We start from the raw sequence: 57,671 nt of genomic DNA, 5'->3' as shown, positions 1-57,671 counted from the left end.
GGCGGGTCCTGCATCAGCTCCGCTTCCACGTGCTGTTCAATCATGGTGCCCTGACGCTGCTCGTTATCCAGCAGCGGCGTCATCTGGCGGGTATCCAGCTTTGGCACCATTAAAACCAGCATCAACACCAGTGCCAGGGTGAGCCAGAATATGGCGAAGATGCGGGTAGTCAGGCTTGAGATCATGTAGCGGAAACCATCAGATAGCCACGGCCACGCAGCGTTTTAAACCACGGATGGCCATCTTTGCGATCCGGCAACTTCCGGCGCAGGTTTGAAATATGCATATCGATGGCGCGATCGAACGGCGTTAAGCGTTTGCCAAGAACTTCCTGACTGAGATGTTCACGAGAAACCACCTGTCCCAGGTGCTGGGCAAGCAGATAGAGCAGGGTAAATTCGGTGCCGGTTAAATCCAGCGCCACACCCTCAAAACTCGCTTCCTGACGCCCCGGATTCAGACGCAGGTGGTCCACCTCCAGCGTAGGGGAGCTGTTGTCATGCTGCTGCTGCTGTTCACTCCAGTTTGAGCGTCGCAAAATAGCGCGTATACGGGCCACCAGTTCGCGATCGTTAAACGGCTTAGGCAAGTAGTCATCTGCTCCCAATTCCAGCCCCAGAACGCGATCTAACTCGCTTCCGCGCGCTGTCAGCATAATGACCGGCGTTTGATGTTGCTGACGTAGCTCTTTCAGGGTGTCGATACCATTCTTTTTCGGCATCATGACGTCCAGCAGTAAGAGGTCGATAGTATTATCTAACAAGGCCAGAGCCTGTTCACCGTCGCCGGCTACCAGTACGTCAAACCCTTCCATCTCAAGTAATTCTTTCAGTAGCGAAGTCAATTCGCGGTCATCGTCAACCAACAGGATTTTATTCATTTTTATTGCCCTCCGCAGGCAAAATACCGTGAACGAATGCTGTCATTCCATGACTTTACGTAGTTTTACACCGCCTGACGCATGTTTGCAGCTGGCCCCGTAGACTGGCTCTCGTTGAATCAAAAAGTGGAAACCAACCTGGGAGTTAACGATGCGCAAAGTTACCGCCGTCGTTGTGGTTCCGGCGCTGATACTTAGTTTCTCCGCCGCATGGGCTGCAGAAATGACGACGACTGACGAGATGCATCAGGACAACGCGGCGCCACGCAGTATGGCGCAAATTCCGCAGAGTCACATGTTTGATGGCATCAATCTCACGGAACAGCAGCGTCAACAAATGCGAGATCTGATGCAGCAGGCGCGTCATGAAAGTTCTCCTATAAGTATTAACGATTTAGAGCAACTGCACGAGCTGATTATTGCAGAAAAATTTGATGAAACATCCTACAAAGCGCAGTTAAACAGGATTGCACAGGCGGAAGTAGCACGACAGGTCGAGATGGCCAGGGTGCGCAACCAGATGTACCACCTGTTAACGCCCGCCCAGCAGGATGTTTTAAATGAGAAACACCAGCAGCGCATGCATGAAATGCGCGAGCTGACGAACATGCAGCAGGCCTCATCGCTGCAGGCAGTGAGTAGTACCGGCAGTAACCAGTAACATAGTATCCCTGTTTTTCCTTGCCATAGACACCATCCCTGTCTTCCCCCGCCATGATGGCGGGGTTTTTTTTGCCTGAAATCCAGTATACTTACGCTCTCAACTAAAGGGAGTGCGGCATGGATCAACACTACGCCCGCCTGGTAAACCGGGCAGCGCTGGCGGCAACCACACTGGCTTCAGTACTGCTGTTGGTGAAGATTTTTGCCTGGTGGTATACCGGTTCGGTCAGCCTGTTAGCGGCGCTTGTCGACTCTCTGGTTGATATCGCTGCCTCCCTTACCAATCTCTTCGTGGTGCGTTACTCTCTTCAGCCTGCCGATGCAGAGCACACTTTTGGGCACGGTAAGGCGGAGTCGCTTGCTGCGCTCGCTCAGAGCATGTTTATCTCGGGGTCTGCGCTGTTTCTGTTCCTGACGGGGTTACAACATCTGGCTACGCCCAATGAAATGCGTGCGCCGATGGTGGGGATAGTGGTCACGCTGGTTGCGCTTTTCTCTACGCTGGCGCTGGTGACTTTTCAGCGATGGGTGGTGAAAAAGACCCGCAGCCTGGCCATTCGCGCCGATATGCTTCATTACCAGTCTGACGTCATCATGAATGGAGCCATTTTGCTGGCGTTAGGTCTCAGCTGGTATGGCTTCAGGCGTGCAGACGCGCTGTTTGCGCTTGGCATCGGCGTCTGGATTTTATACAGCGCGCTGCGGATGGGTTATGAAGCGGTGCAGGCGCTGCTGGACAGAGCGCTGCCCGATGAAGATCGCCAGATGATTATTGATATAGCTGCTAACTGGCCCGGCGTGCAGGGTGCGCACGACGTGCGTACCCGTCAGTCAGGCCCGACCCGGTTTATCCAGCTGCATCTTGAAATGGATGATGATCTTCCCCTTTTTCAGGCGCATAAAATGGCCGAAGAGGTTGAAAAAGCGCTCCTGGAGCGTTTCCCTGGCTCTGACGTTATCATTCATCAGGATCCCTGTTCGGTGGTGCCCGCGGAGCTGGCAAAGGGACTTAAGCTATAATTTTTCCGGTAAATAAAGGAGTTAGCCAAATCATTAGCTAAAACGTGATGGGGCGCAAAAAAAATAGCTGAATGATCGCTGACCTGAATCAATTCAGCCCCCTGGCTTTGATATACTATTGCCATCATTAGTCGGTAAGCTCGCCTTCATGCGTCGACCTTCCACGGCGTCCAGCATTTAACATTCGCATTAACAAGTTCAGAGGTTGTCATGATTAAAAAAATCGGTGTACTGACAAGCGGCGGTGACGCTCCGGGTATGAACGCAGCCATCAGGGGCGTGGTTCGGGCCGCCCTCAGTGAAGGCCTGGAAGTGTGTGGCATTTATGATGGCTACCTGGGTCTGTACGAAGATCGCATGGCCAACCTGGACCGTTATAGCGTCTCTGACATGATTAACCGCGGCGGCACCTTCCTGGGGTCGGCGCGTTTCCCTGAATTCCGCGAAGAAAGCGTGCGTCAGGTTGCTATCGAAAATATGAAAAAGCGCGGCATTGATGCGCTGGTGGTTATTGGCGGTGACGGTTCCTACATGGGTGCCAAACGCCTTACCGAGATGGGCTTCCCCTGTATCGGCCTGCCGGGCACCATTGATAACGACGTAGCCGGGACGGATTACACCATCGGTTATTTCACCGCCCTTGAAACGGTAGTGGAGGCAATTGACCGCCTGCGTGATACCTCCTCTTCCCATCAGCGTATCTCAATTGTTGAAGTGATGGGGCGTTACTGCGGCGATCTGACACTGGCCGCAGCCATTGCAGGCGGCTGTGAATTTATCGTCTTACCTGAGATCCCTTACACCCGTGAAGAGCTGGTGGAAGAGATCAAAGCGGGCATCGCCAAAGGCAAAAAGCACGCGATTGTGGCGATTACTGAGCACATTTGCGATATCGATGAGCTGGCGAAGTACATCGAGTCTGAAACCAAACGCGAAACCCGTTCTACCGTGCTGGGGCATATTCAGCGCGGCGGCGCACCGGTAGCTTATGACCGCATTCTGGCCTCCCGTATGGGCGCCTACTCCATTGAGCTGCTGCTACAGGGCTACGGTGGTCGCTGTGTGGGTATCCAGAATGAGAAAATGGTGCACCACGATATTATTGATGCCATTGAAAACATGAAGCGTCCGTTTAAAGGCGACTGGCTGGATACGGCGAAAAAGCTCTATTAATGACAAACAGGGCGCTGAGTCACAGCGCCTTTATTCTGCCTCTCTATATACCCAAAGGTTATTAAAGCTATTTTTTAATTCTTTAAACCGCGAATCACTTTGTGTCACGCTACTCTCAGCAAAAAACCTTTGGGAGAGTGTGATGAAGAAGTGGAGTGTGGGATTAACCCTGTTACTGGCCTCAACCAGCGTCCTGGCAAAAGATATTCAGCTGCTGAATGTTTCTTACGATCCGACTCGTGAGCTGTATGAACAGTACAACAAAGCCTTCAGCGCGCATTATAAACAGGAAACCGGGGACAATGTGGTCATCCGCCAGTCCCATGGCGGTTCCGGCAAACAGGCCACCTCCGTGATCAACGGCATTCGTGCTGATGTCGTCACTCTGGCGCTGGAATCTGATGTTGATGCGATTGCTGCGCGCGGTCGTATTGATAAAAACTGGATTAAGCGGCTTCCCGAGAACTCTGCGCCCTATACTTCGACCATCGTCTTCCTGGTGCGCAAGGGTAATCCAAAACAGATCCACAACTGGAACGATCTTATCAAACCGGGCGTTTCGGTGATCACGCCAAATCCTAAAACTTCTGGCGGCGCGCGCTGGAACTACCTGGCAGCATGGGGCTGGGCGCTGGACCAGAATAATGGCGACCAGGCTAAAGCTCAGGCCTATGTAAAAGCCCTGTTCAAAAATGTGGAAGTGCAGGATTCCGGCGCTCGCGGTGCAACCAACACCTTTGTTGAGCGCGGCCTGGGCGATGTGCTAATCGCCTGGGAAAACGAAGCTTATCTGGCGGTGAACAAGCTGGGTAAAGACAAGTTTGATATCGTGACCCCGGACGAATCGATCCTGGCTGAGCCTACCGTCTCTGTGGTAGATAAAGTGGTGGATGAACGTGACACCCGTAAAGTGGCCGATGCCTACCTGAAGTACCTTTATTCTCCGGAAGGGCAGACTATCGCCGCACAGAACTACTACCGTCCACGCGATCCCGATATTGCTAAGAAATTTTCCAGCACCTTCGCGCCGGTGAAACTGTTTACCATCGATAATAAATTTGGTGGCTGGACCAAAGCTCAGAAAACCCACTTTGCCGACGGTGGGACTTATGATCAGGTAATGAAACCAGATTAATTTCTTCAGGGCGGTGATTTATCTCACCGCCCGCTTCCCCCTTTTTTTAAACCACACCCCCTTCGTCACTCTTCCGGATACAAATAAGTTAAAGCGTAAAAAATGGTCACCGCGATTGATTATTTGACATGATCTTCTTTGATGGTTCGTTTACATTACGGACAGAGAATAACCAGAGGTTTTGATCATGAAGGGGAGATCGCGCGTCCTGATTGCGGTGGCAATAGCGGGGATAGTAGTGACGGCGGGTTGTGCTTCTATGGCATTGAATTTCAGAATGAATTCCAATGCTCTCTGGAATATCGTCAGTCAAAAATGCTTGCCTAACCAAAATCAAAACAACGATCCAACGCCCTGTCGCAAAGTGGATTTACGAAATGGTTTTGTGGTACTGAAAGATCGTAATGGTCCCCTGCAATATTTACTGATGCCGGTCGAAAAAATTACCGGTATTGAGAGTCCGATCCTGCTTAATCCTTCCACGCCCAATTATTTTGCTGAAGCCTGGCGTGCGCGTCACTATATGGAAGAGAAACGCGGTGCGCCGATAGCGGACAGCGCGGTGGCGGTGACTGTTAACTCCCTGCGGGGCAGAACGCAAAATCAGCTGCATATTCATATCTCCTGCCTGCGGCCCGATATTCGCCAGCGTCTGGACAGCCTGAGCGACAGCCTCACCAGCCTCTGGCAGTCTGAACAGTTAGGCGAACATGTTTATCAGGTGCGGGCCGTAACGCGTGACGAGACCAAGAAAATGAGCCCGTTTATTCGCATCGCCAGCGAACTCCCAGGCGCCCGCGAAGAGATGTACAAATATGGCATCGCCATTGCTGCGCTACCGGATGGCCGCCGTGCGCTGATGGTGATTAAACGGAATCTGCTGTTGATGAATAATGGCTCTGCGGAAGAGCTGCAGGATCATACCTGCAGCATACTGAGCCTTTCGAAGACAACGGACGTTGCCCTTTAGTGGGGTGGGCAGAATTCAGGCTTTTCTTGCGGGAACCTCGACAGGCTCGTCATCCTTATATTTTGCTGTAGCTATCCACGCGGCGCAGAACAATGTCAGGCGGGCAAAAAAGTAGAAGAACGCCATCAGGCCCAGGACCGATCCAAACGCTGCGCCAGAAGGAGACGAGGCCAGTTTGGGCAGCGTCAGGGTCATAATAAATTTAATCACCTCAAAGCCGATAGCGGCCAGCAACGTGCCGCGAAACAGCGCTTTCTTACGCGGTTTATGGCGCGGCAGGATCCAGAATATCCACAAAAACAGCAGATAGTTCGCCATAATGGAGATGGAAAGCGCAATCAGCGTCATCGCCGGTCTGAGCCACTCAATCCCCTCCAGCCCCAGTGCGCGAACGATCGCCTCCTGCGCTGCGCCAGCGATAGAAGTCAGCGACAGCGTCACGATCAGAGCGAGCACCAGCCCGATCAGCGAAATAAAATCACGGGTATATTTGAACCAGATTTTCTCCTTATCCTGCTCGTTTCGCTCCCAGACATCGCGCGACTGGGCGCGAATGGCTTCGCGCAGGTTGCCCATCCAGCTAATGCCTGAGTAGAGGGCGATAAACAATCCTGTCAGCCCAACGGTGGTACGCTGCTGAACCGCAGTATTCACGGTGTTTTTCAGCGTCGAAGCCAGCGTGGGATCGCTGATATTATTGACGATCTTATTGATCAACTCCGTCAACAGATCCTGGTTAGAGGCGAGCACAAAGCCCACCGCGGCAAAGGAGACCATCAAAATAGGGATCAGCGACAGAAACGAAAAATAGGTAATGGCCGCGCCAAACTGGCTGCCAAGACGATCGTTAAAGCGCTCTCCCGCACGGAGAAAATGCGCTACCGTCGGAATAGCCTGGAACCAGCTAACCAGGCGCGAAAGCCGGGTGATGGATTTGTCGACGGTAGGGTTGCCCGTTTTAATGTTGATCAGAGGTTTTTCTGCTTTTTGCTGCTCTTCAGCCGGTTGATTTTCCTTCATGTACCCTTCTTTATGTCCTTCAAATAAATGTATCTGCGTGAAATTATAGCCGCCTCGTCAGGCTATGTACTGTTTCATTGCCTGCGTGAGCCATTCCATAAAGATGTGTACCCGCCTGGCGAGATTACGGCGATGGGGATAGATCAGCGAAAGAAGCATCGGTTCAGCGCGAAAATAGGGGAGGATTTCGACCAGCTTTTTATCCTTTAGCGAGGCCTTCACCCCTGACAGCGGAGCCTGAATAATGCCCAATCCTGAGAGACAGGCTGTGCGATAGGTTTCCGTATTGTTTACGGTCACTGCGCCGCCGGTCTTAATAAAGTGCGTGGTTTTGCCGTCGTAGAACTCAAAGCCTGCCGGATGGCTCCCCAGCTGCCGACTGTAGTGCACCATGGCATGTTGGCCGAGATCTTCCAGCGTAAGGGGCGTGCCAAACCGCTCAAGGTAGCCGGGACTGGCGCAGTTGACCATCGTCAGCGTACCCAGCGGGCGGGCGATCAGTCCTGAATCATCTAACACGCCGCCACGCACCACGCAGTCAAACCCTTCGCGCACCACATCAACACGGCGGTCGCTGCTGCTTAACTCCAGCTCAATACCGGGATATTGCTGCAAAAACTGGGGCAGCAGCGGCAGAATAAAATGGCAGGCCAGGCTGACGGACATATCTACCCTTATCCGGCCGCTCAGCGTGGCCGGATCGTGCTGAAACAGGGAATCCATCTCCTCCAGCGTGGCAAGTACATCGCGGCAGCGTTCGTAATAGACCAGACCGTCCTGGGTGAGCTGAACCCGGCGGGTGGTGCGGTGTAACAGACGCGTACCCATACTGTTTTCCAGCGCCTGAAGCTGGCGGGAGAGACTTCCTTTCGGCACTCCCAGGCTTTCCGCTGCACGGGTAAAGCTCTGAAGTTCAGCTACCCGAACAAAGACCTGCATTGCTTGAATTTTATCCATTAATGCGCTCATTGTTGTTCAGAGTGAAACAGTGAAGCGTTATCAAGCTCATTTATAGATCAGAACGCAGGTAATATCCTGTTTTTTGTCCACAGTGAATGAAACGGAGAAGAAAATGAGCGCTAAAATTGCAATTATCACCGGCGGAAGCCGGGGTTTAGGTGAAAATGCCGCCCTTAAGCTGGCCGCACGGGGCGTTAACAGCATTTTGACATATCGTCATAAGCAGCAGGAAGCAGAGCAGGTGGTCAAGCGCATCCGGGCACTTGGCGCTGACGCAGTGGCTCTCCAGCTCGATGTAGCGGACAGCAGCAGCTTTGCCGACTTCGTTGGTAAAGTGCAGGAGCAGCTACAGATCGTCTGGCAACGTGACAATTTTGACTATTTATTAAACAACGCCGGTACGGCATTGCATGCCAGTTTTAATCAGACTACCGAAGCGCAGTTTGATGAGATGGTGAATGTCCACTTTAAGGGGCCTTTTTTCCTGACGCAGAAGCTGCTGCCGTTGATGATTGATGGTGGCCGGATACTTAATATTTCAAGCGGTCTGGCCCGTTTCAGCCTGCCGGGTTCCAGCGCCTATGCTTCCGTCAAAGGCGCAATGGAGGTACTGACCCGTTATCAGGCCAGAGAGTTAGGAGAGCGGCGCATCAGCGTGAATATCCTGGCGCCGGGCGCTATCGCCACCGATTTCAGCGATGGCATGGTGCGCGATAATCCTGAGGTGAATGCTTTTGTGGCTTCGCAAACTGCACTGGGCCGCGTGGGGCAGCCGGACGACATCGGCAATGCCATCGCCCAGCTTCTCAGCGACGAGAGCGGCTGGATCAACGGCCAGCGTATTGAAGCTTCGGGCGGTATGTTTCTCTGAGGCTCTGGTTACAGACGAGTAAACCCCAGGCTTCCCTCAGGATGAAGGAAGCCGTGTTTTGTTCCTGACTTAACGGGCGCTGTTGCCAGGGTGTGGTGCATCTTGCCGTTGTGTGATGCAGGCTGAGGCCGACCAGGGTCTTAAATCTTCAGCGTACCCTCAATCACCGTTACCGTCTGGCCGCCAATCCAGACGCCATCGGTCGCATAAGTCACGCTGAGGCGGCCAGCGCGCTGCATTGCTGTCCCCTGGCGTACCCGGTAATCCAGCTCCACGCCCCGAGCTTGCAGGTAGCGAGCCAGACAGGCGTTAGCGCTGCCAGTGACCGGGTCTTCCGTTAACGATCCGTTTTCAACCAGCAGACCGCGAACTTCATACTGTCCGGCAACGCCGTCGACAGGAGCAAAAGGCATTACGCCATTCACCTTCGCGATACGCATCACGTTTTCAAACTCAGTGAGGCTGGGCTTAATCGCCAGTACCGCTTCAGCCGACTGCATCGGCACCAGCAGCCAGCGGATCCCCATATCGGCTACCATCACCGGCAGTGCGGATTCGATTGCATCGCAGCCAAGCGCGCTGCTTAAGGACGCATCGGAGAACTCCGTTAGCGTCGCCTCCGGCGCTGAGAAGGCCAGCGCGCCGTCAGCCGCTATCTTTATCGATATCAGCCCCAGCTCGCACTCCTGGACAATCCTGCCGGGCTGCTTAAGGGTAATGCCAGATTCAATCAGCGCATGCGCACTGCCAAGAGTAGGATGACCGGCAAAAGGCAGCTCAAGATCTGGCGTGAAAATACGCACACGATAGTCAGCCGCCGGATCCTGCGCGGGCAGAATAAAAGTGGTCTCTGAAAGATTCGTCCAGCGGGCAACCGTCGCCATCTGTTCATCGCTCAGGCCGCTGGCATCCATAATCACCGCCAGTGGATTGCCATTCAGGGGAGAAGAAGTAAATACGTCAACCTGCTTAAACGCACGTAATTGTGTCATCGCGCATCTCCTTTTGGTTATGATGTGTAAGAGTATCCTGAATCTTTCCGCTGAGTGTAGCGGGGTGCCATAACTGTTAAGTCGGGCTGGGGTTGGCCATTGTCAGTCCGACAGAATATGCGTATTAATAGCCAAAACCTGAACCAATAAGTGAAGGATCTATGCTGAAAATACTGGGGCGCGCCTCCTCCATTAATGTGCGAAAAGTACTCTGGATCTGTGAAGAGCTGAATATTCCCTTTCGCCGTGAAGAGTGGGGCGAGGGGTTTAAGTCTCCGCAGGAGGCTTCCTTCAGAGCGCTGAATCCTAATGCCCTGGTGCCGGTTATCCAGGACGGGGATTTCGTTATGTGGGAATCCAACGCCATTATCCGCTATCTGGCGAACGCCTACGGCGGCGGCTGGCTCTATCCTGAAGACCCCCGTGCTCGTGCGCCCGTTGACCAGTGGACTGACTGGCAGGCAACCGAGCTGAACACCTCCTGGCGTTACGCCTTTATGGCGTTAGTGCGTCACTCACCTGCGCATCAGGACCCCCGGCTGCTGGCCGCAGCCTGCAAAGGCTGGTCTTACACCATGGCCATTCTGAATGCTCAGCTGGAACGTACCGGCGCCTATGTGGCAGGCAGCGCCTTCTCGCTTGCTGACATCCCGGTAGGGCTGTCTGTTAACCGCTGGTTTGAGACGCCGCTGGACCACCCTGCGTTTCCTGCCGTGCGGGCCTATTACGAGCGGCTGACCGAACGTAAAGGCTATGCCACGTGGGGCCGAAACGGCACGCCTTAACGTCAGAGCTTGCCTGCGGCAATACCGCTGATTTCACATGCCAGCGCGCCCGTTCGCTTCAGCGCCCAGGTATAACGCTCATCGAACGGGTAGCAGCAGGAGAGCCGCAGCGCGTGGTTTCCGCGATCGCTCAGGGTATAGAGCGCCCCCGGCGTCAGGCAGATTTTCTCCTGTAGCAATCGGTGAAACAGATCTACCGTATCCACCTTGCCCGGTAACTCTACCCAAAAAACATAGCCTCCGCCTGGCATCGTGGCCTGGGTTCCCAGAGGGAAATAACGGGCAATAATGCCCCTGACTTCATCCAGTTGCGCAGCGTAGCGGCGGCGCATAGAACGCAGGTGATGGTCGTACCCGCCAGATTCCAGAAACAGCCCCAGCGTCTCGGACAACAGCCGTGACTCAGCGAGTGAAGAGACAGATTTAAGCCTGGCCAGCTCCTTACTGAAGCGCCCGGCTGCAATCCAGCCCAGATGAAAGTCGGGTGCCACCGTTTTGGTATAACTGGCGCAATGCAGCACCCAGCCGTCGGTATCAAAGGCTTTGACCGCCGGGGAGAGCGGCCAACAGAATTGCAGCTCGGCATACAGCCCGTCTTCAATCAGCGGCACTTTATAGCGATTGACCAGCTTCGCCAGCCGTTTTTTATCCTGCAATTTCATGCTGCACCCCAGCGGGTTTTGCACGTTTGGCATAGCGATCAGCGCCTGCAAACGATTCTCCTGTAGCAGCAACTCCAGAGCATCAAGCGAGAGTCCATGCTGGGGATCGGTAGGGATTTCAACCACTTTCAGACCAAGGCTTGCCAGCAGCGGGAACAGATAAAAATAGGTGGGCGTCTCTATACCTACGCAGTCTCCCGGCGTGGTGATGGCTCGCAGCGCCAGCTGGAGCGCCTCCATGCAGCCGTGTGTCAGCGTCACCTCTTCAGCGGTCAGCGTCATCCCCAGGTCCATCGCCCGGCGCGCAATTTCCCGCCTCAGGCGCTGACTACCCGGCGGCAGAGCATAGCGACCAATTAAATCGGGTTCACGTCGAAGCAGAGAAGCCATAATGCGGCTGATTTTGGCCGTGGGAAAGAAGTCGCTGTTTTGCGGGCAGGCCAGCGAGATATTGGTGTAGTCGGGATGGTTCTGCGCGGCAAATACGGCGTCGATCAAATCCAGCTTTTCACTGCCGGGTGAGCGCACCTTTGCCTGTCGGTCGCCGCTGGTTTTCACCGAAGGCAGCCTTCCACGGACGTAATAGCCCGACTGGGGTCTGGCTTCGATCAGGCCGCGATCTTCCAGGATACGGTAGGCTGTGAGCACGGTGTTTACGCTTAGCTGGTGGTTGCTGGCACAGCGCCGGATAGCGGGCAGGCGGCTTCCGGGCAGATAAGTACCGTTGTGGATGGCCTCCGCCAGCGTTTCAGCCAGCTGATGGTAAAGCGTACTCTCCTGCGCGTCGATAATGGACACAGTCGCCTGCCCTGGTAATGGGTACAGTTTAATGAAAACAGCCTTTGTACTCATCACAATAGTGTATTTCTGAATCTGTTACCATCGGCGTGATCTCCTTAACATGGTGTTCTCAACCGCACCCAGGAGACAGACCATGCTCGATCCTTCCTTTATCAGTTACGTTACCGTGATGTCCATTACGCCAGGGCCGAACAACCTGATGCTGGCCACTTCTGGCGTCAATTTCGGCATGCGCCGAACGCTGCCTATGCTGCTGGGGATCATGGTTGGATGCGGCATTCAGACGGCGATAGCGGGATTGCTGCTTGAGGTATTGCTGCAATGGATGAGCGCGGTTCTTCTGCCGCTGACGCTGATGGGGGGCGCATACCTGCTGTGGCTTTCCTGGAAAATTTTCCGCTCGGGCGCGCCAAAGCTGCGTGAAAAAGCACAGCCAATGACGCTGATCGGCGGTGCGATGTTTCAGGCCATCAATCCGAAAGCCTGGCTGATGGCGACGAACGTGGCGCTGATGTATACCGCCAGCAGCGGTATTGTCACGGTCATGTTTGGCTTTATGGCGCTGAATCTGCCATGCATTTTGATCTGGGCGGCGATGGGCGATCGGCTGGGTAAGCACTTACAGGTGCCCTGGAAGCTGCGCGTGTTTAATGGGGTAATGGCGCTCTCGCTGGTTATCACCACGCTCTGGATGCTGGTGGAAGCAGTGCAACTCTGAAAGCTGTGGGCGACCCGCTGGTCGCCCACAGGATAATGGTTAACGCGCGCTGGAGGGCCATACCCAGTTCAGCACTTCCGGCAAGTCTTCTCCCTGTTCACGAACCCAGCGGTGATGCTCAGCCAGTTTGTCCTGAATTTTATCCAGCACGTCTGAGGCCTTCTCTGCCAGCCCCGGTACGCGCATAATCGCTTCCTGCGCCAGATGATAACGGTCCAGCTCGTTAAGCACCGTCATATCAAAGGGTGTGGTGGTGGTGCCTTCCTCATTGAAACCTTTCACATGGAAATTACGGTGATTGTTTCGCTGGTAAGTCAGCCGGTGGATCAGGGCTGGATAGCCGTGGAAAGCGAAGACCACCGGTTTATCGGCGGTAAATATCTCATCAAACGCCCCATCTTCCAGGCCATGGGGATGCTGCTCTCTGGTTTGCAGCGCCAGCAAATCGACCACATTCACAACCCGAACTTTCAGTTCCGGCAGCCACTGACGAAGCAGATCAACCGCGGCCATGGTTTCCAGCGTTGGCACATCCCCCGCACAGGCCATGACCACATCCGGCTCACTGCCCGGTTGCTCATTCCCGGCCCAGGACCAGATGCCCATGCCCTTTTCGCAATGCGTGACAGCCTGCTCCATAGTCAGCCACTGCGGCTCGGGCTGCTTGCCTGCGATGATCACATTGATACGATCCCAGGTTCGCAGGCAGTGGTCGCCTACCCACAGTAGGGTATTGGCGTCTGGCGGCAGGTAAATACGGACAATATCCGCTTTTTTGTTGGCAACGTGATCGATAAAACCGGGATCCTGATGGCTGTAACCGTTGTGATCCTGACGCCAGACGTGAGAAGAAAGCAGATAGTTCAGTGAAGAGATGGGCTTGCGCCACGGCAGCTTACGCGACACCTTCAGCCATTTGGCGTGCTGGTTGAACATTGAATCCACAATGTGGATAAAGGCTTCGTAACAGGTAAACAGACCATGCCTGCCGGTCAGCAGATAGCCCTCCAGCCAGCCCTGACACTGATGCTCGCTGAGGATCTCCATAACGCGGCCATCTGGCGAGAGCTGCTCATCATAGGTTTCAATCCTTTCCATCCAGGTTCGGCTGGTCACATCAAAGACCCGTCCCAGACGGTTTGATGCGGTTTCGTCTGGCCCGAACAGGCGGAAGTTGTCGGGATTACTGCGGAATATCTCGCTGAGATAGCTGGCGAGCACTGCCGTGGACTGATCCTGGCTGCCGCCGGGGCTGGCAACCTCAACGGCAAACTGGCGGATATCGGGCACGTTAAGTTCCTGCCGCAGCCGCCCGCCGTTAGCGTAGGGCGTGGCTCCCATCCTTTTATCCCCTTCGGGCGCCAGCGCCTGGAGTTCAGGTTTCAGCCTGCCTTCCGCATCAAACAGGTCATCGGGGCGATAGCTTCTCAGCCAGGATTCCAGAATCTGACGATGGTTTTCATCCTCACGGCACGATGAAACCGGCACCTGGTGAGCGCGCCAGAACCCTTCAACTTTTTTACCATCTACCGATTTCGGTCCCGTCCAGCCTTTGGGGCTGCGCAGAATAATCATTGGCCAGCGCGGAATGCGTGTCGCTGCCACACCGCTTCGTGCTTCCTGCTGTAACTGATGGATACGGTCGAACGCTTTATCAAAGGCGGCGGCCATATCGCTATGCATCTGGTGCGGATCATCTCCCACCACAAACAGCGGATCGTAACCGTAGCCGGTAAACAGCTGTTGCAGATCCTCATCACTGGAACGACCCAGCAGAGTGGGATTGGCAATTTTATAGCCATTGAGATGCAGAATGGGCAGGACCGCACCATCACGGGCGGCATTCAGGAATTTGGTACCGTGCCAGCTTGAGGCCAGCGGCCCGGTTTCCGCTTCGCCATCACCAATAATGCAGGGCGCAATCAGTCCTGGATTATCAAAAACGGCCCCAAATGCATGTACCAGCGAGTACCCCAGTTCACCGCCTTCATTGATGGAGCCTGGCGTCTCGGGCGCCGCATGGCTTGGGATCCCGCCGGGGAAAGAGAACTGCCTGAAGAGTTTACGCATGCCCTGGGCATCCGCACTGATATCGGGATAGATTTCGCTGTAGGTGCCTTCAAGCCAGGTATTGGCAACCATGCCTGGCCCCCCGTGTCCCGGACCGCAGATATAGAGCAGATTGAGGTCACGCTGACGGATAATGCGGTTGAGGTGCGCATAGATAAAATTCAGTCCGGGTGTGGTTCCCCAGTGGCCCAACAGGCGGGGTTTGATGTGCTGTGGCAGCAGAGGCTCTCTGAGAAGCGGGTTATCCATCAGATAGATCTGCCCCACCGACAGGTAATTTGCGGCTCGCCAGTAGCGGTCCAGCAGAGAGAGTTCGTTATCAGTGATCGGCTGAGGTAAAGATGTGTCCATCCTGCTTCTCCTTTAATACGGGTCAGCTAAAAGCATAGACGCTTGTGTCGATCGGGCAGAGGAAAGTGGGAGGTAAAAAAGGGCGGAATCTATCCGCCCCGGGATCGGAAGGCGAGGTTACTTGCCGACCACCGCGGCCTCAGCTTCTGCGGCTTCGTCATTGGCAGCAGATGCAGGCGTGTACTCCAGTTGCAGGATACGGCAGGTTTCCGCCATCTCTTTTTCCGTCGCCGCCACGTTGCCATTCAGCTTCTGACCATAAGAAGGGATCATCGCTTTCAGCTTTGTCTGCCATTCGAATGAGGAAAAGCGTTCATGGAAAACTTTGCTCATCAGCTCGATCATGATGGGGGCGGCGGTTGAAGCACCCGGCGAGGCGCCAAGCAGAGCAGAGAGCGTGCCATCCTGCGAGGTGACGACTTCGGTGCCCAGCTTCAGCACACCGCCTTTACCCGCTTCTTTCTTGATGATCTGCACACGCTGGCCCGCCTTCACGCGGCGCCAGTCTTCCTTTCTGGCTTCCGGGAAATAGTCCTGCAACGCTTTCAGGCGATCTTCATCGGTCAGCATGACCTGACCCATCAGATATTTCACCAGACTGAAATTATTCAGGCCAACCTGCATCATCGGCAGCAGGTTGGAGGAAGTCAGCGAAGCAAACATATCCCACAGTGAACCCTGCTTAAGAAATTTGGTAGAGAAGGTGGCAAACGGGCCAAACAGCAGGGTCTGCCTGCCGTCCAGCATACGGGTATCCAGGTGCGGCACGGACATCGGCGGGGCGCCCACGGAGGCTTTACCATACACTTTCGCCAGATGACGTTTCACCACTTCGGGATTGTCAGAGACCAGGAACTCGCCCCCTACCGGGAAACCAGCATAATCTTTGACTTCAGGAATGCCGGATTTTTGCAGCAGCGTCAGGCCCGCACCGCCTGCGCCAATAAAGACGTAGCGCGCACGCACGGTTTTTTGCTGACCTTTGGTATTCAGGTCGGCGATCGTCACGCTCCAGCTCTCATCATCATTGCGCCTGATGTCGCGAACCTCATGACGGGTTTGGAGCCTGAAGTTCCTGCTTTTCTGCAACGATGCCACCAGCTGGCAGGTGATTTCGCCGAAATTCACGTCAGTTCCGCTTGAGATGCGCGTGGCGGCGACCGGGTCGGTTTGCTCGCGGCCTTCCATCATCAGCGGCACCCATTGCCTGATCAGCTCCGGGTCTTCTGAATATTCCATACCGCGGAACAGACTGCTTTTTTGCAGCGCCTGGTAACGTCTTTTCAGGAAGGTGACATTTTCTTCGCCCCAGACAAAGCTCATATGCGGAACGCTGTTGATAAAGCTGCGCGGGTTAGTCAGGGTCCCTTTGCGAACCTGATGTGCCCAAAACTGGCGGGAGATCTGGAAGGCCTCATTAATCTCCACGGCCTTTTTGATCTCAACCGAACCGTCTTCTTTCTCTGGGGTATAGTTCATTTCGGCCAGCGCGGAGTGACCCGTGCCCGCATTGTTCCAGCCGTTAGAGCTTTCTTCAGCAGGGTTTTCCAGGCGCTCCACCATGCTAATACGCCATTCCGGCTCCAGCTCCTGTAAATAGGTGCCGAGCGTGGCGCTCATAATGCCGCCGCCGATCAGTAACAGATCGACGTCGTTGTATTCTCCGGCCTTGGCCGATTCAGCAAAACCCATCTTTTCAGTGCAGACAGACTGGAGTGCAGCAGTTTTTCGCATGAGGCGACATCTCCGGGCGTTGATTTTTTCAACAAGTTAAGCAGGGAAACAGACACGGCTTCTGAGGAGCGCGTTCCGCTGTCTCATTATTCCAGGGGCAGTTTTCGTTAACCCACCATAAAACGAACATACTGAAATCTTATGGCTCGACAGAAATATACCATTGTTACGAGTCATTTAAAAAATTGTTTAAAGATTAAAAATGAGAATGAAAAATCAAACGAAATTAGTAACATTGATACCGGCTGTGACATGGAGCCGTTAACAAATGCGGATTTCGGAAAGGTTAATTTATAATCAAAGACTTAGCATAAGTAAGCAGGGTGGAAGACTTCGCAGGCCCGAAACAGGGCTGCCGGTCTGAAGAGGGGGAATAAGAGTGGAAAAGGAAAACTCCTGCGCTGTGGCCAGCGCAGGAGGCAGATCGTCAGGCTTGTTTTGCTGCTGCTGCGGCTTTAACAATCACGGCGAAAGCATCAGCTTTCAGTGACGCGCCGCCAACCAGGGCACCATCGATGTCTGGCTGAGCAAACAGTTCTGCTGCGTTCTTGTCGTTAACAGAACCGCCGTACTGAATGATAACCTGCGCAGCCACGGTCGCATCTTTCTTAGCGATGTGGTCACGGATAAATTTGTGTACTGCCTGAGCCTGCGCAGGGGTAGCGGATTTACCGGTACCGATAGCCCAGACTGGCTCATAAGCCACAACCACGCCGTTGAAAGCCTCGGCGCCCTGGGTATTCAGCACGGCATCGATCTGACGTGCGCACACTTCTTCCGTTTTGCCCGCTTCGTTTTCTGCTTCGGTTTCACCGATGCAGAGCACAGGGATCAGGCCTGCGGCCTTCAGCACGGCAAATTTTTTGGCAATCAGCTCGTCACTCTCTTTATGATAAGTGCGACGTTCAGAGTGGCCGATGATGATGTACTGTGCGCCGATATCTTTCAGCATGTCGGCAGAGAGTTCGCCGGTGAATGCGCCAGACAGATTCACATCAACGTTCTGTGCGCCAAGCGCAATGTGGCTACCGGAAGCGGCATGTTTTGCCAGATCCAGATAGACCGCCGGAGGGGCAATGGCTACGCCGCAGCCGTCAACGCTGCTCAGCTCGTTACGCAAGCCGGCAATCAGTTCGTTGACCATCTTTTTGCTGCCGTTCAGTTTCCAGTTACCCATGACTAACGGATGTCGCATTATATCCTCCACGCTTAGCGCGATGCTGTTAAATTACCCTGCCAGAGCAGAGTTGTCTGCCAGACAGTATAGAGATCAAAACCCCTAAAGGCTTTGCTTTTCGTCATCTTTGCTGGGGGTCAGTTGGCCGCCAGCGCTAATTTAATCGGCTCTATGGCAAAGGTCAGTCCCTTGTCGCCATTGTCCGCCACGATGTAGCGCACAGCGCCTTCATCCTGGGTGAAGTAACGCGATCCTTTGCCCTTGTTCAGCACGTCGTTAAGCCGCTTCAGGCTCTGTTCTACATTGAGCGTAGGCTCAAAAAAGCGCGTCATGGCGGCCATGTAAGCCAGCGCTTTATCCCGTGCCGCTTTCTCATCGGGGCCAGGCACCGGCAACCAGGTTATCTGTAAGGTTTTGATCTTTCCGGTTCCCTGCTCCAGTGCGGTGGAAGCGTAGAGATTTTCATTGATCTTGCTGGCGGCGCGGGTCAAATTACTTTTATCCCCACGGTTATCGATTGCGCGATATTCAGCAATCTGTAACGTGGGGTTGATAGCATTATACTTTTCGCGGAACTGGCCGATAGTCATATCAAAGGTAGGCGATCCAGCCTGAAGATAGGGCGCGGCAGGCAGGTGTTCAGTGCGATCCTGCGCAGCGGGGGCATCCTCCGCCTGGGCTGTTGTCAGCATTAACAGTGCCGTAATGCCCAGAAAAATCACTTTATTCATTCCGTCTGCCCTAACCTTAAAATTCAACTCAAGATTAGAACGGACAATGACCGGCAAAGTCAAAGCCTGACGCTGTTCTGAGGGATAAAAAATGACCTTACAAGCGTGGTGTTTTTCCTGGCGAGGCCGCCTGAGACGGCGCGATTTCTGGGTCTGGCTGACAGTATGGCTGGCTCTGATGGTCGTGCTCTACACCCTGGCCGATCGCGGCTGGATAAGTCGCCAGACGGCGGCATTCCTTGTGGTTTTCCTGCTCCTGCCCACCAGCGCAGTGGTGGTCAAGCGCCTGCACGATCGTAATAAAAGCGCCTGGTGGGCGCTGCTGCTGCTGGTCGCCTGGATGATGCTGGCAAGGGATTGGGAGATGCTGCCGCAGCACTGGCAGTGGGCGCTTGATCGCTTTGTCCCCACGCTGATTCTGGTCACAATGACGCTTGAGCTGGGCACCTTCAGCGGTACCCAGGGCATGAACCGCTTTGGCAGAGCGGCCAGCCCGGTCAACTATTTTGGACGCAAGCTGCCAGATTACCAGTAACCTCTGTGGTCAGAGTTAAACTGCCGGATAATCAGCAATACCCGGCTCTGTAGGCCGGATTGCCAGTCATGCTCAGCCGCCAATTACCAGTAATGCTCGGCGGTCATATGGCCTGGCTTGCGCTTGAGGTGCTTACGCATATCGCGGGTCTCTTTCAGCAGCTGCTGCGTATCCCTGACCATCTGCGGGTTTCCACACAGCATGATATGGCTGCTTTCCGCCTGCATTGGCAACCCTACGGCTGCTTCCAGCTCACCATTGGCAATCAGAGCCGGCACGCGGCCGGTCAGTGAACCGACGCTCTCTTCCCGGCTGACAACGGTCTGAATACGCAACTGGCCGTTGTAGCGCTGCTGAAGCTGCTGCATCAGCGGCAGATAGCTCAGATCCTGTGCGTAACGCGCGGCATGTACCAGCACGATATTTTCAAAACGCTCCAGCCCTTTTCCTTCCTGCAAAATCGAAAGATAAGGCCCAATGGCCGTGCCGGTAGCCAGCATCCATAACGTTTTGCATTCAGGAATTTCATCCAGCACAAAGAACCCGGAGGCCTCTTTGGTGATCATTACCTCTTCACCGGGTTTCAGCGCATGCAGGCGCGGGCTGAGCTTGCCCTCCGGCACGGTAACCAGATAGAACTCCAGATTAGTGTCGCTGGGCGCATTCACGTAAGAATAGGCGCGCTGCACGCGTTCGCCGTCAATCTCCAGCGCCAGTTTGGCAAACTGACCAGCGGTAAACGGGTCGATAGGGGCGGTGACGACGAGACTGAACAAGCTCTCTGTCCAGTCATTCACCTCTTTGATCCTGGCGTTAACCCATTCGGCCATAAACTTCTCCTTTATCGGGGTGGGGGCCTGACGCTATCTTCGCCACTCGGCGCCAGCTTTTCCAGTCTCTCTGCGGCACAAAGCTCGTATCGACAAACTGACCCTTGTCACTATAACGTACAGATTGATTTACGGTGTGCCCGCTTTCACTGACACTACGCGGCCAGTGATTTTTCGGCTCCCCACTCCCTTTGTCATCAAATCCTGATATTTTCCACGCCATAAGATCCTCTCCACGTGCGTTATCCCTGAATTTTGCAGATAGCGCCGGTAATTGTGCTGAATAAAAAATGAAAAAATTAGAAAACGGGCATCTGTTAGTGATGCTGATTGCGCTGGTGGCTGTGGGACAGATGGCGCAAACCATCTATGTGCCTGCAATGACTGCCATTGCTGAGGTATTTAACGTCCGCGAGGGGGCCGTCCAGCGGGTGATGGCAGCCTATCTGATGACCTATGGCGGATCGCAGCTGTTGTATGGCCCGCTCTCCGATAACATTGGCCGCCGTCCGGTGATTCTGGCGGGGCTTAGTATCTTCTGTCTGGGCACGGTGACTGCGCTGTTGGCACCTACCTTTGACCAGCTGGTGCTGGGAAGCGCAATTCAGGGCCTGGGTACCGGTGTGGCTGGCGTGATGGCACGAACGATGCCGCGCGACCTGTATGCCGGCGGCGCATTGCGGCTGGCGAACAGCCTGCTGAATATGGGCATTCTGGTCAGCCCGCTGGTGGCCCCGGTGGTTGGCGCGTTGCTGACGCATCTGTTCGGCTGGCAGGCCTGCTTTGCTTTCCTGCTGCTGCTCTGTGGCTGCGTGGGCGTCGCTATGCTGCGCTGGCTGCCAGAAACGCGGCCTGCGCCTTCTGAAAAGCGCGCCCTGTTTTCCCGCTATCGCCCGCTGCTGGCCGACAGCACCTTTATCCGCTATCTGATTATGCTGATGGGTGCGCTGGGCGGCATTGCCGTGTTTGAGGCGAGCTGTGGGGTGTTGATGGGTGGCGTACTGGGGCTGAACAGCCTTACCGTCAGCCTGCTGTTTATTTTGCCCATTCCCGCCGCTTTTTTTGGCGCCTGGTTTGCCGGACGGGAAAACCGGCCTTTCCAGCAGCTGATGTGGTGGTCGGTTAACAGTTGCCTGTTAGCGGGCGCGCTGATGTGGATCCCCGCCTGGTTTGGCGTAATGACTATCTGGACGCTGGTGGTGCCAGCGGCGCTGTTCTTCTTTGGCGCGGGGATGCTGTTCCCACTGGCGACTACCGGTGCGATGGAACCCTGGCCCTATATGGCCGGCACGGCGGGCGCTTTGCTGGGTGGGTTGCAGAACCTGGGGTCAGGCTTAGCCGCATGGCTTTCAGCGCTGCTGCCGCAAACGGGTCAGTTCAGCCTGGGCATGCTGATGTTTGCGATGGCGCTGCTGATCCTGCTCTGCTGGCTGCCGCTTTCGCGCCGTCCTGAGCCACATGCTGTCTGAAATTCAACAGGCCTGGGGCACTTTCGCGGAATCGGCGTGACTCAGACAGATGTTTAGCATAAGTCAGGGCCGAAACGCATCGGCCCTGATAAGTTGGCTGGCTACAAGCAGAGCCTGAACGCCTCAGGCTCGCTTAACCGGTGGAATGCAGAGATCACAGAATAAACGGATGCAGGTTTTTATCTTTTCTGTCGAGATAGTGAATCGACTGAATGCGGCGGATAGTGCGTGATTTACCGCGTACCAGCAGCGTTTCCGTGGTAGCGATATTGCCTTTACGCGTGATGCCTTTCAGCAAATCACCGCTGGTGATGCCGGTGGCTGCGAAGATCACATTATCGTTCCGCGCCATGTCGCCGAGCTGTAAAATTTTACCGGCTTCAATCCCCATCTCCTGACAGCGCTTCAGCTCCTGCTCGCCCAGTAAGCGATTCTCTGGCGTATCCCCTTTGACTTCATAGCGTGCCAGCAGACGACCCTGCATATCGCCATCCATTGCGCGGATCACCGCTGCCGAGATCACTCCTTCCGGCGCGCCGCCAATGCCATAGAGCACGTCAACTTCGCTGTCCGGCATGCAGGTAAGGATGGAGGCGGCCACATCGCCATCGGGAAAAGCAAATATCCGTACGCCAAGCTGCTGTAACTCAGCGATGACTGCGTCATGGCGCGGTTTTGCCAACAGGGAAACGGTCAGCTCTGAAAGGGGCTTTTGCAGCGCCTGCGCCACGCGTTTCAGGTTCTCTTCCAGAGGTAACGCCAGATCGATAGCGCCTTTAGCCTCCGGCCCGACGATCAGTTTCTCCATATACATATCGGGCGCGTTCAGGAACGAGCCTTTATCGCCTACGGCCAGCACAGCCAGGGCGTTCGCCTGGCCCATGGCGGTCATCCGCGTGCCTTCAATCGGATCGACGGCGATATCCACGGCATCGCCTCTGCCGCTGCCAACCTTTTCGCCGATATATAACATCGGGGCTTCATCAATCTCGCCCTCGCCAATGACGATCTCTCCGTCAATATCCACGTTATTCAACATAATGCGCATAGCATGGACGGCGGCACCGTCCGCAGCATTTTTGTCGCCGCGTCCCAGCCATTTGTAGCCTGCCAGAGCAGCGGCTTCCGTTACGCGTGAAAATTCAATGGCAAGTTCTCGTTTCATGATTGGCCCCGGAGAAGAAGTGAGGCGGAAAGTTTATCACAGCGGAGAGAAGGGAGAGGGGGAAAAGCCCGCAGTCAGGTGACCGCGGGCGCATTGACAGACTTACGAATCGTCCTGATCTTCCCATGCTTTGGCACGAGAGACCGCTTTCTTCCAGCCTGCGTAGCGATAATTACGCTCGGTGGTTTCGATGCTTGGGCGGAATTCACGCTCAATAACGGCTTTAGCACGAACTTCGTCCAGATCGTTCCAGAAGCCGACCGCAAGGCCAGCCAGATAAGCGGAACCCAGCGCGGTCACTTCCAGGACTTCCGGACGCTCAACGCGCGCGCCCAGGATATCGGACTGGAACTGCATCAGGAAGTTGTTGGCTACCGCACCACCATCCACGCGCAGGGATTGCAGACGAGTGTTGGCATCAATCTGCATCGCTTCCAGCACGTCACGCGTCTGGAAAGCAATCGACTCCAGCGTTGCGCGAATGATGTGGTTAGCATTTGCGCCACGCGTCAGGCCGAAGATGGCGCCACGGGCATAGGGGTCCCAGTAGGGCGCGCCCAGACCGGTGAAAGCAGGAACCATGTAAACGCCGTTGCTGTCTTTCACTTTGCTGGCGAAATACTCGGAGTCGGTAGCATCACCGATCAGCTTCATCTCATCACGCAGCCACTGAATAGAGGCACCACCGATGAACACAGCGCCTTCAAGCGCATAATTCACTTCACCGCGTGGACCACAGGCGATGGTGGTCAGCAGGCCGTTGGTGGAGGTAACCGCTTCAGTACCGGTGTTCATCAACATAAAGCAACCGGTGCCGTAAGTGTTCTTCGCCATGCCAGGCTCAACGCACAGCTGGCCATAGAGGGCGGCCTGCTGGTCACCGGCAATACCGGCGATAGGAATACGCGTACCGCCTTTACCACCGATGTTAGTCTGGCCGTACACTTCTGAAGAGGATTTCACTTCTGGCAGCATTTCGCGTGGGATATCAAGAATATCCAGCATGCGCTGATCCCATTCCAGCTTGTGAATATTGAACATCATGGTACGCGAGGCGTTGGTGTAATCGGTGATATGAACCCGTCCCTGCGTCATTTTCCATACCAGCCAGGAGTCGACCGTACCGAACAGCAGTTCACCGCGTTTCGCGCGCTCGCGGGAGCCTTCAACATGATCCAGGATCCACTTAACCTTGGTGCCGGAGAAGTAGGGGTTGATGACCAGGCCGGTGGTGTGCTGGATATACTCTTCCAGGCCCTCTCTTTTCAGCTTCGCACAGTAGTCAGCGGTGCGCGGATCCTGCCAGACGATAGCGTTATAAATCGGTTTGCCGGTCTCTTTGTCCCAGACAATGGCCGTTTCACGCTGATTGGTGATGCCGATAGCGGCAATCTCATCAGAGCGAATATCGGCATGTGCCAGCACTTCTACCAGCGTGGAGCTTTGCGAGGCCCAGATATCCATCGGGTCATGCTCAACCCAGCCAGCCTTAGGATAGATTTGCTGAAATTCGCGCTGGGAGACCGCCACAATATTGGAGTCATGATCCAGGATTACCGCACGAGAGCTGGTTGTGCCCTGGTCGAGCGCGACAATGTATTTTTTTTCTGTGTTCATAATTCATTCCTGATGGTGAAAAGGGTTAACACTTACGCTTTGCGCTGCTCAGTACGCGCTATCGTCTTCTCATCTTTCTTTACGGCGGTGGCACCAGGCAGATTACGGGCTATCAAAATGCGGTAACCAAATGCACCCAGGCTGGCACCAACAATCGGGCCAAAGATCGGCACGAGGAAATAAGGGATATCACGACCACCGGTAAAGGCGACGTTACCCCAGCCTGCCAGCCAGGCAAAGAGCTTTGGTCCGAAATCACGAGCCGGGTTAAGAGCAAAGCCGGTCAGCGGGCCCATAGCACCGCCGATAACCGCAATCAGCAGGCCAATCAGCAGAGGCGCCATCGGGCCGCGAGGCAGACCGTTACCGTCATCGGTCAGTGCCATAATCAGGCCCATCATCACGGCGGTGATCACTGCTTCAACGATGAAAGCCTGGCCCACGCCGATATGTGGATTAGGATAGGTCGAGAAAATTCCCGCCAGATCGAGGCTCTCAACCGTGCCACGGATCATCTGATGAGACTGTTCATAATCCAGGAACAAATTGTAGTAGAGGCCGTAAACTAACGCGGCAGAACAGAATGCCCCGGCTATTTGCGCAAGGATATAGGGGACAACCTTACGTCCATCGAAGTTAGCAAACAGGCAGAGTGCGAGGGTTACGGCTGGGTTTAGATGCGCACCAGAGATGGCGGCGCTGAGATAAATTGCCATTGCAACGGCAATCCCCCAGATAATACTGATTTCCCACTGGCCAAAACTTGCGCCAGCCAGTTTCATGGCGGCGACACAGCCGGCACCAAAGAAGATAATGGTGGCGACACCAAGGAATTCGGCGATGCACTGCCCTTTAAGCGTGCTTGTTGCAGTCTGACTCATGATGACATTTCCTGAAGGCGAGGTTAAATGTTGTACTGCGCTTTTTTTCTCATTCCGTGAGCCGCCCAAATCTAATGTAGGGCTGATGTAAATTTATCGTTAACGAGCATAAACGAGAAATAGCGAAATCAAAAGTTGTGTGCTGTGTCATAAAAATGAGCGTTTTCGCGTCTTTTGGCTTTCCTAAAACACCATTTCATTTTCGTTTAAAGGGTCTTTTGTCGAAAATTATTAACTATAGCCTTACTTTTTAAACGGCTAATGTTGCGGATACCAGGTCTATGCTGAAAATTGTTACAGACTGCACCCTGGGTGGGTTCGCCGCTGGACTTGGCGGGCTGCTCTATTTACAATCGGATTATCGTTGTTATCCGTGGAATGCCGGTTTACCCCTTCATGATCTGCGGCTGGCAATATCAACGGGTTGCGATTAGAAGAGGTTATTTATAATGTCATTTGAAGTGTTTGAGAAACTTGAAGCGAAAGTACAGCAGGCTATTGATACCATCACGCTGTTGCAGATGGAAATTGAAGAGCTGAAAGAGCAGAACAACAATCTGAATCAGCAGGTTCAACAGGCTGCGGGAAACAGTGATTCTCTGGTGCGTGAAAATCAGCACCTGAAAGAAGAGCAGCTTGTCTGGCAGGAGCGTCTGCGTGCGCTGCTGGGAAAAATGGAAGAAGTTTAACTTTCAGATAAGAAACGGGTGCCAGCGGCACCCATTTTTTTATTCGATATCCAGCGGATCTTCAGAAAGGATGATGCCGGTGTTATCGGCATAAAGATGGTCGCCGGAGAAAAAGGTGACGCCGCCAAAGTTTACGCGGATGTCGCTTTCGCCAATACCTTCGCCCGCAGCGCCAACCGGAATAGCGGCAATGGCCTGAATACCAATATCCAGCTCTTCCAGATCGTCAACCTGACGCACGGAACCGTAGACCACAATGCCTTCCCACTCGTTCTGCATCGCCAGTCTGGCCAGCGCCGCATCGATCAGGGCACGACGAACCGACCCCCCGCCATCCACCAGCAGCACACGACCGCGACCGTTCTCCTCCAGCAGATCGTATAACAGCCCGTTGTCCTCGAAACATTTTACCGTGATGATTTGCCCGCCAAACGAGGTACGGCCACCGAAGTTTGAAAAGAGCGGTTCAACGACATTTACATCTTCATGGTAGATGTCGCAGAGTTCAGAAGTATCATATTTCATAAGGGGTTTCGTCTGTTTGCCACAGGAACTTTAAGTATATCGCTTTCTCGCCGCTGTTGGCAAAATCATCAATTGTTAAAAGTTGCGATGAGTCAAACACATCGCACTTAATTGAGCAGCAGACCAAACGAAAAAAGCAGGTTAAGCAGCAGGGCCGATTTGACCGTTTTCTCCAGCATCGGACGCATGGCAACGGCCGAGGTTTGCTGCATGATATAGCGACGATGACTGTTCAGCAGCGGCGTTGCCAGCAGAAACAGCCAGCCACCAGAATTGAGCGAACTCATCACGGCAAACAGGGCACAGCAGAGCACAGCGCCCGCCAGCAGAAGTGAATGGTAACGTCTGGCATTAATAGCGCCTAAACGCACGGCCAGCGTGTATTTCCCGTTTTGCCGATCGCTGTCGATATCGCGCATATTATTCACGTTAAGCACGGCGACAGCCATCAGCCCGCAGGCGGTAGCGGGCAAAAACAGCATCACCGGCAGGTTATGCGCCTGAAGATAATAACTTCCTGTGACCCCCAGCCAGCCAAAGAAGATCAGCACGGAAGCATCCCCCAGGCCGAGATAGCCATAAGGTTTTTTGCCCACCGTATAGGCGATAGCGGCGACAATCGCGACCGCGCCCAGTCCGATAAACCCCACTATATCGTTAACCGACCGACAGGCCCGGAGGATCAGCATCACGCCCGATACTATTGTGAGGGCCACGGTAAAGATCAGGGCAATGCGCATCTGCTGCTGAGTGATGGCCCCTTTCTGCATACCCCGTAACGGGCCAAGTCTGTCAGGCGTGTCGCTGCCTTTCACCGCATCGCCATAATCGTTTGCCAGGTTAGAGAGAATTTGCAGCAGCGCGGTGGTCAGCAAAGCCATTATTGCGGTGCCGGGATTAAAATGTCCCTGCCACCAGGCGAGCGAAGAGCCGGTGATCACCGAGGCACAGGCCAGCGGTAGCGTACGCAGGCGAAGGCTCTCAAGCCAGGCGCGGGAAGGGGAGAGGGCAGTAATGGAATGCAGATTGTCCGTCATAATGGCAGAGGCCTTTGCTGAAGGGGATGCACATCGTGACGCTATAGTAGCGTCCGTTTCAGGCCGGAGAGTTATTCCACGTCAAGGATAGTGACCAATACAGATAACATTCAGACGTAAAAAAAGGAGGCCGGAGCCTCCTTCTTGCTGAGCTTGACGCGCCTTACAGAATAAAGCGGCTCAGATCTTCATCTGCAACCAGCTCATCCAGATGCTTGCCAACATATTCCGCATCAATGGTGAAGGACTGGCCGTTCAGATCGCTGGCATCATAGGAGATATCCTCCATCAGCCGCTCCAGCACTGTATGCAGGCGGCGTGCGCCGATATTTTCAGCGGTCTCATTTACCTGCCAGGCGGCGGCAGCAATTTTGCTGATGCCCTCCTCGGTAAAGTTGATATCCACGCCTTCGGTTTTCATTAACGCTTTGTACTGCACAGTAACGGAAGCGCTAGGTTCGGTCAGGATGCGCTCGAAATCGTGCGTGGTCAGCGCCTGAAGCTCAACGCGAATTGGCAGGCGACCCTGTAGCTCCGGGATAAGGTCTGAAGGGCTGGCGACCTGGAACGCGCCTGAGGCGATAAACAGGATGTGATCGGTTTTCACCATGCCATGCTTGGTAGAGACGGTACAGCCTTCCACCAGCGGCAGCAGGTCACGCTGAACGCCTTCGCGCGATACGTCCGGGCCGGAGCTTTCACCGCGCTTACAGACTTTGTCGATCTCATCAATAAAGACGATACCGTGCTGTTCAACCGCCTCGATAGCTTCCTGTTTCAGCTCTTCCGGATTAACCAGCTTGGCCGCTTCTTCTTCAATCAAAAGCTTCATCGCGTCTTTGATCTTCAGCTTACGCGGCTTATGCTTCTGATTGCCCAGGTTCTGGAACATCGACTGCAACTGGCTGGTCATCTCTTCCATACCCGGCGGAGACATAATCTCTACGCCCATCGATGAAGAGGCCAGATCGATCTCAATCTCTTTCTCGTCCAGCTGGCCTTCACGCAATTTCTTGCGGAAAGACTGACGCGCTGCAGAAGGTTCAGCAGCTTCTTCAGGCTGGCCCCAGTTGTTCTTGGCTGGCGGGATCAGGACGTCCAGAATACGCTCTTCTGCCATCTCTTCGGCACGATAGCGGTTTTTTTCAATCGCCTGTGAACGGACCATTTTCAGCGCAGAGTCGGTCAGATCGCGGATAATGGAATCCACCTCTTTCCCCACGTAGCCCACTTCCGTGAACTTGGTCGCTTCTACTTTAATGAACGGCGCGTTGGCCAGTTTTGCCAGGCGACGGGCAATTTCGGTTTTACCCACGCCGGTTGGGCCGATCATCAGAATATTTTTCGGGGTCACTTCGTGACGCAGCTCTTCATCAAGCTGCATGCGGCGCCAGCGGTTGCGCAGCGCGATAGCCACCGCACGCTTGGCATTATCCTGGCCAATAATAAAACGGTTCAGCTCGCTGACGATCTCGCGCGGAGTCATTTCGGACATAATTGGGATCCTTACGCTTTAGAAGGTAATTCTTCGATGGTGAGATTGTGGTTGGTATAGATGCAGATGTCGCCTGCAATACCCAGCGCTTTTTCAACGATGTCGCGCGCGCCGATCTCGGTGTTTTCCAACAGCGCCCGGGCGGCTGCCTGTGCGTAAGGACCACCGGAACCAATGGCAATTAAATCGTTTTCCGGCTGAATGACGTCGCCATTCCCGGTAATAATCAGAGAGGCGTTTTCATCCGCTACCGCCAGCAGCGCTTCCAGCTTGCGCAGCATACGGTCGGTACGCCAGTCTTTCGCCAGCTCCACGGCGGCTTTCACCAGATGACCCTGATGCATTTCCAGCTTACGTTCGAAAAGTTCGAACAGCGTAAAGGCATCTGCAGTCCCGCCAGCAAAACCGGCAATGACTTTGTCATTATAGAGACGACGCACTTTTTTGACGTTGCCTTTCATTACGGTGTTGCCGAGGGTAGCCTGGCCATCACCGCCAATTACTACCTGGCCGTTGCGTCGTACACTTACAATTGTTGTCACGGGCAGACCCCTTGTTGCAGTCAGTAGATATCCCCGCAGTCCACCTGCGGGGCATTGATGCATTCAGATATGGGGCAGCTTTAAAGGGTTTCAACCCCCGGTAGCGAGAGGAATACAATTTGAGTGGCCAGAGCCTCGCAGGCGTTTCAGCGTGCTGTCTGCGGAGGAGCGGCTGTTATACGGGCCGATAACCACGCGATTCCAGCCACCGCCGGTAGTGATGCGGCTTTCAAATCCTTCGAAGGCGAGCTGGGCACGGATGGATTCGGCCTGATCGGTGCCTTTAAAGGAGCCGCACTGCACCATCCAGCGCTGGGATTTCTCCGCCTCTTTCTCTTTCGGCTTACTCTCTGCTTTAGGCTGCTGAACCGTCTGCGTTGCGGGCTGCGGCGCCTGTTTTACCGGCGCGCGGGTGACGGGCGCTGGCGTGACCGGCGCAGGCCGGGTTGTTTGCGGCGCTTGCTGCATACGCGACTGCTGCTGTAGCTGACTCTGCTGCTGCTGGCGCTGTAACGTCTGCTGGCGCTGGGCTGGCGTCTGCTCGTTCCACGGTACTTCATTCAGCTGCGTGGGCTGCTGACGCATATCAGACTGCATCTGTTCCAGTAATTGTCGCTGTTCATCGGTCAGCTGCGTCTGGGAATGCACTTCACCGCCGGCAGAAGGCTCTACAGGCGTGGGAACGGTAAGTTGACGGTTTTCCAGCTCTTTAATGTAGCGCCAGCGCTCTTCCGGCTTCGGCGGCAGGCCATTTCCTACGGCTTTATGATCGGGGATAACCGGCGTCTCTTCTTTTTTATGATGGGCAATAAACCACAGGCCGCCGACAAACGTCACCAGAACGGCAACGGCAAGCACTACCATGACTTTTGGAACCCCTGAACCGCCACTGCGCTTTTTACTGCGACTGTTGGTCTTTTTGCGACGCGTCCCTGTCGAACGCCCGCGGCCTACGTAATCTTTTTGTGCCACTATCGTTCCGCTAATAATCAATGAAAAGTGAGGCCGGACAACTATACAGAGCTGGCGCGCCCGGCTATCAGCTCGCCATGTTACTCAAGGGCCGGAAGTTTGACCAGCGGGGATACCTCTAAGAATCTGCTGAATCTTGTTTTTGCGGGCGCGCAGAGAGGAATATTTTGCTTTTCACTCTCTGAAACGCAGCGATGGAGCAGTGCTTCCGCGAATTTTCAGTTCAAAATCGAGCAGGCGTGAACCACTGTTGACCGGTTTCCCTTCCAGTTGCTCCAGTAACAGTAGCATCGCTTCCCGACCGATATTAAAGCGCGGCTGAGCGACTGTAGTTAACTGTGGGTCGCTGTAGCGGGAGAGTTCTATATCATCAAAACCAATTAATGAGAGATCCTGAGGCACGCGCAGCCCCATAATTTTGGCCTGTGCCATCGCACCCAGCGCCATAATATCACTGTGACAGAACAGCGCATCAGGAGGTTGCGGCAGCGCCATCAGCTGCTTCATGGCCCGTGAACCGGCATCAAAGGTGAAGTCTCCACGCACTATATACTGCGGTTCGACAGCAAGCCCGTTACGCCTTAATGACTGGATATAGCCCTGTAGTCGATAGTGGCACAGCGGCATATCCTGCGGCCCGGCGATGCAGGCGACGCGGCTGTGACCCAGTTTCAGCAGGTGATTCACGGCTTCAAATGCTGCGGTAAGGTTATCGATATGGACGGTGGGCAGTTCCAGCTCTGGCGCAAATTCGTTGGCCATCACCATAGGAGGAAGGTTGCGTTGCTCTTCAATGCCCGTATCGAAAGGAACCTGAGACCCCAGCAGCACCATGCCATCAATCTGGCGGGTCATCACCAGGTTAAGAAAGGACTTTTCCTGCTTGTTCTGATGCGCGCAATCCCCAATCAGCACCAGATAGCCCCGATCGGCGGCCACGACCTCAATCCCTCTGATCATCTCGCTGAAAAAGGGATCGCAGATATCCGGCACAATAACCAGGATGGTGCGGGACTCGCTGCGTTTGGCGCTGCGCGCCATGGAATGAGGGGAGTAGCCAACGGCTATCACTGCCTGTTCAACTTTTTTACGCGTTGCTGTAGAGACCTTTTCCGGGTTCATCAGCGCGCGCGAAACGGTCGCCGTTGATACGCCTGCTTTCTCAGCCACGTCCTTCATGGTCGCGCCGGTTGTCTCTTGATTCTGCTCCAACCTCTATCTCCTCACGCCCCTGAGCGACGGGGGACGATCCTCACTCTCAAAGTGCCACTACGGATGCCTTTCCCGCTCACTTCCTACTGTTTAACAGATGAAACGGCAGCCTGTTACTTAATTTGCATAAAAAATGTGACCTGTACGACTTTTTTCGATGCTGCCCGCAACCTCAGGCCGTTTCAGCCTTCGGTAGGATCCACATCCAGCGTCCATTTCACCTTTCGGGCCTGAGGCAATGTGTTGATTAACGGCAGTGAATTTTTTATCAGCCGCTGGAGTACGCCACGGGAAGGATGCTGTAACAGCAATTGCCAGCGATAGCGGCCACCGCGCTTTGGTTGCAAGGCCGGAACAGGCCCCATAACCCAGAACCCTTCATCTTTTAAAGGGCTGGCTTCGAGCAGATTGCGCAACTGTTGCAGGAACAGAGCAGACTGCTGGTTATCGTGATCGTCGGAACGAAACAGCGCATGGCTGGTAAAGGGCGGCAGAAACACGGTCTTACGTTCATTCAGCGCCTGGAGCGCAAAGGCATCGTATCCCTGATGCAATAGTGTTTGCAGCAGCGGATGTTCCGGATGGTGCGTTTGCAACAGTACCTCACCCTGTTTCCCCGCTCGCCCGGCACGTCCCGCAACCTGGGTATAGAGCTGGGCGAAACGCTCCGCCGAACGGAAGTCAGCGGAGAAAAGGGCGCCATCCACATCCAGCAAAGAGACCAGGGTCACGTCCGGGAAGTGGTGCCCCTTAGCCAGCATCTGCGTACCCACCAGAATTCTTGCTCCGCCGCGATGCACATCAGCAAGATGCTTTTCCAGTGCTCCCTTGCGGCTGGTGGTGTCACGGTCAATGCGTGAAAGAGGCACGTCGGGGAAATGTTCAGCCAGATTCTGTTCCAGCTGTTCCGTGCCCAGGCCCACAGGCACCAGATGGGTTGATCCACACTGCGGGCATTGATGAGGAACGGGCCGCTGGCTGTCACAGTGGTGGCAGCGAAGCTGGTGATGATGCTGATGCAGCGTGTAGTAACGGTCGCAGCGCTGGCATTCGGCTATCCAGCCGCACTCATGGCAGAGCATCGCCGGTGAGAAACCGCGCCGGTTCAGGAAAAGTAAAACCTGATTATCCGCTTTCAGGTGCATATCGATTTTTTTGATTAGCAGAGGCGATAAACCGCCCTGTAGCTTCACGCCTTTCAAATCAATCAGTTGCTGCGTAGCCTGGCGGGCATTCCCGGCGCGCTTACTCAGATTAAGCTGACGATATTTTCCCATCTGCACGTTGTGCAGCGTTTCCAGCGCTGGCGTGGCGGTACCCATCACAATCGGGATATCTTCCTGCCGGGCGCGAAACACCGCTAAATCTCTCGCCTGATAGCGCCAGCCTTCCTGCTGTTTGTAGGAGCTGTCGTGCTCTTCATCAATAATGATCACGCCAAGACGGGCGAAGGGAGTAAACAGGGCAGAGCGCGTGCCGATAACAATGGCGGTTTCACCCTGACGGGCACGTAACCAGACGGCGAGGCGTTCGCTGTCGTTAAGTGCGGAATGCAGCACATCGACGGGCGCGGCAAAGCGTTCCCGGAAACGGGCGATGGTCTGCGGCGTCAGCCCAATTTCAGGCACCAGTACCAGCGCCTGGCCACCGTTCGCCAGCACATTTTCCAGTACGCTCAGGTAAACTTCGGTTTTGCCGGAGCCGGTGATCCCGGCAAGCAGCCACGCGGCAAAATGGTCATCTTCGCTGCGAATGGCGCCTACGGCTGTGGCCTGCTCGGTGTTGAGTTTTAATCGCTCACCTTTGACCGCATAGGTTGTGCGCCAGTCCTGATGGGCACGCTGCTGCGCCCGCAAATCACACAATCCTTTTGCCCGCAGCGCCTGTAAGGTGGCATCCGTGATGTCATGCTGACTGATTTCGTGCCGGTAGAGGGCGCGTTGACGAAGCGCGGCCAGCGCCTGCTGCTGCTTTGGCGCCCGCTTCAGGCTCTCTGAGGCGGTCTCTTTTCCCAATTCACTGATAACCCACTGGTATAAAGGCGCTTCCTGGGCCGGTTTTCCCTGACGCAGCAGAACGGGCATGGCATGGAACAACACCTCTCCTAACGGATAGTGATAGTAATCCGCTGCCCAGAGCAGGATCCGCCATAGCGAAGGGGGATAGAGCGACTCAGTATCCAGTACCTCATGCACGGCTTTCAGCTGATCGATCGGGAAATCGCTGGTCTCTGCAATTCCCACTACCACGCCAATTGCCTTACGCTTGCCAAAGGGCACACTAACCCTTGCCCCCGCCAGCGGAACGGGCAGGTGAGAGGGCAACGCATAGTCAAAATTGCGGGCAAGCGGGACGGGTAGCGCGACCTGAACAACGGGCATGAAATCTTCCGGATGAAATTGTGAGCGAGATAGTGTACACTGTGTCTTCCTGAATGTGCGGATTCGATTGCAGTGGACAGTTATTCTCTGTATAGTTCGCCGCCGTTGATACGGCATTTTGGTATCAAAACACCTGAATTTTAATCTTCGTGTGGTGCCGGTGCAGGGCTAATCCTGGCACGGGAGAGCGACACGGCCTTAACTGAGGTTTTCCCATGAAAAAAGGTATTCACCCTAATTACGCTGAAGTTACTGCTAAATGTTCTTGCGGTAACGAAATCAAAACCCGCTCAACCGTGGGTCACGACCTGAACCTGGACGTGTGTGGTCAGTGCCACCCGTTCTACACCGGTAAGCAGCGTGATGTTGCCAGCGGTGGTCGTGTTGACCGCTTCAACAAGCGTTTCAGCATCCCTGGCAGCAAATAAGCTGCCTGCACGAGACGGTCTCCGTTTCGGATGCAACGAAAAAAACCCAGCCTCGGCTGGGTTTTTTTATGCCTGCTTTTAATGAATACGCTTTTATTTCTGACAGCGGCCTGAATAAGACCGCTTTGCCACAACAAGAGGGCGTCACCAGACCCCCTCCGCTGAAGCTAGTACTCCCAGGTATCGGGGTCGACACCCATTTCGCGCATTATAGCTTTGGCTTCTTCAGGGATTTCATCGCTGCGCTCTTTACGCAGATCAACATCATCCGGCAAGGGCTGGCCGGTAAAAGCATGCAGGAACGCCTCGCACAGCAGCTCGCTGTTAGTGGCATGTCGCAGATTATTCACCTGACGGCGGGTGCGCTCATCGGTTAAAATCTTTAATACTTTCAACGGAATGGATACCGTGATTTTTTTAACCTGTTCGCTTTTTTTGCCGTGCTCAGCGTACGGGCTGATATATTCGCCGTTCCATTCAGCCATGGGTTACCTTAGTCATCATTAAAATTGAAATACCTTGCTTGCCAGACGCCTGCGTCAATGGCGCGGGGGATATACCGAAATTCGGCTAATTATGCCCGAAGTTGCTGACCATCACACTGCATTGGCTCAACTTTCTGAGGGCTATAGCGACATAATCTTAACGGTTATTGCCCGTTTGCTCAATCTATACGCAAAGACATTTAGATGTCCAGATGTATTGACGTCTATCTGTGCCCTGTTATGCTAAGCGCTCTTCTCTTCAGTCAGGAATTTATGCACCATGACGCGTAAACAGGCAACCATCGCGGTACGCAGCGGTTTGAATGATGACGAGCAATATGGCTGTGTTGTCCCGCCGATCCACCTCTCCAGCACCTATAACTTTACCGATTTCAATGAGCCTCGTGCCCATGACTACTCACGCCGTGGCAATCCCACCCGTGACGTAGTTCAGCGCGCGCTGGCCGAGCTGGAGGGCGGTGCCGGTGCGGTCATGACCAACACCGGTATGTCGGCCATTCATCTGGTTTGTACCGTTTTCCTGAAGCCCGGTGACCTGCTGGTGGCGCCCCATGACTGTTATGGTGGCAGCTACCGTTTGTTTGACAGTCTGAGCAAACGGGGCGCTTACCGGGTGAAGTTTGTTGATCAGGGCGATGAGGCAGCACTGAAAGCCGCGCTGGCGGAACAGCCAAAATTAGTGCTGATTGAAAGCCCCAGCAATCCTCTGCTGCGCGTGGTGGATATCGCCTCTATCTGCAAAGCCGCTACCGAAGCTGGTGCAATCACCGTGGTAGATAACACCTTTCTCAGTCCGGCACTGCAAAACCCGCTGGCGCTGGGGGCCGATCTGGTGCTGCACTCCTGCACAAAATATCTGAATGGGCATTCGGATGTGGTAGCCGGAGCCGTTATTGCGAAAGACCCTGCTCTGGTGACGGAGCTGGCATGGTGGGCCAATAATATTGGCGTTACCGGCAGCGCCTTCGACAGCTATTTACTGTTACGTGGAATGCGAACGCTGGCACCGCGTATGGCGGCTGCACAGCGTAATGCCCTGGCGATTGTTGATTACCTGAAGCAACAACCGCTGGTGAAAAAGTTGTATCATCCCTCCCTGCCGGAAAACGCCGGGCATCAGTTTGCGGTACGTCAGCAAAAAGGCTTTGGTGCCATGCTAAGTTTTGAGTTTGACGGCAATGAAGCCGCGCTGCGCCGTTTTCTGAAAGCTCTGGAACTCTTTACCCTGGCGGAATCGCTGGGTGGGGTAGAGAGCCTGATTTCCCATACCGCGACGATGACCCACGCGGGGATGTCGGCGGAAGCGCGTGCTGCCGCCGGTATTTCAGAAACCCTGCTGCGAATTTCGGTGGGAATTGAAGATCACGAAGATTTAATCGCCGATCTGGATAATGCATTCCGGATAGCGGCCAAGAGGTAAGCATGAGTCAGTCAGCAGTGGCAGCAGGATCGCGTCAGTTGCATAAATTTGGTGGCAGCAGCCTTGCTGACGCTAAATGTTACCAGCGGGTCGCCGGTATTATGGCGGAGTACAGCCAGCCGGGGGATATTATGGTGGTATCCGCAGCGGGCAGTACGACTAACCAGTTGATCAGCTGGCTTAAATTAAGCCAGAGCGACCGGTTATCGGCACACCAGGTGCAACAGGCGTTACGTCGGTATCAGAGCGAGCTGATTGCCGGCCTGCTGCCCGCTGACCAGGCCGACGGCCTGATCGGACAATTTATTCAGGATCTGGAAAAGCTGGCCGCGCTGCTGGATGGCAAAATCACCGAGGCGGTGTACGCCGAAGTGGTCGGGCATGGCGAGATCTGGTCTGCCCGTTTGATGGCTGCGGTTCTCTGCCAGCGTGATATTGAGGCGAGCTGGCTGGATGCCCGTGATTTCCTCTGCGCCGAACGGGCCGCGCAACCTGAAGTGGATGAAGGGAAATCCTGGCCGCTGCTGCAACAGCTGATGATCCAACATCCTGGCCGCCGTCTTGTCGTGACTGGGTTTATCTCGCGTAATGACGCGGGAGAGACCGTTCTGCTGGGCCGTAATGGCAGTGACTATTCCGCCACGCAAATTGGTGCGCTGGCTGGCGTGTCGCGCGTGACGATCTGGAGCGATGTGGCGGGCGTTTACAGCGCCGATCCGCGCAAGGTCAAAGATGCTTGCTTGCTGCCTTTGCTGCGTCTGGATGAGGCCAGCGAACTGGCGCGCCTGGCCGCACCCGTTTTGCATACCCGTACTCTGCAACCCGTTTCGGGGAGCGATATTGATCTGCAACTGCGCTGTAGTTATCAGCCTGAACAAGGTTCAACCCGCATTGAGCGGGTGCTGGCTTCCGGCACGGGCGCGCGTATTGTCACCAGCCATGATGACGTCTGCCTGATTGAGTTTCAGGTGCCGCCCCAGCATGATTTCGCTGCCCTGCATAAAGAAATAGATCATCTGCTTAAGCGTGCTCAGCTTCGCCCGCTAGCCACTGGCGTGCATCCCGATCGTAACCTTCTGCAACTTTGTTATACCTCTGAAGTGGTCAGCAGCGCGCTGAATCTGTTGCAGGATGCCGGTATTCCGGGCCGCATACAGCTGCGTGAAGGCATGGCGCTGGTGGCGATGGTCGGCGCCGGGGTATGCCGTAATCCTCTTCACAGCCACCGTTTCTGGCAGCAGCTGAAAGACCAGCCGGTAGAGTTTATCTGGCAGTCTGAAGAGAGCATCAGCCTGGTGGCCGTACTGCGTGTAGGGCCGACGGAAAACTTAATCCGCGGGCTGCACCACTCCCTGTTCCGGGCAGAAAAACGCATCGGGCTGGTCTTATTTGGTAAAGGCAACATTGGCTCGCGCTGGCTGGAGCTTTTCGGACGCGAACAGAAAACGCTCTCTGCCCGTACCGGCTTTGAATTTCTGCTGGCAGGCGTGGTGGACAGCCGCCGTAGCCTGCTGAGCTATGATGGGTTGGATGCCAGCCGGTCGATGGCTTTCTTTGAAGAGGAGGCGGTAGAGCAGGATGAAGAGTCGCTGTTCCTCTGGATGCGGGCGCATCCCTTTGATGATTTGGTGGTGCTGGATATCACCGCCAGCGACACGCTTGCCGACCAGTACCTGGATTTCGCCAGCCACGGCTTCCACGTCATTAGCGCCAATAAGGTAGCAGGTGCCTCAAGCGGCAACCGCTACCGCCAGATCCGTGATGCCTTCGCCAAAACCGGCCGTCAGTGGCTTTACAATGCCACCGTGGGTGCCGGATTACCGATCAATCACACCGTACGGGATCTGCGTGAAAGCGGCGACAGCATCCTTGCCATCAGCGGGATTTTCTCTGGTACGCTCTCCTGGCTGTTTTTGCAGTACGATGGCACGGTGCCCTTTACCGAACTGGTGGAGCAGGCCTGGCAGCAGGGGCTGACGGAACCCGATCCGCGTGTGGATCTCTCCGGTCAGGATGTGATGCGCAAGCTGGTGATCCTGGCGCGTGAAGCGGGCTATGACATCGAACCCGATCAGGTACGCGTAGAGTCTCTGGTACCGAAAAGCTGTGAAGGGGAGTCGGTCGATCACTTTTTTGAAAATGGAGAAGCGCTGAACGAGCAGATGCAGCAGCGGTTTGAAGCGGCCCAGGAGATGGGGCTGGTGCTGCGTTATGTCGCCCGGTTTGATGCCAATGGTAAAGCGCGCGTCGGCGTGGAGGCGGTTCGCAACGATCATCCGCTGGCCGCTCTGTTGCCTTGTGACAATGTCTTCGCTATTGAAAGCCGGTGGTATCGCGATAACCCGCTGGTGATCCGCGGGCCGGGGGCAGGCCGTGATGTTACAGCCGGTGCTATCCAGTCCGATCTCAATCGTCTTGCTCAACTGCTTTAATTTTTCAGGTGGGCCTGTTTTCACTGGCCCACCTCTCTTCTTTTATTGTTCGCCTTTCATGAGATTTTTTCATCTTTGTAGAAAAATCTTCACGCCGGGTCACCATTTATCTGTTGACTGAACAGGCAATCTGCGTCATTTTGAATGTCTGGACGTCTAAACGTATGGATGTTCACTCTGAGGCAGTAACTCCTGAGCGATTAGCGATTGATGAGGTAAGCAGGTATGAGTTTTTTCCACGCCAACCAGCGCGAAGCGCTGAACCAAAGTCTGGCCGAACTGAACGGGCAAATTAACGTCTCTTTCGAGTTTTTTCCGCCGCGTACCAGTGAAATGGAACAAACTTTATGGAGCTCCATCGATCGCCTCAGCAGCCTGAAACCTAAATTTGTTTCGGTAACCTATGGCGCTAACTCTGGTGAGCGTGACCGGACGCATAGCATCATTAAAGGCATTAAAGATCGCACGGGGCTGGAAGCGGCGCCTCACCTTACCTGTATTGATGCCTCACGCGATGAGCTGCGCACCATAGCTCAGGACTACTGGAATAACGGTATTCGCCATATCGTGGCGCTGCGTGGCGACCTGCCGCCAGGTGCCGGAAAGCCGGAAATGTACGGTGCGGATCTGGTGGGTTTACTGAAAGAAGTGGGTGATTTCGATATCTCTGTAGCGGCATATCCGGAAGTACACCCCGAAGCCAAAAGTGCTCAGGCAGACCTGATCAACCTGAAGCGCAAAATTGATGCCGGAGCCAACCGGGCGATTACCCAGTTTTTCTTTGATGTGGAAAGCTATCTGCGCTTTCGCGACCGTTGTGTGGCGGCAGGCATTGATGTGGAAATCGTGCCGGGTATTCTGCCTGTCTCAAACTTTAAGCAGTTGCAGCGCTTCGCCGCCATGACCAATGTGCGGGTGCCAGGCTGGATGACCAGCATGTTTGCCGGGCTGGATGAAGATCCGGAAACGCGCAAAATGGTTGGCGCTAACGTGGCGATGGATATGGTGAAAATCCTCAGCCGTGAAGGCGTGAAAGACTTCCATTTCTATACCCTGAACCGGGCAGAGATGAGCTACGCTATTTGCCATACGCTGGGTGTAAGGCCTGTCGCCTCGGTTGCCTGAGAAAAAATGCAGAAAAAAGACGCCCTGAGGCGTCTTTTTTTATGGCTGCAATCCGCCTGGCGGATCAAAGACCCGAGGCTCGTGTCCGGATGACCGCCATCCGGACGCTGTGCTTATCCGGTATTACGCATCCCGGCAGCCACGCCCGCTATCGTTACCATCAGCGCCTGTTCCACATCGGCATTAGGTTCTTCGCCTTTTATTTCAAGCTGGCGAGAACGGTGAAGCAGTTCGGCCTGTAGCACGTTCAGCGGGTCCGTATAGACGTTTCGCAGCGCTATTGATTCTGCAATCCACGGCTGATCGGCCATCAAGTGCGCATCATTAGCGATAGTCAGCACCGCTTTAATATCGGAATCAAGCTGCTCCCTGAGCTGTTTCCCCAGAGGCCAGAGCGACGGTTCTACCAGACGCTGGTCATAATATTCCGCCAGCCACAAATCCGCTTTGGAGAACACCATCTCCAGCATACCGAGACGAGTAGAGAAGAATGGCCAGTCGCGGCACATGGTCTCCAGCTGATCCTGATGCCCCGCTTCCATCGCTTTTTGCAGCGCGGCACCGGCGCCCAGCCAGGCGGGCAGCATCAGGCGGTTTTGCGTCCAGGCGAAGATCCACGGAATGGCTCGCAGCGATTCCACGCCGCCACTTGCGCGGCGTTTTGCCGGACGAGAGCCGAGGGGCAGTTTGCCCAGCTCCTGCTCAGGCGTTGCCGAGCGGAAGTAGGGCACGAAATCCTTGTTTTCCCGCACGTAGCCACGGTACATCGCGCAGGAGTCCGCAGAGAGCTGATCCATGATGCCGCACCATTCTGCTTCTGGCTCCGGCGGCGGAAGCAGGTTTGCTTCCAGAATAGCGCCGGTATAGAGCGACAGGCTGCTGATGGTGACTTCCGGCAGGCCGTATTTGAAGCGGATCATCTCACCCTGTTCGGTAACGCGCAGTCCGCCCTTCAGGCTGCCCGGCGGTTGAGAGAGCAGTGCCGCATGGGCAGGTGCGCCGCCACGGCCAATAGAGCCGCCGCGTCCGTGGAACAGCGTCAGCGCGATACCCGCTTTCTCGCAGGTTTTGATTAATGCGTCCTGAGCCTGATACTGCGCCCAGCTTGCCGCCATTACGCCCGCATCTTTTGCCGAGTCGGAATAGCCAATCATCACCATCTGCTTGCCCTGAATGATGCCGCGATACCAGTCAATATTCAGCAGCTGGCTCATCACATCATTGGCATTGTTCAGGTCATCCAGCGTTTCAAACAGCGGCGCAACCGGCATGGTGAACGGAATGCCGGCTTCTTTTAGCAGCAGATGGACAGCCAGCACGTCGGAGGGGACTTTCGCCATAGAAATAACGTAGGCGGCAATCGAGCCTTTCGGTACTTCAGCGGCGACGCGGCAGGTTTCCAGCACTTCACGCGTTTCGGCGCTCGGCTCCCACTGACGTGGCAACAGCGGGCGCTTTGAGTTCAGCTCGCGGAGCAGGAATGCCTGTTTGTCCGCTTCTGACCAGCTTTCGTAATCGCCTAACCCGAGGAAGCGGGTGATTTCAGCGATGGCTTCAGTATGGCGGGTGCTTTCCTGACGGATATCAATACGCACCAGCGGCACGCCAAAGCATTTCACGCGGCGCAGCGTATCCAGCAGCTGCCCGTTGGCGATAATGCCCATGCCACAAGCCTGTAACGACTGATAACAGGTGTAGAGCGGGTCCCACAGCTGGTCATTGGAGATCAGCAGGTCGGCCGGACGCGGCAGACGCTCCCCTTTCAGACGACGCTCCAGGTAAGCCTGGGTGCTCATCAGCTGACCGCGCAGGTTTTTCATGATCTCACGGTAAGGCTCTAATGCTTCCGGATTGCCGCACAGCTCACGAACCTCTGGCGTACATTCCGACATTGAAAGCTCAGAAACCAGCACGGCGATGTCACGCAGGAACAGGTCCGTTGCCTTCCAGCGGCTGAGTTGCAGCACATGGCGGGTGATATCGGCGGTAACATTCGGGTTTCCATCGCGGTCGCCGCCCATCCAGGAGGTAAACTGCACCGGCACAAAGTCTACCGGCAGCTTCACGCCGAAGGAGGCTTCCACCTGCTCATTCAGCTCACGCAGGAAGCCAGGCACGCCCTCCCACAGGCTGTTCTCCACCACGGCAAAACCCCACTTGGCTTCATCGATTGGGGAAGGGCGATATTTACGGATTTCATCGGTATGCCAGGCCTGGGCAACCAGCTGGCGGAGACGGCGCATAATCAGCGATCGGTCATAATCAGAAAGATCGTTGTGATCGAGCTGCTTCAGGCAGCTGTTCACTTCCACCAGCTTGTGGATCAGCGTCCGGCGGGTAATTTCAGTGGGGTGAGCCGTCAGCACCAGCTCCAGTGACAGTGACTCAATCGCTTCACGGATCTGCGCTTCGGTCAGGTTTGGCTGCTGTTTCAGCCGGTCAAAGACCTTGCTGAGCATCTCGGGGTGATGGGCTCCCTCACCTTTAGGGGAGATAGTATGGTACTGCTCGGCAACGTTGGTAAGATTCAGAAACTGGCTGAAGGCACGTGCCACAGGTAGCAACTCATCATTCGACAGGTTTTGCAGCGTTGACAGCAATTCCTTACGATGAGCGTCATTTCCCGCACGGGATGACTTAGAGAGTTTGCGGATGGTTTCCACCCGCTCAAGGATGTTCTCTCCAAGCGCATCCTTTATCGTATCCCCGAGCAGTTTGCCGAGCATACTGACATTACTTCGCATTGCGGAATATTGTTCGTTCATATGATCCCTGACACCCTTCTGTTATGTCACTTTATTTCACCGTTGCCGGCATAACGTTAGCTTTTATCTAGCCACGTTCGTAACCGTTCGTCAAATGACTTAAATCTGACGGCTTCTGCGGCTAAATCACGGGAATTTATGAAATTTAATTACGGCGAAGCGAGATAAGTTATTCTTATCATGAAAGTCGGAACAATTCTGGGGCAAGACGCTGATTCTGTAGTGAAATGCCCCGAATCTTATTTAATGATGGCAGAAATGCTGTACCACCTGGGCGATCAGTTCACGCGTTGGTTTAATAAAGGCGGTATCGATATATTCATCGGGCTGGTGCGCCTGATTGATCGAACCCGGCCCCAGCACCAGCGTCGGACACAACTCGTTAATGAAAGGCGCTTCGGTACAGTAATTGACGATTTCCGTCTCTGTTCCCAGTAATTTTTCCACCACCTGCACCAGCTGATGATTACGCGGACATTCGTATCCCGGAATGGGCGGATGCAGTTCGCTGACGGTCACGCGTCCTGGCCAACGCTCGCTGACGGGAGCCAGCGCCTCATTCAGCAATCCTTCCAGCTCGTTCAGTGACAAACCGGGTAACGGGCGGATATCCATATACATATCGCAGCAGGCGCAGATGCGGTTTGGCGCATCGCCGCCGTTGATGTAACCAAAGTTCATGGTGGGATAGGGGATAGCGAAGCCGTCGTGATGGTAGCGCTCTTTCAGCGTTTTACGCAGGCCCAGCAAATGCGTGATCGATTCATGCATCAGTTCAATGGCGTTCACGCCCCGTGCCGGATCGCTGGAGTGGCCAGACTGCCCCTGAATACGGATAGCCTGAGAGAGATGACCTTTATGGGCGCGCACCGGCTTCAGCGACGTTGGCTCACCGATAATGGCGCAGTCGGGACGAATAGTGGTGTTCTCAGAGAAATATTTCGCTCCCGCCATGGTGGTTTCTTCATCGGCGGTGGCGAGGATATAGAGCGGTTTCTCCAGCTTTGTCACATCAACGTCGCGCAAGGTATCTAAAATAAAGGCGAAGAAGCCTTTCATATCCGCCGTACCCAGTCCATACAGCTTGTTATCGTGCTCCGTCAGCGTAAAGGGATCGCGCGTCCAGCGGCCATCATCAAAAGGCACGGTATCGGTATGGCCTGCTAACAGCAGACCGCCTGCGCCGCTGCCTGTTTTCGCCAGCATATTGAATTTATGACGCGTGCCGGGAACGGACTGAACCTCAACACTGAAGCCAAGGTCACGAAACCAGCCAGCCAGCAAATTGATTAAAGTTTCATTACTCTGATCGATGGCGATGTCGGTTGCGCTGATCGACGGCGTGGCAATCAACTCACGGTAGAGCTCGATAAAAGGCGGTAATTTTGTCTTCACTGTTGACAGTCCTTGCGTTAGGATAGTATCAATATTCATGCAGTAATAGTGAATAAAAATACATTAATGGCGTACGGATGGCAACGTTCCAGAGTCCAGCGCCGCTCGCGTGGGAACCCAGCGTAAACCGCTGCATCCCGAAATTTTGAGACCGAACCGAATAAGGTAGTCAGTCTGATGTTGAACACGCTGATTGTTGGTGCCAGTGGCTATGCTGGTGTAGAGCTTGCGACTTACCTGAATCGTCATCCACAGGTGAACATAACCGCTTTGGCGGTTTCAGCGCAAAGCCCGGATGCAGGAAAATTGCTTTCCGATCTCCATCCGCAGCTGAAAGGCATCCTCGATATGCCACTGATGCCGCTCAGCAGCGCGGCAGAGTATGCGGACAAAGTGGACGTTGTTTTCCTGGCGACCGCGCACGAAGTGAGCCATGACCTTGCGCCAGAGTTTCTCGCCGCGGGTTGCGTGGTATTCGATCTCTCCGCCGCTTTCCGCGTGAACAGCGAAAGCTTCTTCACTGACTATTACGGCTTCCCGCACCAGCATCAGGCATGGCTGGAAAAAGCGGTCTATGGCCTGGCTGAATGGCAGCATGACGAAATTAAAGAAGCCCAGCTGATCGCCGTACCGGGCTGCTATCCAACAGCAGCGCAACTGGCGCTGAAGCCGCTGATCGAAGCGGATTTACTGAATAATGCGCAATGGCCGGTGATCAATGCCACCAGCGGCGTCAGCGGTGCCGGACGCAAAGCGGCCATGGGGACCAGCTTCTGTGAAGTCAGCCTACAGCCTTACGGCATCTTCACCCACCGCCATCAGCCAGAAATTGCTGCGCATCTTGGCGTGCCGGTTATTTTCACCCCGCATCTGGGCAACTTCCCGCGCGGCATCCTGGCGACCACCACCTGTCGGCTGAAGGCAGACGTCACGCGCGAAGATGTGGCTGAGGCCTTCCATAATGCATATCACGATAAGCCGCTGATCCGTCTGTATGACAAAGGTGTGCCGTCAATCAAAGGCGTGGTCGGGCTGCCGTTCTGTGATATCGGCTTTGCCGTACAGGGTGAACACCTGATTGTGGTTTCAGCAGAGGATAACCTGCTGAAAGGGGCGTCATCTCAGGCGGTACAGTGCCTGAATATTCGCTTCGGCTTCCCGGAAACTCAGTCACTTATTTAATCAGCGGATACGATTATGACTAATCCTTTAATTATCAAACTCGGCGGTGTACTGCTGGATAGCGAAGAAGCCCTGGCGCGCCTGTTCGATGCGCTGGCGGCTTACCGCGCCACACACCAGCGTCAGTTGCTGATCGTGCATGGCGGTGGCTGTCTGGTTGACGAGCTGATGAGCAAGCTGTCGCTGCCGGTGAAGAAGAAAAATGGCCTGCGCGTCACCCCAGCCGATCAGATCGATATCATCACGGGTGCGCTGGCAGGCACTGCCAATAAAACGCTGCTTGCCTGGGCAAAAAAACAGGGCATTGAGGCGGTCGGCCTCTGCCTGGGTGATGGCGGCAGCGTCAATGTTGAAGCTTTCGATGAAGAGCTGGGTCACGTCGGGCAGGCCACGCCGGGTTCGCCAGTGCTGATTAACACGCTGCTGACGGCGGGCTTCCTGCCGGTAATCAGCTCCATCGGCATCACTCAGGATGGCAAGTTAATGAACGTCAATGCCGACCAGGCAGCGACCGCGCTGGCCGCCACGCTGGGGGCAGATCTGATCCTGCTCTCCGATGTCAGCGGAATTCTGGATGGCAAAGGCCAGCGCATAGAAGAGATGACCGCCGCTTACGCCGAAAAGCTGATTGCTGAAGGCGTTATCACTGACGGTATGATTGTGAAAGTGCATGCTGCCCTGGACGCGGCCCGTACGCTGGGCCGTCCGGTGGACATCGCCAGCTGGCGCCATGCTGAGCAGCTGCCCACCCTGTTTAACGGCGTGTCGATTGGCACCCGGATCCTCGCTTAACAAAGTATTCAAGGAAAAGACAATGCAAGACAAAAGCATCAAGAAAATCGTACTGGCTTACTCCGGTGGTCTGGATACTTCCGCAATCATTCCGTGGCTGAAAGAGAACTACGGTGGCTGCGAAGTGGTGGCCTTTGTGGCGGACATTGGTCAGGAGCGCGGCGATCTGGAAGGCGTTGAGCAGAAAGCGTTGCAGTCCGGTGCCTCTGAATGTCACGTGGTCGATTTGCGCGAAGAGTTCATCAGCGATTACGTCTACCCCGTTCTGCAAACCGGTGCGCTGTATGAAGGCACTTATCTGCTGGGTACCTCCATGGCGCGTCCAATTATCGCCAAAGCGCAGGTAGAGCTGGCGCTGAAAGTCGGGGCAGACGCCCTGTGCCACGGTGCGACTGGTAAAGGTAATGACCAGGTTCGTTTCGAGACCACCTACACCGCGCTGGCTCCTCAGCTGAAAGTTGTAGCGCCATGGCGTGAATGGGATCTGCGTTCCCGTGAAGCGCTGCTGGACTACCTGAAAGAGCGCAATATTCCGACCACCGCATCGCTGGAAAAGATTTACAGCCGTGACGAAAACGCCTGGCACATCTCCACCGAAGGCGGCGTGCTGGAAAGCCCGTGGAATGCCCCGAATAAAGATTGCTGGGTCTGGACCGTGGATCCGCTGGAAGCGCCGGATCAGCCTGAGCAAGTTACCGTTTCCGTAGAGAAAGGCCGTGTGGTTGCCGTCAACGGCAAAGCACTCAGCCCGTACCAGTGCCTGGAAGCGCTGAACGTGATAGGTGCGAAGCACGGTGTGGGCCGTATCGATATCGTGGAAAACCGTCTGGTGGGCATCAAATCCCGTGGTTGCTACGAAACGCCGGGCGGCACCATTATGGTTAACGCGCTGCGTGCAGTAGAGCAGCTGGTGCTGGATCGCGACAGCTTCAAATGGCGCGAGCAGCTGGGCCATGAGATGTCCTATGTGGTTTACGACGGTCGCTGGTTCGCGCCGCTGCGCAAATCGATCCAGGCTGCGGCTGAATCTCTGGCAGCAGAGGTAAACGGTGAAGTGGTGTTGCAGCTGTATAAAGGCCAGGTGACGGCGATCCAGAAGAAATCAGCTAACAGCCTCTATTCCGAAGAGTTTGCTACCTTCGGCGAAGATGAAGTGTACGATCACCGTCATGCTGGCGGCTTCATCCGTCTGTTCTCGCTCTCTTCACGCATTCGTGCGCTGAACGAAAAGAAGTAATCTGCCGTTAAGGCACTCAGCGCCGGGGAGAGACGAACGCTCCCCAGGCGCTCCGCATTCTATTTCTCACCAAACGAATTAATGGAGCACTGACATGGCACTTTGGGGTGGACGGTTTACTCAGGCAGCAGATCAACGTTTCAAACAGTTTAATGACTCACTGCGCTTCGACTATCGTCTGGCAGAGCAGGATATTGTCGGCTCCGTTGCCTGGTCCAAAGCGCTGGTGACGGTCAATGTTCTGACAGCCGAAGAGCAGCAGCAGCTGGAAAGCGCGCTGAACATCTTGCTGGAAGAGGTGCGGGCTAACCCGCAGCAGATCCTTGCAAGCGATGCGGAAGATATTCACAGTTATGTTGAGGGACGCCTGATTGAGAAAGTTGGCGCACTTGGCAAAAAGCTTCATACCGGCCGCAGCCGTAATGACCAGGTGGCGACCGATCTGAAGCTGTGGTGCAAAGCGCAGGTCAGTGAACTGCTGATCGCCTCTCGTCAGCTGCAACAGGCGCTGGTGGCGACGGCTGAAGCCAATCAGGATGCCGTGATGCCGGGTTATACGCACCTGCAACGTGCCCAGCCGGTGACCTTTGCGCACTGGTGCCTGGCGTATGTGGAGATGCTGGCCCGCGACGAAAGCCGCTTGCAGGATACCCTCAAACGTCTGGACGTCAGCCCGTTAGGCTGTGGCGCCCTGGCCGGTACCGCCTATGAAATCGACCGTGAGCAGCTGGCAGGCTGGTTAGGCTTCGCTTCTGCCACCCGCAACAGCCTGGATACCGTATCTGATCGCGACCACGTGCTGGAACTGCTTTCCGATGCTTCTATCGGCATGGTTCACCTCTCCCGTTTCGCAGAAGATCTGATCTTCTTCAATACCGGCGAATCTGGCTTTGTCGAACTCTCTGACAAGGTGACCTCCGGCTCCTCCCTGATGCCGCAGAAGAAAAATCCCGATGCGCTGGAGCTGATCCGTGGCAAATGTGGACGTGTGCAGGGCGCGCTGACCGGCATGATGATGACGCTGAAAGGGCTGCCGCTGGCTTATAACAAAGATATGCAGGAAGACAAAGAAGGGCTGTTTGACGCGCTGGATACCTGGTCAGACTGTCTGCACATGGCGGCGCTGGTGCTGGAAGGTATTCAGGTGAAGCGTCCTCGTTGCCAGGAAGCGGCTGAGCAGGGTTATGCCAATGCCACCGAGCTGGCGGATTACCTGGTCGGGAAAGGCGTGCCGTTCCGCGAAGCTCACCATATTGTGGGTGAAGTGGTGGTTGCCGCTCTGCAAAAAGGCGTGGCGCTGGAAGCGCTGAAGCTGGAAGAGCTACAGGCCTTCAGCAGCGTGATTAACGACGATGTTTATCCGTTTCTGTCGCTGCAATCCTGCCTGGATAAGCGTAATGCCAAAGGCGGCGTTTCCCCTCACCAGGTCTCTCTGGCGATTACAGACGCGAAAAACCGTCTGGCCTGATCAAAAAAAAGGCGGGCACAATGGCCCGCCAAAAAATATTTCGACTTTATTATACGTTTTAGGCACATAAGAGGGCGGGTCAGTGTGGCCTCACCCGTCCAGCTTATTCTTACGCTACAAAAAACTTCTCAAGATCATCGCTACCGCCAATATGACGACCGCCAATAAACACCTGCGGCACGGTTGCACGACCGGTCACCGCTCTCAGGCTGACGGTAGTGGCATCCTGGCCCAGCACAATCTCTTCATACTGAATACCGCGATCCTGCAACATCTGTTTAGCTTTGGCACAGAAAGAACAGCCTGGCTTGGTGAACAGCGAAACGGATTCCTGCACCTTAAATTCCGGCGCCAGATAGCGCAGCATGGTGTCGGCATCAGAGACTTCAAACGGGTCGCCCGGCTTGTTGGGTTCTACAAACATTTTTTCCACCACGCCGTTGCGTACCAGCATGGAGTAACGCCATGAACGGGGACCAAAGCCCAGATCCGCTTTCTCAACCAGCATCTCCATACCGCGGGTAAATTCGCCGTTACCGTCCGGAATAAAAGTAATGTTGGCCGCGTGCTGATCGGCTTTCCAGGCGTTCATCACAAAGGTGTCATTGACGGAAACGCAAAGGATGCTGTCCACGCCATGCTTTTTAAATACGTCAGCCAGCTCGTTATAACGCGGCAAATGGCTGGATGAGCAGGTTGGCGTAAAGGCACCTGGCAATGAAAAAAGAATCACAGTTTTGTCTTTAAACAGCTCATCAGTTGTTACGTCGACCCAGTTGTCGCCCTGACGCGTGTGAAAAGTGACCTGTGGGACAGACTTACCTTCCTGACTTGCAAACATAAACTACCTCTTAGTTAAGGGGACTCTTACGAACGGGGGACATTATTGCTGCCTGCACTTGATAGGGCTAATCGTTGATTGCTATCCTATCTATCGCCACGGACTATCGTGGCCCGGAGGATAAAAATGAATATTCGTGATCTTGAATACCTGGTGGCTCTGGCGGAGCATCGCCATTTCCGGCGCGCGGCAGATTCCTGTCATGTCAGCCAACCTACCCTGAGCGGGCAGATCCGCAAGCTTGAAGATGAACTGGGCGTGATGTTACTGGAGCGCACCAGCCGAAAGGTGCTGTTTACCCAGGCTGGATTGCTGCTGGTCGATCAGGCACGCACGGTGCTGCGTGAGGTAAAAGTGCTGAAGGAGATGGCCAGCCAGCAGGGTGAAGCGATGTCCGGGCCGCTGCATATTGGCCTGATCCCGACGGTCGGGCCTTATCTGTTACCGCAGATTATTCCGACGCTGCATCAAACGTTTCCAAAGCTGGAGATGTATCTGCATGAAGCGCAGACCCAGCAACTGCTGGCACAGCTGGACAGCGGCAAGCTGGACTGCGCTATCCTGGCGCTGGTGAAAGAGTCGGAAGCCTTTATTGAGGTGCCGCTGTTTGATGAGCCAATGAAACTGGCGGTGTATCAGGATCACCCGTGGCATGACCGCGATCGCGTGGCGATGTCTGAACTGGCCGGTGAAAAGCTGCTGATGCTGGAGGATGGACACTGTTTGCGCGACCAGGCGATGGGATTCTGCTTCCAGGCCGGTGCGGATGAAGACACACATTTCCGGGCAACAAGTCTTGAAACGCTGCGTAACATGGTGGCTGCCGGAAGCGGGATCACCTTATTGCCTTCGCTGGCGGTGCCGAAAGAGCGGGTAAGGGATGGCGTCTGCTATCTCTCCTGCTACAAACCGGTGCCTCAGCGTACGATTGCGCTGGTTTATCGCCCTGGGTCGCCGCTGCGCAGCCGCTATGAGCAGCTGGCAGAGGCGATTAAAACCCATATGCAAGGCTATATGGATACGACGTCAGAACAGCCGGTTCAGGCCGTTTAACGCCGCTACGCGGTAGGCTTCGGCCATGGTTGGATAGTTAAAGGTGGTATTCACGAAGTACTCAATCGTGTTGCCACCGTTTTTCTGCTCCATAATGGCCTGGCCGATGTGGATGATCTCCGCCGCACGCTCGCCAAAGCAGTGGATCCCCAGGATCTCTTTCGTTTCACGATGGAAAAGGATCTTCAGGCTGCCCACGTTCATGCCGACAATCTGCGCCCGCGCCAGATGCTTAAACTGCGCACGACCCACTTCATAAGGTACTTTCATCGCCGTCAGCTGTTGTTCGGTTTTCCCTACAGAGCTGATCTCCGGAATAGTATAAATCCCGGTGGGAATATCCTCAATCAGATGGGCAGTTGCTTCCCCTTTGATCAATGCCTGGGCAGCGATACGGCCCTGGTCGTAGGCGGCTGAAGCGAGACTTGGATAACCAATCACATCACCTACCGCATAAATGTGCGGCTGGGCAGTCTGATACATGCTGTTTACCTTCAGCAAGCCGCGTCCATCCGCTTCCAGACCCACATTTTCCAGCGACAGGGAATCGGTGTTCCCGGTACGTCCGTTAGCGTAGAGCAGGCAGTCAGCTTTCACCTTTTTGCCTGACTTCAGGTGCATGATCACGCCGTCGCTGACGCCTTCAATTTTTTCAAACTCTTCATTGTGGCGAATAACCACGCCGCTGTTCCAGAAGTGATAGGAAAGCGAATCTGAGATCTCCTGATCGAGAAACGCCAGCAGGTGATCACGGGTATTGATCAGGTCAACCTTCACGTTCAGCCCACGGAAGATCGAAGCATACTCACAGCCTATTACCCCAGCGCCGTAGATGATGACGTGGCCTGGCTCATGATGCAGATTCAGAATAGAGTCGCTGTCGTAAACGCGCGGGTGCGTAAAGTCCACGTCAGCAGGATGGTATGGGCGCGATCCGCAGGCAATAACGAACTTTTCTGCCGTCAGACGCTCGACGGTGCCGTCATGGCTCTCTATCTCAATAGTATTAGCATCAATAAACCGCGCGTCACCCTGATAGAGCTCGCAGCGGTTGCGCTCGTAAAAGCCCTGACGCATCCGGGTTTGTTGGCTGATCACGTTTTCTGTGTGATTAAGAATATCAGCAAACGAGGAGCGGAGAAGACGGGTGTGGTCACTGTAAAGCGGATTCTGGTTGAACTCGATAATGCGGCTGACAGCATGGCGAAGCGCTTTAGAGGGGATAGTTCCCCAATGCGTACAACCGCCGCCAATGTTGTGATAGCGTTCGATAACGGCTATGCGTGCGCCCTGTTTGACCAGCCCCATTGCAGCGCCTTCGCCGCCAGGACCGGAACCAATCACAATGGCGTCGTAATCATAAGACTGTTGCATACCAATACGTCCTATTTTCTTATACAATTTTTCAACGAGATCATAACATCCCCTTGACCACTTCCCAATTCTAACAGGCTTTTTTGCCATCATTTGACAAAGCGTGGGGTTAACAGGCGTTCACAAAGTAGATGCCACTGTACGCTGAAATTTTTGTTATAGTGCCGGTCAGGCAAGTAAAACAGGCACAAACATGGCTATCTTGGGCGTCAGAGCGCAACAGAAAGAACGGACAAGACGTTCGCTGATTGAAGCGGCATTTAGCCAGCTAAGTGCCGAGCGGAGTTTCGCCAGCCTGAGCCTGAGAGAAGTTGCCAGGGAGGCAGGGATCGCGCCTACCTCGTTCTATCGTCACTTTCGTGATGTAGATGAGTTAGGGTTAACGATGGTGGATGAAAGCGGACTGATGCTTCGTCAACTGATGCGCCAGGCGCGTCAGCGTATCGCCAAGGGCGGCAGCGTTATCCGCACCTCTGTCTCCACCTTTATGGAGTTTATTGGCAACAATCCAAACGCCTTTCGTCTGCTGTTGCGGGAGCGTTCAGGCACTTCGGCAGCGTTTCGTGCCGCCGTAGCCCGTGAGATCCAGCATTTCATTGCCGAACTGGCGGATTATCTGGAAATTGAAAATCGCATGCCCCGGAGCTTCACAGAAGCGCAGGCGGAAGCTATGGTAATTATCGTATTTAACGCCGGTGCGGAAGCGCTGGATATCGATATTGACCAGCGTCGCAAGCTGGAAGAGCGTCTGGTGTTGCAGCTGCGAATGATTTCGAAGGGCGCTTATTACTGGTATCGTCGTGAACAGGAGAGGCTGGCGGTGACGCTGGAATCCCATGACTAAAGGAAAGTGACATGAGTTTAGCCACTGGTCGGGACAGAGGTACGCTGTTGCTGGCATTTCTGACCGGATTATCGATCAACGGATCGTTTTCGGTGTTGTTCAGTTCGCTTGTGCCGTTCTCCGTTTTTCCGCTTATTGCGCTTGGCCTCTCTGCCTGGTGCCTGCACCAACGTTATCTTAACCGTTCAATGCCAGACGGCATGCCCTCGCTGGCTGCCGCCTTTTTCCTGCTGGGTATTCTCTTGTACAGTGCCATTGTGCGCGCCGAATATCCGGATATCGGTTCCAACTTTATCCCAACCATTCTGATGGTGGCGCTGGTCTTCTGGATTGGCCTGAAACTGCGCGCGCGCAAAACCAACTAGTGTTCAGGCGGCCCGCACCGCCTGACGGCTAGCGTCGGGTCAGCAGGACGCCACATTCCATATGATGCGTATAGGGGAACTGGTCAAACAGCGCCAGTTTTTCCACCTTATGCGTTTCGGCAAGCGTTGCCAGATTGTCGCACAGCGTTTGCGGGTTGCAGGAAATATAGAGAATGCGCGGATAAGCCTGCACCATTTTTACCGTTTCTGTATCCAGCCCACTGCGTGGCGGATCTACAAAAATCGTTTCACACTGATAACTCTGTAAATCAATGCCTTCGAGGCGCTGGAATTTCCGCGCGCCGTTCATCGCTTCGGTAAATTCCTCCGCCGACATACGAATAATCTGCACGTTATCAATACCATTCACCGCGATATTGTATTGCGCAGAGGCAACGGACGGCTTGGCAATTTCTGTCGCCAGTACGCGGTTGAAATTACGGGCGAGAGCAAGGGAAAAGTTACCGTTGCCGCAGTACAGCTCCAGCAGATCGCCTGAGGCATTTTTCGTGACTGCCAGCGCCCACTCCAGCATCTGAATATTCATGGCCGCATTCGGCTGCGTAAAGCTGTTCTCTACCTGACGATAGATGATCTCCTTCCCCGCTACCGGCAGAGATTCGTCAACATAATCACGATCCAGGCAAATCTTGGTTTTGGTTGCGCGCCCAATCAGATGCAGATCGAACCCTTCTGCACGTAATGTATCCCGCAGCGCTTCCGCTGCCTGCTGCCACTCTTCAGTCAGGGCGCGATGATAGAGCAGCGACACCACAATCTGATTGCTCATTGTTGAGAGATAATCGACCTGAAACAGCTTATGCCGCAACACTTTATTATCGCGGACCAGGGCGATCAGACGCGGCATTACCGCGTTAATAAGCTGGCTGGCGGCCGGGAAGCTCTCTACCCGAATACGCTCCCGGGTCTGCTGGTCAAAAATAATATGGTAGAGATCGTCGCCCTCATGCCAGAGACGGAATTCCGCCCGCATACGATAATGGCTGACCGGTGAACGAAAAACCTCAACCTCCGGGGCGGCGAAAGGGGTCATCAACGTCCTGAGACGGATAACTTTCTCCTCAAGTTGGGCATCATAGTGTTCAACGGGCAGCTGTTCGGGCGTCATGCGGTTTCCTGGGTTGAGAGACTTTTATTGCCGGGCGATTGTAGGGATCTGATACGCAATGTCCAGTGTTGTGCTCTGCTGAGCGCTTTTGGATGTCTGGATATCTGGACTTCCCCCAAAGATGAACATAAGATGCGCTTTCCGGCCTTTCAAAGAGTTAAAAGGGAATCCAGTGCAAAGCTGGAGCTGACGCGCAGCGGTATGGAATGTCGTGGCGATTGCAATGCTGACACTGTCTCACGATGGGAAGTCTTCGCCATTTAATGATTCCGAGCCCGAAGACCTGCCGGTATTACGTCGCAATTCATACGATCATCGCGTGCTATCGATCGTAGGCCTGCGGCATCCTGCATGATTTTTTGGATGCTTTGTCAAAAATGATAATCAAAAAAACGCCTCTGTTGGCTTTCAGCGCAACGGCGATTTCCCTCTGGGCGCAAAACGGCTTCGCACAGAAGGCTGATACCACGCTTGTTACCACCGCTAACCGCTTTGCTCAGCCGGTCTCTTCCGTACTGGCTCCCACTACTGTGGTTACCCGTGAAGAGATCGATCGCTGGCAGTCCAAAAGTTTGACGGATGTGATGCGTCGGTTGCCGGGAGTGGACATCGCGCAGAATGGCGGTATGGGCCAGCAAGCCTCAATGTTTATCCGGGGAACAGAATCAAGACATATATTAGTGCTGATCGACGGTATTCGCCTGAATCAGGCTGGTATCAGTGGCTCTTCCGATCTCAGCCAAATCCCTATTTCGCTGGTGCAACGTATTGAGTATATCCGCGGCTCGCGCTCTGCCGTTTATGGCTCTGATGCGATCGGCGGCGTGGTTAACATCATCACCGGGCGCAGCAAGCCGGGCACTACCCTGACGGCTGGCGTAGGCTCCAACGGCTATCAGTCTTATGACGGCTCTACCCAACAGATGCTGGGGGAAAACACCCGAGTCACGCTGGCAGGCAACTACACCTATACCAAAGGCTATGATGTTGTCGCTAACTACCCCGATGCTTTTGGTGATACGCCGCAAAAAGATCGTGACGGTTTTATGAGCAAAACGATCTACGGCGCTTTAGAACAGCAGATTAGTGACGAATTTAGTGGGTTCGTTCGTGGTTATGGCTACGACAACCGAACGGCTTATGATGGCACCCCAACTTACGTTCAGCCTGACACTTATGTAGATACCCGTCAGCTCTACAGTCAGACCTGGGATGGCGGCCTGCGGTTCCATAACGGCATCTATTCCTCTGAACTCACAGCCAGCTATAGCCACACCAAAGATTATAACTACAGCCCTAAACTGGGTCGGTACGATGCTACGGCAACGCTGGATGATTCGCAGCAATACAATCTGCAATGGGGAAATAACATTGCGGTAGGTAATGGCAGCGTCAGCGGGGGTGTTGACTGGCAAAAGCAGACAATCGAACCCGGCACGGCTTATGTTAATGAGAGCCAGCAAGCAACCAATACCGGAATCTATGCCACCGCCCAGCAGATGGTGGGTTCTGTTACGCTGGAAGGGGCCGTTCGCGGCGATGACCATTCAGAATATGGCTGGCACAATACCTGGCAGACCAGCGCGGCCTGGGAATTTATTGATGGCTATCGGTTACTGGCAAGTTATGGCACGGCTTTCAAAGCGCCAACGCTTGGTCAGCTCTATGGTGCCTTTGGCGGCAACAGCAATCTTGACCCGGAAGAGAGCAAGCAGTGGGAAGGGGGGATTGAAGGTTTAACAGGAGCGGTAACCTGGCATCTGTCCGGATACCGTAATGACATTGACAGCCTTATCGATTACAACCCGGCTACCAGTGGTTATTACAATATCGGCAAGGCTACGATTAAAGGTATTGAAGCGACGGCTTCATTTGATACAGGCCCGGTCACGCATCAAATCTCTTACGATTATCTGGACCCCCGTAACGGAGAAACTAATGAGATTTTGCTTCGACGCGCTAAGCAGCAGGTCAAATATCAACTTGATACCACTATTTATGATTTTGACTGGTCATTAAGCTATCAGTATCTGGGGCAGCGCTATGACCAGGAGTATTCAGAGGACGTTAATGGTCGCCTCGTGAAACTTGGCGGTATCAGCCTGTGGGATCTCGCCGTTTCTTATCCGGTAACGTCTCAGCTAACCGTTCGTGGTAGAATAGCTAACCTGTTCGATAAAGATTACGAGACGGTATATGGCTATCAAACTCCGGGAAGGGAGTATTACCTCAGCGGCAGCTACACCTTCTAAAGAGCGTCCCACCGTGCTGGTTTTTGATTCCGGCGTCGGTGGGCTGTCAGTTTATGATGAGCTCCGGCAGCTGATGCCGGATCTTCACTACCTTTATGCCTTCGACAACGTGGCCTTTCCTTACGGCGAAAAGTCTGAGGAGTTTATCGTTCACCGTGTGGTCGATATCGTCGAAGCCGTAACCCAACGTTATCCTCTGGCGTTAGCTGTAATAGCCTGCAATTCTGCCAGCACCGTGACTCTCCCGGCACTTCGCGCCCGTTTCGGCTTTCCGGTAGTGGGCGTTGTCCCTGCTATTAAACCTGCCGCACGCCTGACGCGTAATGGCATAGTCGGTCTACTGGCGACCAGAGGCACCGTCAAACGCCCTTACACGCATGAGCTGGTGGCTCGTTTTGCCGGAGAATGTAAAACCGAAATGCTGGGTTCAGCAGAACTGGTTGAGCTTGCAGAAGCTAAACTCCAGGGCAAGCCCGTTCCACTGGAAGATGTACGGCGCATTCTGCAACCCTGGCTACGAATGAAAGAGCCGCCCGACACGGTAGTATTAGGCTGTACGCATTTCCCTTTATTAAATGAGGAGCTGCAACAGGTGCTGCCTGAAGGGACCCGTCTGGTCGATTCCGGTGCGGCAATTGCCCGCCGTACTGCCTGGCTGTTAGAAAATGAGTCACCAGAAGCCCTTTCGTCGGACAGTAATCTCGCTTTCTGTATGGATATTACTGAGCGAACAGTACAATTAATGCCCGTTTTACAGCGTTATGGCTTCGAAAAGCTTGAAAGATTGCCTCTTTCACCCGTTTCTGAGTGAAATTTAGACGGTTGAAAAGTTTTTTGCATTTACCCCTTGCGGCCTGTCAGGAACTCCCTATAATGCGCCTCCACTGACACGGAACAACGACTTACAGGTCGCCGGGTCAGGAAGAGAAAAGTGAGAAAATCCTTGACTCTTCAGCGGGAAAGAGTAATATCTCCACCCCGCGCCACACGAGAATATGTG

Annotated in this window: 51 protein-coding genes and 1 riboswitch (1 of these 52 running past the window's edge); of the genes, 24 read left to right on the top strand and 27 right to left on the bottom strand. The window is 54.5% G+C overall.

Annotated features, from left to right (window positions below):
* Both cpxA and cpxR read right to left on the bottom strand, forming a co-directional pair.
* A protein-coding gene (cpxA, locus tag AAH450_RS19645) for an envelope stress sensor histidine kinase CpxA (protein ID WP_318791853.1) crosses the window boundary here: on the bottom strand, positions 1-185 show its beginning. It extends 1,192 nt beyond the left edge of the window; 185 of the gene's 1,377 nt are visible here — the first part of the coding sequence; it begins with the start codon at positions 183-185; the stop codon falls past the left edge of the window.
* Entirely contained in the window at positions 182-880 is a 699-nt protein-coding gene (gene cpxR / locus AAH450_RS19640) for an envelope stress response regulator transcription factor CpxR (RefSeq protein WP_306209070.1), read from the bottom strand. The genes cpxA and cpxR overlap by 4 nt, the downstream gene beginning before the upstream one ends.
* 151 nt (positions 881-1,031) lie before the next feature.
* On the opposite strand from cpxR, the gene cpxP reads away from it, so the two are divergent.
* The 5 genes from cpxP (at position 1,032) to AAH450_RS19615 (ending at position 5,841) form a co-directional block, all read left to right on the top strand.
* Complete coding sequence (gene cpxP, locus AAH450_RS19635) at positions 1,032-1,541, top strand: cell-envelope stress modulator CpxP (protein ID WP_342911712.1); 510 nt, start codon at positions 1,032-1,034, stop codon at positions 1,539-1,541.
* A 119-nt stretch (positions 1,542-1,660) separates the two neighbouring features.
* On the top strand, positions 1,661-2,563 hold the full coding sequence (gene fieF, locus AAH450_RS19630) for a CDF family cation-efflux transporter FieF (protein WP_342911711.1): 903 nt from the start codon (positions 1,661-1,663) through the stop codon (positions 2,561-2,563).
* A 210-nt stretch (positions 2,564-2,773) separates the two neighbouring features.
* On the top strand, positions 2,774-3,736 hold the full coding sequence (pfkA, locus tag AAH450_RS19625) for a 6-phosphofructokinase (RefSeq protein ID WP_342911710.1): 963 nt from the start codon (positions 2,774-2,776) through the stop codon (positions 3,734-3,736).
* Between the two features lie 142 nt (positions 3,737-3,878).
* Complete coding sequence (locus AAH450_RS19620; RefSeq protein WP_342911709.1) at positions 3,879-4,871, top strand: sulfate ABC transporter substrate-binding protein; 993 nt, start codon at positions 3,879-3,881, stop codon at positions 4,869-4,871.
* A 187-nt stretch (positions 4,872-5,058) separates the two neighbouring features.
* Complete coding sequence (locus AAH450_RS19615) at positions 5,059-5,841, top strand: CDP-diacylglycerol diphosphatase (RefSeq protein WP_342911708.1); 783 nt, start codon at positions 5,059-5,061, stop codon at positions 5,839-5,841.
* Positions 5,842-5,856: 15 nt separating this feature from the next.
* On the opposite strand, the gene yhjD is transcribed toward AAH450_RS19615, so the two are convergent.
* The gene (gene yhjD, locus AAH450_RS19610) at positions 5,857-6,861 is read right to left on the bottom strand and encodes an inner membrane protein YhjD (RefSeq protein ID WP_342911707.1); all 1,005 of its coding nucleotides are present in this window, start codon (positions 6,859-6,861) and stop codon (positions 5,857-5,859) included.
* A 57-nt stretch (positions 6,862-6,918) separates the two neighbouring features.
* A complete protein-coding gene (locus AAH450_RS19605) occupies positions 6,919-7,818 on the bottom strand; it encodes a LysR family transcriptional regulator (RefSeq protein ID WP_342911706.1) in 900 nt (299 codons plus the stop codon).
* Between the two features lie 115 nt (positions 7,819-7,933).
* Here AAH450_RS19605 and AAH450_RS19600 point away from each other — a divergent pair, with 115 nt between their 5' ends.
* Entirely contained in the window at positions 7,934-8,692 is a 759-nt protein-coding gene (locus tag AAH450_RS19600) for an SDR family NAD(P)-dependent oxidoreductase (RefSeq protein ID WP_342911705.1), read from the top strand.
* A gap of 140 nt (positions 8,693-8,832) precedes the next feature.
* On the opposite strand, the gene AAH450_RS19595 is transcribed toward AAH450_RS19600, so the two are convergent.
* Positions 8,833-9,684, bottom strand: coding sequence for a PhzF family phenazine biosynthesis protein (locus tag AAH450_RS19595; protein WP_342911704.1), 852 nt, complete (start codon positions 9,682-9,684; stop codon positions 8,833-8,835).
* 161 nt (positions 9,685-9,845) lie between these two features.
* Here AAH450_RS19595 and AAH450_RS19590 point away from each other — a divergent pair, with 161 nt between their 5' ends.
* Complete coding sequence (locus AAH450_RS19590; RefSeq protein ID WP_342911703.1) at positions 9,846-10,469, top strand: glutathione S-transferase family protein; 624 nt, start codon at positions 9,846-9,848, stop codon at positions 10,467-10,469.
* Between the two features lie 2 nt (positions 10,470-10,471).
* On the opposite strand, the gene AAH450_RS19585 is transcribed toward AAH450_RS19590, so the two are convergent.
* Positions 10,472-11,929 (bottom strand): aminotransferase-like domain-containing protein, encoded by a 1,458-nt coding sequence (locus AAH450_RS19585; protein WP_342911702.1) that lies wholly within the window; start codon positions 11,927-11,929, stop codon positions 10,472-10,474.
* A 136-nt stretch (positions 11,930-12,065) separates the two neighbouring features.
* Between AAH450_RS19585 and AAH450_RS19580 the strand changes: the two genes are divergently transcribed.
* Positions 12,066-12,650 carry a LysE family translocator gene (locus AAH450_RS19580; RefSeq protein ID WP_318791864.1) on the top strand — a complete coding sequence of 195 codons (585 nt, stop codon included), beginning with the start codon at positions 12,066-12,068 and terminating at the stop codon, positions 12,648-12,650.
* Positions 12,651-12,689: 39 nt separating this feature from the next.
* On the opposite strand, the gene AAH450_RS19575 is transcribed toward AAH450_RS19580, so the two are convergent.
* The 4 genes from AAH450_RS19575 to AAH450_RS19560 form a co-directional block, all read right to left on the bottom strand.
* A complete protein-coding gene (locus tag AAH450_RS19575; protein ID WP_342911701.1) occupies positions 12,690-15,071 on the bottom strand; it encodes a phosphoketolase family protein in 2,382 nt (793 codons plus the stop codon).
* 117 nt (positions 15,072-15,188) lie between these two features.
* On the bottom strand, positions 15,189-16,805 hold the full coding sequence (gene mqo, locus AAH450_RS19570) for a malate dehydrogenase (quinone) (RefSeq protein ID WP_463322748.1): 1,617 nt from the start codon (positions 16,803-16,805) through the stop codon (positions 15,189-15,191).
* Between the two features lie 427 nt (positions 16,806-17,232).
* Complete coding sequence (gene tpiA, locus AAH450_RS19565) at positions 17,233-18,000, bottom strand: triose-phosphate isomerase (protein WP_342911700.1); 768 nt, start codon at positions 17,998-18,000, stop codon at positions 17,233-17,235.
* Positions 18,001-18,119: 119 nt separating this feature from the next.
* Positions 18,120-18,713, bottom strand: coding sequence for a DUF1454 family protein (locus AAH450_RS19560; RefSeq protein ID WP_342911699.1), 594 nt, complete (start codon positions 18,711-18,713; stop codon positions 18,120-18,122).
* A 91-nt stretch (positions 18,714-18,804) separates the two neighbouring features.
* Here AAH450_RS19560 and AAH450_RS19555 point away from each other — a divergent pair, with 91 nt between their 5' ends.
* Positions 18,805-19,248, top strand: a complete 444-nt coding sequence (locus AAH450_RS19555; protein ID WP_318791869.1) for a DUF805 domain-containing protein — start codon at positions 18,805-18,807, stop codon at positions 19,246-19,248.
* Positions 19,249-19,331: 83 nt separating this feature from the next.
* Here the strand turns inward: AAH450_RS19555 and fpr are convergent, their stop codons facing one another.
* Positions 19,332-20,078, bottom strand: coding sequence for a ferredoxin--NADP(+) reductase (gene fpr, locus AAH450_RS19550; RefSeq protein WP_318791870.1), 747 nt, complete (start codon positions 20,076-20,078; stop codon positions 19,332-19,334).
* A 290-nt stretch (positions 20,079-20,368) separates the two neighbouring features.
* On the opposite strand from fpr, the gene emrD reads away from it, so the two are divergent.
* Complete coding sequence (gene emrD / locus AAH450_RS19545) at positions 20,369-21,547, top strand: multidrug efflux MFS transporter EmrD (protein ID WP_342911698.1); 1,179 nt, start codon at positions 20,369-20,371, stop codon at positions 21,545-21,547.
* Between the two features lie 154 nt (positions 21,548-21,701).
* Here emrD and glpX read toward each other — a convergent pair whose 3' ends face one another.
* The 3 genes from glpX to AAH450_RS19530 form a co-directional block, all read right to left on the bottom strand.
* Positions 21,702-22,712, bottom strand: a complete 1,011-nt coding sequence (glpX, locus tag AAH450_RS19540) for a class II fructose-bisphosphatase (protein WP_342911697.1) — start codon at positions 22,710-22,712, stop codon at positions 21,702-21,704.
* Positions 22,713-22,814: 102 nt separating this feature from the next.
* Positions 22,815-24,329 (bottom strand): glycerol kinase GlpK, encoded by a 1,515-nt coding sequence (gene glpK / locus AAH450_RS19535; protein ID WP_342911696.1) that lies wholly within the window; start codon positions 24,327-24,329, stop codon positions 22,815-22,817.
* A gap of 32 nt (positions 24,330-24,361) precedes the next feature.
* The gene (locus AAH450_RS19530; protein WP_342911695.1) at positions 24,362-25,210 is read right to left on the bottom strand and encodes an MIP/aquaporin family protein; all 849 of its coding nucleotides are present in this window, start codon (positions 25,208-25,210) and stop codon (positions 24,362-24,364) included.
* A gap of 449 nt (positions 25,211-25,659) precedes the next feature.
* On the opposite strand from AAH450_RS19530, the gene zapB reads away from it, so the two are divergent.
* Positions 25,660-25,899, top strand: a complete 240-nt coding sequence (gene zapB, locus AAH450_RS19525) for a cell division protein ZapB (RefSeq protein WP_318791874.1) — start codon at positions 25,660-25,662, stop codon at positions 25,897-25,899.
* A gap of 39 nt (positions 25,900-25,938) precedes the next feature.
* On the opposite strand, the gene rraA is transcribed toward zapB, so the two are convergent.
* The 7 genes from rraA to priA all read right to left on the bottom strand — a co-directional run bounded on the left by rraA (position 25,939) and on the right by priA (position 34,063).
* The gene (rraA, locus tag AAH450_RS19520) at positions 25,939-26,424 is read right to left on the bottom strand and encodes a ribonuclease E activity regulator RraA (protein ID WP_318791875.1); all 486 of its coding nucleotides are present in this window, start codon (positions 26,422-26,424) and stop codon (positions 25,939-25,941) included.
* 107 nt (positions 26,425-26,531) lie between these two features.
* Positions 26,532-27,440 (bottom strand): 1,4-dihydroxy-2-naphthoate polyprenyltransferase, encoded by a 909-nt coding sequence (locus AAH450_RS19515; protein ID WP_342911770.1) that lies wholly within the window; start codon positions 27,438-27,440, stop codon positions 26,532-26,534.
* A gap of 184 nt (positions 27,441-27,624) precedes the next feature.
* On the bottom strand, positions 27,625-28,956 hold the full coding sequence (gene hslU, locus AAH450_RS19510; RefSeq protein ID WP_342911694.1) for an HslU--HslV peptidase ATPase subunit: 1,332 nt from the start codon (positions 28,954-28,956) through the stop codon (positions 27,625-27,627).
* Between the two features lie 11 nt (positions 28,957-28,967).
* The gene (hslV, locus tag AAH450_RS19505) at positions 28,968-29,498 is read right to left on the bottom strand and encodes an ATP-dependent protease subunit HslV (protein WP_147200319.1); all 531 of its coding nucleotides are present in this window, start codon (positions 29,496-29,498) and stop codon (positions 28,968-28,970) included.
* Positions 29,499-29,588: 90 nt separating this feature from the next.
* Entirely contained in the window at positions 29,589-30,470 is an 882-nt protein-coding gene (gene ftsN / locus AAH450_RS19500) for a cell division protein FtsN (protein ID WP_342911693.1), read from the bottom strand.
* A gap of 174 nt (positions 30,471-30,644) precedes the next feature.
* Positions 30,645-31,682, bottom strand: a complete 1,038-nt coding sequence (cytR, locus tag AAH450_RS19495) for a DNA-binding transcriptional regulator CytR (protein WP_342911692.1) — start codon at positions 31,680-31,682, stop codon at positions 30,645-30,647.
* A gap of 182 nt (positions 31,683-31,864) precedes the next feature.
* Positions 31,865-34,063, bottom strand: a complete 2,199-nt coding sequence (priA, locus tag AAH450_RS19490; RefSeq protein WP_342911691.1) for a primosomal protein N' — start codon at positions 34,061-34,063, stop codon at positions 31,865-31,867.
* A gap of 215 nt (positions 34,064-34,278) precedes the next feature.
* Here priA and rpmE point away from each other — a divergent pair, with 215 nt between their 5' ends.
* On the top strand, positions 34,279-34,491 hold the full coding sequence (gene rpmE / locus AAH450_RS19485; protein WP_306208963.1) for a 50S ribosomal protein L31: 213 nt from the start codon (positions 34,279-34,281) through the stop codon (positions 34,489-34,491).
* Between the two features lie 167 nt (positions 34,492-34,658).
* Here rpmE and metJ read toward each other — a convergent pair whose 3' ends face one another.
* Entirely contained in the window at positions 34,659-34,976 is a 318-nt protein-coding gene (metJ, locus tag AAH450_RS19480) for a met regulon transcriptional regulator MetJ (RefSeq protein ID WP_013200201.1), read from the bottom strand.
* A gap of 280 nt (positions 34,977-35,256) precedes the next feature.
* On the opposite strand from metJ, the gene metB reads away from it, so the two are divergent.
* The 3 genes from metB to metF all read left to right on the top strand — a co-directional run bounded on the left by metB (position 35,257) and on the right by metF (position 39,974).
* Positions 35,257-36,417 carry a cystathionine gamma-synthase gene (gene metB, locus AAH450_RS19475; protein WP_342911690.1) on the top strand — a complete coding sequence of 387 codons (1,161 nt, stop codon included), beginning with the start codon at positions 35,257-35,259 and terminating at the stop codon, positions 36,415-36,417.
* Positions 36,418-36,419: 2 nt separating this feature from the next.
* The gene (locus AAH450_RS19470; protein ID WP_342911689.1) at positions 36,420-38,849 is read left to right on the top strand and encodes a bifunctional aspartate kinase/homoserine dehydrogenase II; all 2,430 of its coding nucleotides are present in this window, start codon (positions 36,420-36,422) and stop codon (positions 38,847-38,849) included.
* A gap of 225 nt (positions 38,850-39,074) precedes the next feature.
* Positions 39,075-39,974 (top strand): methylenetetrahydrofolate reductase, encoded by a 900-nt coding sequence (metF, locus tag AAH450_RS19465; RefSeq protein WP_342911688.1) that lies wholly within the window; start codon positions 39,075-39,077, stop codon positions 39,972-39,974.
* 113 nt (positions 39,975-40,087) lie between these two features.
* On the opposite strand, the gene ppc is transcribed toward metF, so the two are convergent.
* Together ppc and argE are read right to left on the bottom strand one after the other, a co-directional pair.
* Positions 40,088-42,739, bottom strand: a complete 2,652-nt coding sequence (gene ppc / locus AAH450_RS19460; protein ID WP_342911687.1) for a phosphoenolpyruvate carboxylase — start codon at positions 42,737-42,739, stop codon at positions 40,088-40,090.
* A gap of 243 nt (positions 42,740-42,982) precedes the next feature.
* Positions 42,983-44,134, bottom strand: coding sequence for an acetylornithine deacetylase (gene argE, locus AAH450_RS19455; protein WP_342911686.1), 1,152 nt, complete (start codon positions 44,132-44,134; stop codon positions 42,983-42,985).
* A gap of 177 nt (positions 44,135-44,311) precedes the next feature.
* Here argE and argC point away from each other — a divergent pair, with 177 nt between their 5' ends.
* From argC to argH, 4 genes are all read left to right on the top strand, one after another.
* On the top strand, positions 44,312-45,316 hold the full coding sequence (gene argC, locus AAH450_RS19450) for an N-acetyl-gamma-glutamyl-phosphate reductase (protein WP_342911685.1): 1,005 nt from the start codon (positions 44,312-44,314) through the stop codon (positions 45,314-45,316).
* A gap of 15 nt (positions 45,317-45,331) precedes the next feature.
* Positions 45,332-46,108 carry an acetylglutamate kinase gene (gene argB / locus AAH450_RS19445; protein ID WP_342911684.1) on the top strand — a complete coding sequence of 259 codons (777 nt, stop codon included), beginning with the start codon at positions 45,332-45,334 and terminating at the stop codon, positions 46,106-46,108.
* 22 nt (positions 46,109-46,130) lie between these two features.
* A complete protein-coding gene (locus AAH450_RS19440) occupies positions 46,131-47,345 on the top strand; it encodes an argininosuccinate synthase (RefSeq protein ID WP_318791887.1) in 1,215 nt (404 codons plus the stop codon).
* A gap of 94 nt (positions 47,346-47,439) precedes the next feature.
* On the top strand, positions 47,440-48,813 hold the full coding sequence (gene argH, locus AAH450_RS19435) for an argininosuccinate lyase (RefSeq protein ID WP_342911683.1): 1,374 nt from the start codon (positions 47,440-47,442) through the stop codon (positions 48,811-48,813).
* Between the two features lie 109 nt (positions 48,814-48,922).
* Here the strand turns inward: argH and AAH450_RS19430 are convergent, their stop codons facing one another.
* Positions 48,923-49,654 (bottom strand): redoxin family protein, encoded by a 732-nt coding sequence (locus tag AAH450_RS19430; RefSeq protein WP_318791889.1) that lies wholly within the window; start codon positions 49,652-49,654, stop codon positions 48,923-48,925.
* A gap of 126 nt (positions 49,655-49,780) precedes the next feature.
* Between AAH450_RS19430 and oxyR the strand changes: the two genes are divergently transcribed.
* Positions 49,781-50,707: a DNA-binding transcriptional regulator OxyR gene (gene oxyR, locus AAH450_RS19425; RefSeq protein WP_342911682.1), complete on the top strand. Its 927-nt coding sequence runs from the start codon at positions 49,781-49,783 to the stop codon at positions 50,705-50,707.
* Here the strand turns inward: oxyR and sthA are convergent.
* Positions 50,681-52,081 carry a Si-specific NAD(P)(+) transhydrogenase gene (gene sthA, locus AAH450_RS19420; protein ID WP_318791891.1) on the bottom strand — a complete coding sequence of 467 codons (1,401 nt, stop codon included), beginning with the start codon at positions 52,079-52,081 and terminating at the stop codon, positions 50,681-50,683. The genes oxyR and sthA overlap by 27 nt on opposite strands.
* 202 nt (positions 52,082-52,283) lie before the next feature.
* On the opposite strand from sthA, the gene fabR reads away from it, so the two are divergent.
* Both fabR and AAH450_RS19410 read left to right on the top strand, forming a co-directional pair.
* Entirely contained in the window at positions 52,284-52,925 is a 642-nt protein-coding gene (gene fabR, locus AAH450_RS19415) for an HTH-type transcriptional repressor FabR (protein WP_318791900.1), read from the top strand.
* 11 nt (positions 52,926-52,936) lie between these two features.
* Positions 52,937-53,290, top strand: coding sequence for a YijD family membrane protein (locus tag AAH450_RS19410; RefSeq protein ID WP_318791892.1), 354 nt, complete (start codon positions 52,937-52,939; stop codon positions 53,288-53,290).
* Between the two features lie 28 nt (positions 53,291-53,318).
* Here the strand turns inward: AAH450_RS19410 and trmA are convergent, their stop codons facing one another.
* The gene (trmA, locus tag AAH450_RS19405) at positions 53,319-54,419 is read right to left on the bottom strand and encodes a tRNA (uridine(54)-C5)-methyltransferase TrmA (protein ID WP_342911681.1); all 1,101 of its coding nucleotides are present in this window, start codon (positions 54,417-54,419) and stop codon (positions 53,319-53,321) included.
* Between the two features lie 126 nt (positions 54,420-54,545).
* Positions 54,546-54,724, top strand: a riboswitch (cobalamin riboswitch).
* A 72-nt stretch (positions 54,725-54,796) separates the two neighbouring features.
* On the opposite strand from trmA, the gene btuB reads away from it, so the two are divergent.
* Both btuB and murI read left to right on the top strand, forming a co-directional pair.
* Complete coding sequence (gene btuB, locus AAH450_RS19400; protein ID WP_342911680.1) at positions 54,797-56,671, top strand: TonB-dependent vitamin B12 receptor BtuB; 1,875 nt, start codon at positions 54,797-54,799, stop codon at positions 56,669-56,671.
* Positions 56,616-57,482 (top strand): glutamate racemase, encoded by an 867-nt coding sequence (gene murI / locus AAH450_RS19395; RefSeq protein WP_342911679.1) that lies wholly within the window; start codon positions 56,616-56,618, stop codon positions 57,480-57,482. The genes btuB and murI overlap by 56 nt, the downstream gene beginning before the upstream one ends.
* Positions 57,483-57,671: the final 189 nt, after the last annotated feature.

Origin of the sequence: Erwinia magellanica, assembly GCF_039023495.1 — a bacterium.
In the GTDB taxonomy this organism is placed as follows: Bacteria; Pseudomonadota; Gammaproteobacteria; order Enterobacterales; family Enterobacteriaceae; genus Erwinia.
Note: the sequence above shows the minus strand (reverse complement) of the source record. Positions and strands in the feature narration are given on the sequence as shown.

Coding starts and splice junctions, on each gene's coding strand:
- cpxR (WP_306209070.1), bottom strand. CDS start 880: ATGAATAAAATCCTGTTGGTTGACGATGACCGCGAATTGACTTCGCTA.
- cpxP (WP_342911712.1), top strand. CDS start 1,032: ATGCGCAAAGTTACCGCCGTCGTTGTGGTTCCGGCGCTGATACTTAGT.
- fieF (WP_342911711.1), top strand. CDS start 1,661: ATGGATCAACACTACGCCCGCCTGGTAAACCGGGCAGCGCTGGCGGCA.
- pfkA (WP_342911710.1), top strand. CDS start 2,774: ATGATTAAAAAAATCGGTGTACTGACAAGCGGCGGTGACGCTCCGGGT.
- AAH450_RS19620 (WP_342911709.1), top strand. CDS start 3,879: ATGAAGAAGTGGAGTGTGGGATTAACCCTGTTACTGGCCTCAACCAGC.
- AAH450_RS19615 (WP_342911708.1), top strand. CDS start 5,059: ATGAAGGGGAGATCGCGCGTCCTGATTGCGGTGGCAATAGCGGGGATA.
- yhjD (WP_342911707.1), bottom strand. CDS start 6,861: ATGAAGGAAAATCAACCGGCTGAAGAGCAGCAAAAAGCAGAAAAACCT.
- AAH450_RS19605 (WP_342911706.1), bottom strand. CDS start 7,818: ATGGATAAAATTCAAGCAATGCAGGTCTTTGTTCGGGTAGCTGAACTT.
- AAH450_RS19600 (WP_342911705.1), top strand. CDS start 7,934: ATGAGCGCTAAAATTGCAATTATCACCGGCGGAAGCCGGGGTTTAGGT.
- AAH450_RS19595 (WP_342911704.1), bottom strand. CDS start 9,684: ATGACACAATTACGTGCGTTTAAGCAGGTTGACGTATTTACTTCTTCT.
- AAH450_RS19590 (WP_342911703.1), top strand. CDS start 9,846: ATGCTGAAAATACTGGGGCGCGCCTCCTCCATTAATGTGCGAAAAGTA.
- AAH450_RS19580 (WP_318791864.1), top strand. CDS start 12,066: ATGCTCGATCCTTCCTTTATCAGTTACGTTACCGTGATGTCCATTACG.
- AAH450_RS19575 (WP_342911701.1), bottom strand. CDS start 15,071: ATGGACACATCTTTACCTCAGCCGATCACTGATAACGAACTCTCTCTG.
- mqo (WP_463322748.1), bottom strand. CDS start 16,805: ATGCGAAAAACTGCTGCACTCCAGTCTGTCTGCACTGAAAAGATGGGT.
- tpiA (WP_342911700.1), bottom strand. CDS start 18,000: ATGCGACATCCGTTAGTCATGGGTAACTGGAAACTGAACGGCAGCAAA.
- AAH450_RS19560 (WP_342911699.1), bottom strand. CDS start 18,713: ATGAATAAAGTGATTTTTCTGGGCATTACGGCACTGTTAATGCTGACA.
- AAH450_RS19555 (WP_318791869.1), top strand. CDS start 18,805: ATGACCTTACAAGCGTGGTGTTTTTCCTGGCGAGGCCGCCTGAGACGG.
- fpr (WP_318791870.1), bottom strand. CDS start 20,078: ATGGCCGAATGGGTTAACGCCAGGATCAAAGAGGTGAATGACTGGACA.
- emrD (WP_342911698.1), top strand. CDS start 20,369: ATGAAAAAATTAGAAAACGGGCATCTGTTAGTGATGCTGATTGCGCTG.
- glpX (WP_342911697.1), bottom strand. CDS start 22,712: ATGAAACGAGAACTTGCCATTGAATTTTCACGCGTAACGGAAGCCGCT.
- glpK (WP_342911696.1), bottom strand. CDS start 24,329: ATGAACACAGAAAAAAAATACATTGTCGCGCTCGACCAGGGCACAACC.
- AAH450_RS19530 (WP_342911695.1), bottom strand. CDS start 25,210: ATGAGTCAGACTGCAACAAGCACGCTTAAAGGGCAGTGCATCGCCGAA.
- zapB (WP_318791874.1), top strand. CDS start 25,660: ATGTCATTTGAAGTGTTTGAGAAACTTGAAGCGAAAGTACAGCAGGCT.
- rraA (WP_318791875.1), bottom strand. CDS start 26,424: ATGAAATATGATACTTCTGAACTCTGCGACATCTACCATGAAGATGTA.
- hslU (WP_342911694.1), bottom strand. CDS start 28,956: ATGTCCGAAATGACTCCGCGCGAGATCGTCAGCGAGCTGAACCGTTTT.
- priA (WP_342911691.1), bottom strand. CDS start 34,063: ATGCCCGTTGTTCAGGTCGCGCTACCCGTCCCGCTTGCCCGCAATTTT.
- rpmE (WP_306208963.1), top strand. CDS start 34,279: ATGAAAAAAGGTATTCACCCTAATTACGCTGAAGTTACTGCTAAATGT.
- metJ (WP_013200201.1), bottom strand. CDS start 34,976: ATGGCTGAATGGAACGGCGAATATATCAGCCCGTACGCTGAGCACGGC.
- metB (WP_342911690.1), top strand. CDS start 35,257: ATGACGCGTAAACAGGCAACCATCGCGGTACGCAGCGGTTTGAATGAT.
- AAH450_RS19470 (WP_342911689.1), top strand. CDS start 36,420: ATGAGTCAGTCAGCAGTGGCAGCAGGATCGCGTCAGTTGCATAAATTT.
- metF (WP_342911688.1), top strand. CDS start 39,075: ATGAGTTTTTTCCACGCCAACCAGCGCGAAGCGCTGAACCAAAGTCTG.
- ppc (WP_342911687.1), bottom strand. CDS start 42,739: ATGAACGAACAATATTCCGCAATGCGAAGTAATGTCAGTATGCTCGGC.
- argC (WP_342911685.1), top strand. CDS start 44,312: ATGTTGAACACGCTGATTGTTGGTGCCAGTGGCTATGCTGGTGTAGAG.
- argB (WP_342911684.1), top strand. CDS start 45,332: ATGACTAATCCTTTAATTATCAAACTCGGCGGTGTACTGCTGGATAGC.
- AAH450_RS19440 (WP_318791887.1), top strand. CDS start 46,131: ATGCAAGACAAAAGCATCAAGAAAATCGTACTGGCTTACTCCGGTGGT.
- argH (WP_342911683.1), top strand. CDS start 47,440: ATGGCACTTTGGGGTGGACGGTTTACTCAGGCAGCAGATCAACGTTTC.
- AAH450_RS19430 (WP_318791889.1), bottom strand. CDS start 49,654: ATGTTTGCAAGTCAGGAAGGTAAGTCTGTCCCACAGGTCACTTTTCAC.
- oxyR (WP_342911682.1), top strand. CDS start 49,781: ATGAATATTCGTGATCTTGAATACCTGGTGGCTCTGGCGGAGCATCGC.
- sthA (WP_318791891.1), bottom strand. CDS start 52,081: ATGCAACAGTCTTATGATTACGACGCCATTGTGATTGGTTCCGGTCCT.
- AAH450_RS19410 (WP_318791892.1), top strand. CDS start 52,937: ATGAGTTTAGCCACTGGTCGGGACAGAGGTACGCTGTTGCTGGCATTT.
- trmA (WP_342911681.1), bottom strand. CDS start 54,419: ATGACGCCCGAACAGCTGCCCGTTGAACACTATGATGCCCAACTTGAG.
- btuB (WP_342911680.1), top strand. CDS start 54,797: ATGATAATCAAAAAAACGCCTCTGTTGGCTTTCAGCGCAACGGCGATT.
- murI (WP_342911679.1), top strand. CDS start 56,616: ATGGCTATCAAACTCCGGGAAGGGAGTATTACCTCAGCGGCAGCTACA.